Annotated in this window: 48 protein-coding genes and 1 pseudogene; 20 read left to right on the plus strand and 29 right to left on the minus strand. The window is 46.6% G+C overall.

Annotated elements, in window-relative coordinates; genetic code table 11:
* Nucleotides 1-136 precede the first annotated feature (136 nt).
* The 4 genes from lspA to AAKU64_RS16185 all read left to right on the plus strand — a co-directional run bounded on the left by lspA (nucleotide 137) and on the right by AAKU64_RS16185 (nucleotide 2,768).
* Nucleotides 137-655: a signal peptidase II gene (gene lspA / locus AAKU64_RS16170; RefSeq protein WP_354332806.1), complete on the plus strand. Its 519-nt coding sequence runs from the start codon at nucleotides 137-139 to the stop codon at nucleotides 653-655.
* Nucleotides 656-664: 9 nt separating this feature from the next.
* Nucleotides 665-1,876: a bifunctional phosphopantothenoylcysteine decarboxylase/phosphopantothenate--cysteine ligase CoaBC gene (gene coaBC, locus AAKU64_RS16175; RefSeq protein WP_354362450.1), complete on the plus strand. Its 1,212-nt coding sequence runs from the start codon at nucleotides 665-667 to the stop codon at nucleotides 1,874-1,876.
* A 67-nt stretch (nucleotides 1,877-1,943) separates the two neighbouring features.
* Nucleotides 1,944-2,393: a dUTP diphosphatase gene (gene dut / locus AAKU64_RS16180; protein WP_354332810.1), complete on the plus strand. Its 450-nt coding sequence runs from the start codon at nucleotides 1,944-1,946 to the stop codon at nucleotides 2,391-2,393.
* A 12-nt stretch (nucleotides 2,394-2,405) separates the two neighbouring features.
* Complete coding sequence (locus AAKU64_RS16185; protein ID WP_354332812.1) at nucleotides 2,406-2,768, plus strand: GFA family protein; 363 nt, start codon at nucleotides 2,406-2,408, stop codon at nucleotides 2,766-2,768.
* 117 nt (nucleotides 2,769-2,885) lie between these two features.
* Here the strand turns inward: AAKU64_RS16185 and AAKU64_RS16190 are convergent, their stop codons facing one another.
* The 3 genes from AAKU64_RS16190 to clpS form a co-directional block, all read right to left on the minus strand.
* Complete coding sequence (locus AAKU64_RS16190) at nucleotides 2,886-3,164, minus strand: hypothetical protein (RefSeq protein WP_354332813.1); 279 nt, start codon at nucleotides 3,162-3,164, stop codon at nucleotides 2,886-2,888.
* 130 nt (nucleotides 3,165-3,294) lie between these two features.
* Entirely contained in the window at nucleotides 3,295-5,595 is a 2,301-nt protein-coding gene (gene clpA, locus AAKU64_RS16195; protein ID WP_354332815.1) for an ATP-dependent Clp protease ATP-binding subunit ClpA, read from the minus strand.
* Nucleotides 5,592-5,900 (minus strand): ATP-dependent Clp protease adapter ClpS, encoded by a 309-nt coding sequence (clpS, locus tag AAKU64_RS16200; RefSeq protein ID WP_322118977.1) that lies wholly within the window; start codon nucleotides 5,898-5,900, stop codon nucleotides 5,592-5,594. The genes clpA and clpS overlap by 4 nt, the downstream gene beginning before the upstream one ends.
* Before the next feature lie 554 nt (nucleotides 5,901-6,454).
* Between clpS and cspE the strand changes: the two genes are divergently transcribed.
* Both cspE and AAKU64_RS16210 read left to right on the plus strand, forming a co-directional pair.
* Complete coding sequence (gene cspE / locus AAKU64_RS16205) at nucleotides 6,455-6,658, plus strand: transcription antiterminator/RNA stability regulator CspE (RefSeq protein ID WP_126129050.1); 204 nt, start codon at nucleotides 6,455-6,457, stop codon at nucleotides 6,656-6,658.
* Between the two features lie 52 nt (nucleotides 6,659-6,710).
* Nucleotides 6,711-6,911, plus strand: coding sequence for a hypothetical protein (locus AAKU64_RS16210; protein WP_354362451.1), 201 nt, complete (start codon nucleotides 6,711-6,713; stop codon nucleotides 6,909-6,911).
* Here AAKU64_RS16210 and rpiA read toward each other — a convergent pair.
* Nucleotides 6,908-7,579 (minus strand): ribose-5-phosphate isomerase RpiA, encoded by a 672-nt coding sequence (gene rpiA, locus AAKU64_RS16215; RefSeq protein WP_354332818.1) that lies wholly within the window; start codon nucleotides 7,577-7,579, stop codon nucleotides 6,908-6,910. The two genes, AAKU64_RS16210 and rpiA, sit on opposite strands and share 4 nt — an antisense overlap.
* Nucleotides 7,580-7,772: 193 nt before the next feature.
* Nucleotides 7,773-8,867 carry a serine/threonine protein kinase gene (locus tag AAKU64_RS16220; protein ID WP_354362452.1) on the minus strand — a complete coding sequence of 365 codons (1,095 nt, stop codon included), beginning with the start codon at nucleotides 8,865-8,867 and terminating at the stop codon, nucleotides 7,773-7,775.
* A gap of 90 nt (nucleotides 8,868-8,957) precedes the next feature.
* On the opposite strand from AAKU64_RS16220, the gene AAKU64_RS16225 reads away from it, so the two are divergent.
* The 3 genes from AAKU64_RS16225 to AAKU64_RS16235 all read left to right on the plus strand — a co-directional run bounded on the left by AAKU64_RS16225 (nucleotide 8,958) and on the right by AAKU64_RS16235 (nucleotide 10,564).
* Nucleotides 8,958-9,656 carry a UPF0149 family protein gene (locus AAKU64_RS16225; protein ID WP_354332822.1) on the plus strand — a complete coding sequence of 233 codons (699 nt, stop codon included), beginning with the start codon at nucleotides 8,958-8,960 and terminating at the stop codon, nucleotides 9,654-9,656.
* A 123-nt stretch (nucleotides 9,657-9,779) separates the two neighbouring features.
* Nucleotides 9,780-10,034 (plus strand): acyl-CoA-binding protein, encoded by a 255-nt coding sequence (locus AAKU64_RS16230; protein ID WP_354332824.1) that lies wholly within the window; start codon nucleotides 9,780-9,782, stop codon nucleotides 10,032-10,034.
* 98 nt (nucleotides 10,035-10,132) lie between these two features.
* Nucleotides 10,133-10,564 carry a GNAT family N-acetyltransferase gene (locus tag AAKU64_RS16235; RefSeq protein ID WP_354362453.1) on the plus strand — a complete coding sequence of 144 codons (432 nt, stop codon included), beginning with the start codon at nucleotides 10,133-10,135 and terminating at the stop codon, nucleotides 10,562-10,564.
* Nucleotides 10,565-10,656: 92 nt separating this feature from the next.
* Here the strand turns inward: AAKU64_RS16235 and AAKU64_RS16240 are convergent, their stop codons facing one another.
* Nucleotides 10,657-11,646 carry a 2-hydroxyacid dehydrogenase gene (locus AAKU64_RS16240; protein WP_354332827.1) on the minus strand — a complete coding sequence of 330 codons (990 nt, stop codon included), beginning with the start codon at nucleotides 11,644-11,646 and terminating at the stop codon, nucleotides 10,657-10,659.
* A 472-nt stretch (nucleotides 11,647-12,118) separates the two neighbouring features.
* Here AAKU64_RS16240 and fdxA point away from each other — a divergent pair, with 472 nt between their 5' ends.
* From fdxA to AAKU64_RS16270, 6 genes are all read left to right on the plus strand, one after another.
* Nucleotides 12,119-12,442, plus strand: a complete 324-nt coding sequence (fdxA, locus tag AAKU64_RS16245) for a ferredoxin FdxA (RefSeq protein WP_322118824.1) — start codon at nucleotides 12,119-12,121, stop codon at nucleotides 12,440-12,442.
* A 100-nt stretch (nucleotides 12,443-12,542) separates the two neighbouring features.
* On the plus strand, nucleotides 12,543-13,613 hold the full coding sequence (locus AAKU64_RS16250; protein WP_354332829.1) for an NAD(P)/FAD-dependent oxidoreductase: 1,071 nt from the start codon (nucleotides 12,543-12,545) through the stop codon (nucleotides 13,611-13,613).
* Between the two features lie 278 nt (nucleotides 13,614-13,891).
* Complete coding sequence (locus tag AAKU64_RS16255) at nucleotides 13,892-15,127, plus strand: polyhydroxyalkanoate depolymerase (RefSeq protein ID WP_354362454.1); 1,236 nt, start codon at nucleotides 13,892-13,894, stop codon at nucleotides 15,125-15,127.
* Nucleotides 15,128-15,363: 236 nt separating this feature from the next.
* Nucleotides 15,364-16,620, plus strand: coding sequence for a porin (locus AAKU64_RS16260; RefSeq protein WP_354332832.1), 1,257 nt, complete (start codon nucleotides 15,364-15,366; stop codon nucleotides 16,618-16,620).
* A gap of 9 nt (nucleotides 16,621-16,629) precedes the next feature.
* Complete coding sequence (locus AAKU64_RS16265; protein ID WP_354332834.1) at nucleotides 16,630-17,079, plus strand: hypothetical protein; 450 nt, start codon at nucleotides 16,630-16,632, stop codon at nucleotides 17,077-17,079.
* 152 nt (nucleotides 17,080-17,231) lie between these two features.
* Nucleotides 17,232-18,836, plus strand: coding sequence for a diguanylate cyclase domain-containing protein (locus AAKU64_RS16270; protein ID WP_354332836.1), 1,605 nt, complete (start codon nucleotides 17,232-17,234; stop codon nucleotides 18,834-18,836).
* A 209-nt stretch (nucleotides 18,837-19,045) separates the two neighbouring features.
* Here the strand turns inward: AAKU64_RS16270 and AAKU64_RS16275 are convergent, their stop codons facing one another.
* From AAKU64_RS16275 to AAKU64_RS16315, 9 genes are all read right to left on the minus strand, one after another.
* Nucleotides 19,046-19,180, minus strand: coding sequence for a hypothetical protein (locus AAKU64_RS16275; protein WP_354332838.1), 135 nt, complete (start codon nucleotides 19,178-19,180; stop codon nucleotides 19,046-19,048).
* 66 nt (nucleotides 19,181-19,246) lie between these two features.
* Nucleotides 19,247-20,743, minus strand: a complete 1,497-nt coding sequence (locus AAKU64_RS16280; protein WP_354332840.1) for a DNA recombination protein RmuC — start codon at nucleotides 20,741-20,743, stop codon at nucleotides 19,247-19,249.
* 40 nt (nucleotides 20,744-20,783) lie between these two features.
* Entirely contained in the window at nucleotides 20,784-21,092 is a 309-nt protein-coding gene (locus tag AAKU64_RS16285; RefSeq protein WP_354332842.1) for a hypothetical protein, read from the minus strand.
* Nucleotides 21,093-21,204: 112 nt separating this feature from the next.
* Entirely contained in the window at nucleotides 21,205-21,636 is a 432-nt protein-coding gene (locus tag AAKU64_RS16290) for a group II truncated hemoglobin (protein WP_354332844.1), read from the minus strand.
* Nucleotides 21,637-21,694: 58 nt separating this feature from the next.
* Nucleotides 21,695-24,190, minus strand: a complete 2,496-nt coding sequence (locus tag AAKU64_RS16295; RefSeq protein ID WP_354362455.1) for an ABC transporter permease — start codon at nucleotides 24,188-24,190, stop codon at nucleotides 21,695-21,697.
* A gap of 151 nt (nucleotides 24,191-24,341) precedes the next feature.
* Entirely contained in the window at nucleotides 24,342-25,583 is a 1,242-nt protein-coding gene (locus AAKU64_RS16300) for a cystathionine gamma-synthase family protein (RefSeq protein WP_354332847.1), read from the minus strand.
* A 240-nt stretch (nucleotides 25,584-25,823) separates the two neighbouring features.
* Nucleotides 25,824-26,381 (minus strand): hypothetical protein, encoded by a 558-nt coding sequence (locus AAKU64_RS16305; RefSeq protein WP_354332849.1) that lies wholly within the window; start codon nucleotides 26,379-26,381, stop codon nucleotides 25,824-25,826.
* 49 nt (nucleotides 26,382-26,430) lie between these two features.
* Nucleotides 26,431-26,865, minus strand: coding sequence for a hypothetical protein (locus tag AAKU64_RS16310; RefSeq protein ID WP_354362456.1), 435 nt, complete (start codon nucleotides 26,863-26,865; stop codon nucleotides 26,431-26,433).
* 62 nt (nucleotides 26,866-26,927) lie between these two features.
* A complete protein-coding gene (locus tag AAKU64_RS16315) occupies nucleotides 26,928-27,809 on the minus strand; it encodes an alpha/beta fold hydrolase (RefSeq protein ID WP_354362457.1) in 882 nt (293 codons plus the stop codon).
* Between the two features lie 128 nt (nucleotides 27,810-27,937).
* Here AAKU64_RS16315 and AAKU64_RS16320 point away from each other — a divergent pair, with 128 nt between their 5' ends.
* Complete coding sequence (locus tag AAKU64_RS16320; RefSeq protein WP_354332854.1) at nucleotides 27,938-29,620, plus strand: acetate--CoA ligase; 1,683 nt, start codon at nucleotides 27,938-27,940, stop codon at nucleotides 29,618-29,620.
* Nucleotides 29,621-29,720: 100 nt separating this feature from the next.
* Here AAKU64_RS16320 and AAKU64_RS16325 read toward each other — a convergent pair whose 3' ends face one another.
* The 4 genes from AAKU64_RS16325 to AAKU64_RS16340 all read right to left on the minus strand — a co-directional run bounded on the left by AAKU64_RS16325 (nucleotide 29,721) and on the right by AAKU64_RS16340 (nucleotide 32,844).
* Nucleotides 29,721-30,218: a DUF3617 domain-containing protein gene (locus AAKU64_RS16325; protein ID WP_354362458.1), complete on the minus strand. Its 498-nt coding sequence runs from the start codon at nucleotides 30,216-30,218 to the stop codon at nucleotides 29,721-29,723.
* A 142-nt stretch (nucleotides 30,219-30,360) separates the two neighbouring features.
* Nucleotides 30,361-30,870: a YcxB family protein gene (locus tag AAKU64_RS16330; RefSeq protein WP_354362459.1), complete on the minus strand. Its 510-nt coding sequence runs from the start codon at nucleotides 30,868-30,870 to the stop codon at nucleotides 30,361-30,363.
* A gap of 240 nt (nucleotides 30,871-31,110) precedes the next feature.
* Nucleotides 31,111-31,875: a flagella assembly protein FlgT middle domain-containing protein gene (locus tag AAKU64_RS16335; RefSeq protein WP_354332860.1), complete on the minus strand. Its 765-nt coding sequence runs from the start codon at nucleotides 31,873-31,875 to the stop codon at nucleotides 31,111-31,113.
* Between the two features lie 69 nt (nucleotides 31,876-31,944).
* Nucleotides 31,945-32,844 (minus strand): ferritin-like domain-containing protein, encoded by a 900-nt coding sequence (locus AAKU64_RS16340; RefSeq protein ID WP_354362460.1) that lies wholly within the window; start codon nucleotides 32,842-32,844, stop codon nucleotides 31,945-31,947.
* Between the two features lie 163 nt (nucleotides 32,845-33,007).
* Between AAKU64_RS16340 and AAKU64_RS16345 the strand changes: the two genes are divergently transcribed.
* Both AAKU64_RS16345 and hslO read left to right on the plus strand, forming a co-directional pair.
* Nucleotides 33,008-33,532: a gamma carbonic anhydrase family protein gene (locus AAKU64_RS16345; RefSeq protein ID WP_354332863.1), complete on the plus strand. Its 525-nt coding sequence runs from the start codon at nucleotides 33,008-33,010 to the stop codon at nucleotides 33,530-33,532.
* Between the two features lie 59 nt (nucleotides 33,533-33,591).
* Entirely contained in the window at nucleotides 33,592-34,518 is a 927-nt protein-coding gene (gene hslO / locus AAKU64_RS16350) for an Hsp33 family molecular chaperone HslO (RefSeq protein WP_354332865.1), read from the plus strand.
* A 238-nt stretch (nucleotides 34,519-34,756) separates the two neighbouring features.
* Here the strand turns inward: hslO and ftsB are convergent, their stop codons facing one another.
* The 9 genes and pseudogenes from ftsB to metE form a co-directional block, all read right to left on the minus strand.
* Nucleotides 34,757-35,104 (minus strand): cell division protein FtsB, encoded by a 348-nt coding sequence (gene ftsB, locus AAKU64_RS16355; RefSeq protein ID WP_354362461.1) that lies wholly within the window; start codon nucleotides 35,102-35,104, stop codon nucleotides 34,757-34,759.
* Nucleotides 35,105-35,202: 98 nt separating this feature from the next.
* Entirely contained in the window at nucleotides 35,203-36,486 is a 1,284-nt protein-coding gene (gene eno, locus AAKU64_RS16360; protein ID WP_354332869.1) for a phosphopyruvate hydratase, read from the minus strand.
* 149 nt (nucleotides 36,487-36,635) lie between these two features.
* The gene (kdsA, locus tag AAKU64_RS16365) at nucleotides 36,636-37,490 is read right to left on the minus strand and encodes a 3-deoxy-8-phosphooctulonate synthase (protein WP_354332871.1); all 855 of its coding nucleotides are present in this window, start codon (nucleotides 37,488-37,490) and stop codon (nucleotides 36,636-36,638) included.
* Between the two features lie 2 nt (nucleotides 37,491-37,492).
* Nucleotides 37,493-39,151 carry a CTP synthase gene (pyrG, locus tag AAKU64_RS16370; RefSeq protein ID WP_322118173.1) on the minus strand — a complete coding sequence of 553 codons (1,659 nt, stop codon included), beginning with the start codon at nucleotides 39,149-39,151 and terminating at the stop codon, nucleotides 37,493-37,495.
* Nucleotides 39,152-39,254: 103 nt separating this feature from the next.
* Nucleotides 39,255-40,208 (minus strand): lipid A deacylase LpxR family protein, encoded by a 954-nt coding sequence (locus AAKU64_RS16375; RefSeq protein WP_354332873.1) that lies wholly within the window; start codon nucleotides 40,206-40,208, stop codon nucleotides 39,255-39,257.
* Between the two features lie 78 nt (nucleotides 40,209-40,286).
* Entirely contained in the window at nucleotides 40,287-41,123 is an 837-nt protein-coding gene (locus tag AAKU64_RS16380) for an alpha/beta fold hydrolase (RefSeq protein WP_354332875.1), read from the minus strand.
* 31 nt (nucleotides 41,124-41,154) lie between these two features.
* The gene (locus tag AAKU64_RS16385; protein WP_354362462.1) at nucleotides 41,155-43,719 is read right to left on the minus strand and encodes a DNA internalization-related competence protein ComEC/Rec2; all 2,565 of its coding nucleotides are present in this window, start codon (nucleotides 43,717-43,719) and stop codon (nucleotides 41,155-41,157) included.
* Nucleotides 43,720-43,722: 3 nt separating this feature from the next.
* Nucleotides 43,723-44,565 (minus strand): TatD family hydrolase, encoded by an 843-nt coding sequence (locus AAKU64_RS16390; RefSeq protein ID WP_354332879.1) that lies wholly within the window; start codon nucleotides 44,563-44,565, stop codon nucleotides 43,723-43,725.
* A 388-nt stretch (nucleotides 44,566-44,953) separates the two neighbouring features.
* Nucleotides 44,954-47,274: pseudogene (metE, locus tag AAKU64_RS16395) on the minus strand (5-methyltetrahydropteroyltriglutamate--homocysteine S-methyltransferase).
* Nucleotides 47,275-47,453: 179 nt separating this feature from the next.
* Here metE and AAKU64_RS16400 point away from each other — a divergent pair.
* The gene (locus AAKU64_RS16400) at nucleotides 47,454-48,374 is read left to right on the plus strand and encodes a LysR family transcriptional regulator (protein ID WP_354362463.1); all 921 of its coding nucleotides are present in this window, start codon (nucleotides 47,454-47,456) and stop codon (nucleotides 48,372-48,374) included.
* A 107-nt stretch (nucleotides 48,375-48,481) separates the two neighbouring features.
* The gene (locus tag AAKU64_RS16405) at nucleotides 48,482-48,760 is read left to right on the plus strand and encodes a cupin domain-containing protein (protein ID WP_354332884.1); all 279 of its coding nucleotides are present in this window, start codon (nucleotides 48,482-48,484) and stop codon (nucleotides 48,758-48,760) included.
* A 7-nt stretch (nucleotides 48,761-48,767) separates the two neighbouring features.
* Here AAKU64_RS16405 and rraA read toward each other — a convergent pair whose 3' ends face one another.
* On the minus strand, nucleotides 48,768-49,265 hold the full coding sequence (gene rraA / locus AAKU64_RS16410) for a ribonuclease E activity regulator RraA (RefSeq protein ID WP_354332886.1): 498 nt from the start codon (nucleotides 49,263-49,265) through the stop codon (nucleotides 48,768-48,770).
* Nucleotides 49,266-49,623: the final 358 nt, after the last annotated feature.

Genomic DNA, 49,623 nt, shown 5'->3' on the forward strand with positions numbered 1-49,623 from the left:
TGAAGACAAAATCACTAAAAAAGCATCATTTTATTTTTTAAAAATTCAACCTTTGCTGAAACGGCTCTGATTAAGGCTGTCATGCAAAGGTCTCACACGATAATCTTTCTTATTAAAACAAATTCATTCTCACTATATGGCAACTAAAAAACGCAATTCGTTTTCTACCGTCTCTAAATCTTCAGGGAGCTCACTGGCGCCTTGGCTAGGCTTGGCCGGTATTATTATTTTGTTAGATCAACTCAGCAAAATAACGATCGCCAAACTATTTACTCTGGGCGAATCACTTCCAGTCACCTCTTTCTTCAATCTGGTGTTGGCGTATAACAAGGGCGCGGCATTCAGTTTCTTATCATCAGAATCTGGCTGGCAACGTTATTTATTTACCGCCATCGGCGTAGTTGCTGCTCTGGTGATTACTTATCTGATCAAGCAAAATGCAGGACAGCGCTTGTTTTGCTGGGCGCTAGCCTTGATTATGGGGGGTGCTCTGGGTAACGTGCTGGATCGCTTGATGTACGGTCATGTTATCGACTTTCTGGACTTCCATTACAAGGATGCGTATCACTTCGCTGCATTTAATATTGCAGATAGTGCAATTTGTGTTGGTGCAGCTTTATTTATTTTGGATGAGCTGCGTCGGGTAAAAAAATAAGGAATCATCATGCGGCTTGCTGGCAAAAAAATTGTTCTCGGCTTAACTGGTGGTGTCGCCTGTTATAAGATTGCGGAACTGACTCGCGCATTAGGCAAAGCAGGTGCGCAAGTACAAGTCGTGATGACGCAAAGTGCGACGCAATTCATCACTCCTGTGACCATGCAAGCACTGTCGGGTAATCCTGTTTATACCGATCAGTGGGATGCACGGATCCACAACAATATGCCGCATATCGACCTTACTCGTGATGCCGATGCGATAGTAGTTGCACCTTGTAGCACGAATTTCATCTCCAAACTAGCGCATGGTGCTTGCGATGATCTGCTGTCAACTCTGTGCGTAGCCCGGCCAAATCATGTGCCACTACTGGTAGCACCTGCAATGAACGTAGAGATGTGGCTCAATCCGGCAACCCAACGTAACGTCGCTGAAATTAAAAAAGACGGTATCCAAATTTTAGGGCCTGCGGCAGGTGAGCAAGCCTGCGGTGAAGTTGGCATGGGTCGGATGTTAGAGGTCGATCAGTTACTGGCAGAAATCATAGCGTCTTTTCAGGCTAAATCTCTGGCTGGAAAAGAGGTACTGATTACAGCAGGTCCGACATTTGAACCTATCGATCCAGTGCGTGGGATCACCAATTTATCATCAGGGAAAATGGGTTATGCGATTGCTCAAGCGGCGTGGGAAGCTGGAGCCAATGTCACTTTAATCTCTGGACCTACTGCATTAGATGCACCTTATGGCACGCATCGCATCTCGGTGCAGACCGCAAAGCAAATGCATGATGCTGTTATTGCGCAACTAACATCTACCGCAAAAAAACCGCAAGATATTTTTATTGCAGTAGCAGCAGTAGCTGACTGGCGCGTAACGAATACAAGTACACAAAAAATTAAAAAAACTAGCGATAGCAACACGCCGCAGCTTGAATTTGTGCAAAATCCAGATATCCTCGCTAGCGTTACAGCACTTCCAAATGCGCCTTACTGCGTTGGATTTGCCGCTGAATCTGAACATCTTTTGCAATATGGCACGGCTAAACGCATAAAGAAAAATGTGCCTCTGCTAGTTGGCAATATCGGCCACCATACTTTTGGCAAAGACGAAAATGAATTAATTTTATTTGATGCAAACGGACATACAGCTTTACCAAGAGCAAATAAACAGACGCTGGCTATTCAATTGATACAAGAAATAGCACAGCGTTTAAGCCAATAAAATTCAACACAAAATTCGCACTAAACTCTTCACTAATTTCAACACGTACGTATATCAAAGAATTCGCATGAAAAATATCGATCTGAAAATCCTCGACACTCGCATGAAAGACCAATTGCCAGCCTATGGCACGCCCGGTAGCGCAGGCTTGGATTTGCGGGCTTGTATAGATGCGCCAATTACGATTAAACCAGGTGAGACTGTTTTAATCCCCACCGGCCTGGCAATACACATAGGTGACCCAGCTTACGCCGCTATGATCTTGCCACGCAGTGGTATGGGACATAAAAACGGCATTGTATTAGGTAACCTTGTTGGCTTGATCGACTCGGACTACCAAGGTCAACTGATGGTGTCTACATGGAATCGTGGTCAAAACGAATTCACCTTGCAACCAATGGAGCGTTTGGCACAACTGATCATTGTCCCTGTATTGCAAGTCGGTTTTAATATAGTAGAAGAATTTGGTAATAGTGAGCGTGGTGAGGGTGGATTTGGTAGTACTGGCAAACACTAGGACGCATTTCGCATGACTGATCAAATTGTAAAAAAATATCAAGGGAGTTGTCATTGCGGCGCGATACGATTTGAGATTCAAACCGATTTCCCAGAACTAACTATTTGCGACTGCTCAATTTGTCGCAAGAAAAATGCGCTAATGGTTAAGGTGCACGAGAGTCAATTTGAATTATTCGCCGGAGAAGAACAGCTGAGCGAGTATCAATTCAACAGCATGACTGCGAGACATTTTTTCTGCAAAATTTGCGGTATTTATCCATTCCATCGCAAGCGCGTTACGCCGGATCATTTTGGCATCAATGTGAATTGTCTGGATAATTTTGATCCTGCTACGATTCCAGTTCGGCAAACTTTCGGTTCAAAAATGAGCTGAAAAAAACTCAGCCAAATGAATCAGAAACAAATCACAATCCAACACACGTTTAGAAAAAATAAACTAGCCAAAACAAAAAGCCCGAACTGGAGTCCGGGCTTTTTGTTTTACTAAATACTACTTTTTAAGTTTTCGACTACGTCCTGCCGATTCTCGCAAAATAGTGTAGTTCCATTCATCAGTATGCAAACCTGCATCAGTATTGACGGTTACTTTAAACAGGTCGTCCTCCCCTTTGATTCTCTGACCTGAAGCAATGTGTTTTTTATTCACATCACTTCGTTCATAAACATCAACTTCGACTTCTTTACCCTCTAAACCCGATTGAGAAAGTATCGAATCTATCGTCTTCAGTGTGTAATCAAGTACAAATACGGGGAGCGTAAAACCAACCATGTCATCCTCCTTGGTAAAATATTTTTAGAGTCGTTAAAATTCTCAGTACAAAAATAACTATGTTTTACCAAAGAGTCAGCAGTCCAAAATTACTGTACAAACTTACTTTATAAATTTACTCAACTTAAATTTACTCAACTTCTACTACTTCTTGTGAAGCCTCAGGTGGTGTTGCATCGCCCTCAGAAAATTCTAACTTGATCTGATCTTTGTCATCCAGATCAACGATGACACGACCACCACTAACTAATTTCCCGAACAATAGTTCGTCAGCCAGCGCTTTTCGTATCATGTCTTGAATCAAGCGCGCCATTGGTCTTGCGCCCATCAATGGATCAAAACCTTTTTTACCCAGGAATTTACGTAAAGACTCAGTAAAGGTAACTTCGACTTTTTTCTCATGCAATTGCTCTTCTAACTGCATTAAGAATTTATCGACAACACGCAAGATAATTTCTTCATCCAAGGCACGGAAACTAATTATCGCGTCCAGACGATTACGGAACTCCGGCGTAAACATCCGCTTAATATCCGCCATCTCGTCGCCTGCTTCTTTGCTGTCATTGAAGCCAATAGAACGTTTTTGCAAGCTCTCTGCACCTGCATTGGTTGTCATGATAATGATCACATTACGGAAATCCGCCTTGCGACCATTATTATCGGTCAGAGTGCCATGATCCATGACTTGCAACAAGATATTGAATACATCTGGATGGGCTTTCTCAATCTCATCCAGCAGCAAGACAGCATGCGGTTTCTTGTTGATCGCCTCGGTCAGCAAGCCACCTTGATCGAAACCGACATACCCCGGTGGCGCGCCGATTAAGCGGCTGACGGCATGGCGCTCCATGTATTCAGACATATCAAAGCGAATCAGCTCAATACCGAGTGTAAATGCCAGTTGCTTAGCAACTTCCGTTTTACCAACACCCGTTGGACCCGAGAATAAGAAGGAGCCGATTGGTTTGTCTGCATTGCCCAAACCAGCGCGTGCCATCTTGATCGACGCAGCTAAGGCATCAATCGCTGGTTCTTGACCAAAGACGACATTTTTCAGATCACGATCAATTGTTTTCAGCTTACTGCGGTCATCTTGGTTGACCGTTTGTGGCGGAATACGAGCGATCTTAGCAATAATATCTTCGATATCTGCTTTACCTATTGTTTTCTTTTGCTTCGATTTTGGCAATACACGTTGCGCAGCACCGGCTTCATCAATTACATCAATTGCCTTATCTGGCAGATGACGATCATTGATGAAACGTGCTGATAATTCAGCTGCGGTTGTCAATGCAGAAGCAGAATATTTAACGTTATGGTGTTCTTCAAATTTAGATTTGAGACCACGCAAAATTTGCACCGTTTGTTCAATCGTTGGCTCATTGACGTCAATTTTTTGGAAACGACGTGCTAAAGCATGATCTTTTTCAAACACGCCGCGATACTCAGTGTAAGTCGTCGCACCGATGCATTTAAGCTGACCATTAGATAAGGCAGGCTTCAATAGATTAGAGGCATCCAGAGTGCCGCCAGAAGCAGAGCCTGCTCCGATGATCGTATGGATTTCATCAATAAATAAAATGCCGTTAGGATTATCTTTAAGCTGCTTGAGCACACCTTTCAGACGTAATTCAAAATCACCACGGTATTTTGTACCGGCTAACAAAGCACCCATGTCCAGCGAATAGACGATGGAGTTTTGCAAAATCTCTGGTACGTCATTTTGCGTAATGCGCCATGCCAATCCCTCAGCAATCGCCGTTTTACCAACACCAGCCTCACCAACGAGCAAAGGATTATTTTTGCGACGACGACATAAAATTTGAATCACGCGCTCAACTTCACTGTCACGTCCAATTAATGGATCGATCCGACCTTCCGCTGCGGCCTTGTTCAAATTTTGAGTAAATTGGTCGAGAGGATTTTCTTTTTGCTGACCTTCTGCCTGTGGTTCCTCTCCACCTTCAGATGATTTTTGTGGCTCGGTCTGCTGATCTTTGCGCACGCCGTGAGAGATGAAATTAACCACATCTAGGCGGGTAACGCCTTGCTGGTGCAGATAATAAACAGCGTGTGAATCTTTTTCACCAAAAATCGCAACCAGCACATTCGCACCAGTAACTTCTTTTTTGCCATTAGATGCAGATTGCACATGCATGATAGCGCGTTGAATCACACGCTGAAAACCAAGTGTTGGTTGCGTATCTACCTCGCTGGTGCCGGGCACAGTTGGCGTATTGTCGCTGATAAAATTACTGAGAGATTTGCGTAAATCTTCAATATTTACGGCGCAAGCTCGCATTACCTCGGCAGCTGAAGGATTATCCAGCAAGGCAAGCAACAAGTGCTCGACCGTGATGAACTCATAACGAGCCTGTCTGGCTTCAACAAAAGCCATGTGCAGGCTAACTTCCAATTCTTGCGCAATCATACTTCCTCCATCACACATTGCAGGGGGTGCCCTGCCTTACGAGCGTGCGTCAACACCAGTTCCACTTTGGTTAAAGCGACATCTTTGGTATAAACCCCACAGATGCCTTTGCCGTCCCGGTGTACCTTAAGCATGATCTGCATCGCGGTTTCGCGGTCTTTATTAAAATACTCCTGAATGATGGCCACTACAAACTCCATTGGAGTGTAGTCATCATTGAGCAGCGCCACTTGGTACATGGATGGAGGTTTAAGCTTTTGTGCTTGCCGCTCCAATATCGTACCGTTTCCTTGCTTGTTTCCCATGCGTCTATTCTAGTACGTTGATTCAGTCGAGAGTCGAAAAATAAACGGATAAAAGGAGGTTTGTTTGATCAATGCACACTTAGTGACTGAATCGTACAACAACAAATCAATCACGTTTTAGTGATGTTACGCGTTTTCTTTATTTTTCGCAGATGGTGCTCAAATTCAATACATCAAGCCTGCTAATGATAATTCAATATATTTACAAATCACACGTTGATGGTCGCTTGAGGCGAAACGTTTAAGCACACTTTCATTCTTAAAGATAAATTATTAAAAATGGTAGGCAGCGCAACAACATTCACTCGAATGTATTAAATCAAAAAAGCCTAGTCTATTGTCATTAAGTAAAAAAACAACAGTGTTGCAAACAGTGTCTGATATAGCAACAAAATATCTTGACATTACTTTTTTTTCCGCCAAGAATGATATTTATTGACAACAAATGTGCAGCAAATGTCAATAGAAGTGAGCAAGTTTAGGGGAAGACTGCTTTATGCTAGGTTTCTTGCTTTTACGGCTCGTGTGATTAGTTTATATTTGAAAGATGCATTATGGCAACAGGTACCGTCAAGTGGTTCAATGATTCCAAAGGCTTTGGCTTTATCACTCCGGATGACGGCGGTGAGGATTTGTTCGCCCACTTTTCCGCAATCCAGATGAACGGCTTTAAGACTTTAAAAGAAGGTCAAAAAGTACAGTTCGAAGTCACGCAAGGCCCTAAAGGCAAGCAAGCTTCCAACATCCAAAATCCTTAATCTATTCGATTAAAGATTTAGTAAAAAGCTCCGCTTCGGCGGGGCTTTTTTTATGCATGCAGGTATTGAGCCAATAAGTGCAAGAGTCAATAATTCCATACACTACCTCCCAGTATATTTTAATCGTCCAATCAATCATTGGACAATTGGACATATTCTTAAAAAAATAGAGGGAGTATCTGCTTATCTTGATACAACTCCACAACCAATGGGAGTTGATGCGCAACTGACTTTAAAACGCAGCGGACTTTAAAACATCAGTGTTTTAACACCCTCTGCTGTGCCCAACAAACAGACATTCGCGCCTTGTTGTGCAAACAAACCTACAGTCACCACACCTACGATATTATTCATAGCCGCCTCCATCGCTACCGGATCGGCGATTTGTAAGCCATGCACGTCGATGATGATATTGCCGTTATCCGTCAACAAAGGCGCGCCATCTTTCAAACGCAAACGCGCTTCACCACCGAGGGCATTAAGCTTGCGGATAACGACGGCTTGCGCCATAGGGATCACCTCGATTGGTAGTGGAAATTTACCCAGCAAATCGACTAGCTTAGAACCATCGGCGATACAGATAAATTTGTCCGCAACTGAGGCAACAATTTTCTCGCGCGTCAGAGCCGCACCGCCCCCCTTGATCATTGCGCCTTGAGGAGTAATTTCATCCGCACCATCAATGTATACCGGCATGGAGGTGACATCATTCAAATCAAATACGTTAATCCCATGACTGCGTAAACGGGCTGCGGTTGCTTCTGACGACGCGACTGCGCCCTTGATTTTATGTTTGATCTTTGCCAATTCATCAATGAAAAAATTGGCAGTAGAACCAGTACCGACACCGACAATACTATCTTCTACAACGTACTGAATAGCGGCTTGGGCTACGGCTTGTTTAAGTTCGTCTTGAGTCATGATGCGCATTTCAAAAGTAAAGGAATAGCAGCATTTTAACGGATAGCCCGGCGTCACCAATACCGGTTCCGCAAAAACACTTCATACGTTTACAAGGACCACGTATTTGCACTTTGTATTAGATATTTGCTCGCGCCCTTATCGCAACGAATTTCAAGCTGCCATAGTAGGCTGCCACATCAGTTGGCAGCAATCAAACTACCAGCGGCGGTTCATCCATCAAGGCAACTTGCTCTCGTAATTCTAAAATCCGGTCTTGCCAATAACGCTGGGTATTGAACCAAGGGAAGGCTTGCTTGAATGCCGGATCATCCCAACGCTGTGCCAGCCAGGCGGAATAGTGCAGCATACGTAAACTCCGCAGTGCTTCAACCAGATGCAACTGACGTGGTTGGAATTCAAAAAAATCTTCATAGCCAAATACGATGTCACTCAGCTGTGCGGTCATTTCTGCTCGCGTGCCTGATAATAATAACCACAAATCCTGTATCGCCGGCCCCACGCGGCTATCGTCAAAATCCACAAAATGCGGGCCGGCATCCGTCCACAAGACGTTACCGATATGGCAATCGCCGTGCAAACGAATATGGCTGACATCCCCTGCCCTCTCAAATGCCTGCGCTACGCCGTCCAACACAAATTGCGTGACGCTGGTATAGGCCGCCAATAAATCACGCGGCATGCCGGCGTATTCCAACAAATAGGCTCTTGGCACATGTCCAAAAGTATCGAGGTTTAAGCCAGGTCGGTGCTGATAAGTCTGCTGCGCACCTACCGCATGGATACGTCCGATAAACCGCCCAAGCCACTCCAGCGTTTGCGGTTGATCCAACTCCGGCGCCCGCCCTCCTTGTCTAGGGAAAACCGAAAACCGAAATTCTTGATACTGATGCAGGCTTTGTCCATCCGCAGACACCAAGGCAGGTACGACCGGGATTTCTTGCGCGACTAATTCACGAACAAACTGATGTTCCTCCAAAATCGCGGCATCGGTCCAGCGTTGTGGGCGATAAAACTTAGCGATTAATGGCGGCCCGTCCTCCATTCCTAGCTGATACACACGGTTTTCATAGCTGTTAAGCGCTAGTAAGCGACCGTCGCATTGAAAACCTGCTGCATGCAAAGCGTCCAGCGCACATTCAGGCGTGAGTCCGGCGAAAGCATGAGTGGCGCCACCCGAGGATAAGGAATGATCTGAGGCTTCTTCCAGCAAAAAATCAGGCTGGCGATCGTCATCGTCATCCAGATCAGGGGTTATTGAATTATTGGGAGAAATTGATGTGCTCATGACTGGCATTGTACGTTCAAACTCTCCACGAACGAGAGACAAAGCGCTACACTTCCGGTATTTCACTCATTAACAATCAAGAGCACTCTTATGCACCTCGATGAACCTCTCAGCGATAAAGAATTTAACGAACTGGACAAATTTTTGATGTCCGACCGCGTAGGCGACGACGGAATGACCATGGATGCCTTGCACGGCTACCTGACCGCCATTGCCATCGGACCAGAAATGATCCCGATGACCGAGTGGTTGCCGCTGGTCTGGGGTCTGCCGGATCAAGCCGAGCTGAAGTTTAAAACGCCAAAAGAAATGGAACGCATCACCACGCTGATCGCCCGTTTTATGAATGAAATCCAGATCACATTTGAAGTCGCGCCGCAAGAGTTTGAACCTCTGTTTTGCGTCATGGAACAAGACGGCAAAGAACTGATTGATGGCGAAACCTGGGCCTGGGGCTTTTGGGAAGGCATGCAACTGCGCGAAGATGAGTGGGAACCGATCTGGGAATCCGCCATCGCGCCCTTGCTCAATCCTATCTATTTACTCGGCGCAGAAGAGATCGAAGAAGAGGAAGTGAAGCTGGTGGATACGCCGCAAAAATGTCACCTGCTCGCCATCGAACTGGAAGCGGCTATCCCGGAAATCCGCCGCTTCTGGGCGCCTTTACGAAAATCAGGCGTGGCGACAGTCAAGCGTGAGAGTCCAAAAGTAGGTCGCAATGATCCCTGCCCTTGTGGCAGCGGTAAAAAATTCAAAGCTTGTTGCGGCGCTGAACCGACAATACATTGACCTAGCTAGCTTGACCATTTTTTCAAGAGGTAGTTGATTGAATATTTACTCTAGTGAACTGCTATGGACTGAATGGCAAGTATGCTACTTTGATGCTTTCCATTCAAGATTACGGAGTACTAAATGAGCCTGCAAGAACAATTTCTACAAGCGTCAGCCGATTCAAAAAATTTGCCAGAGCGCCCTGACAACATGACGCTGCTAAAAATTTATGGCCTGTTCAAACAAGGCAGCGCAGGTGATGCAACTGGTGATCGTCCTGGTATGACTGACTTTGTGGGCCGTGCCAAATTTGATGCATGGCAAGCACTGGCAGGCACCTCACAAGAAGACGCGATGCAGCAATATATTGATCTGATCAATGGCCTGAAAGATTAAATCAACGCTGAGTTTAAGGTTCGCTTTAAAGTTCGTTTCTAAATGTCACTTAAACTTAATTAAAGCGAACTAAACCCCTTCATTCATCCGATATTGCAATGCATATTTCCACCGACAAATCCGCTCTGAATATTCCCCTGATTCATGATTTTTTGTCGCAGCATACGGCGTGGGCCAAGGCGATTCCTCTAGCCACGGTACAGCGATCGATTCAACATTCATTTTGTTTTGGCGGCTATCTTGAAGGTGAACAAGTCGCTTTTGCTCGCGTCATCACTGACCACGCGACTTTTGCCTACCTGGTAGATGTATTTGTTGTGCCAGAACAGCGCGGCAAAGGGTATAGCAAACTGCTGATTCAAGCGGTTATAGAACATAGCGAGCTTCAAGGTTTGCGTCGATTTATGCTAGCGAGCAGTGATGCGCAAGGGCTGTATCAAAAATTCGGATTTCAGGCACCCGCCAAACCTGAAATGTTGATGGAAATTAATCGTCCTAATCTCTATCTCAGCCAACAAGTGGACAAATAATAATATTATAAATAAGGGGAGTATTTTTAATTGTCCAAACCTTATCTGGACAATCTGGCATAAAACAATCATACACCCCACCAGTATATAATTTAGGCAAGCATTCCAGCAACCGCATCAGGATTCAGTAAGTTAGGTGGTCGTTGCTTACTCAAAGCCGCGACTAAATTACTCGCCGCACAATTCGCCATCGCCCTCCTGGTGGCTTCTGATGCACTGGCGATATGCGGTGTGAGAACTACATTCTCAAGACTTAAAAAGTCAGAGTTGAATTTCGGCTCATTCTCAAACACGTCTAAACCTGCCGCCGCAATCGTCTTGTTACGCAAGGCTGCAATCAAGGCCGCATCATCCACTATCCCGCCACGCGCCAGGTTGACCAGCGTTGCAGTTGGCTTCATCATCGCTATCTCGGCGGCACCGATGGTGTGATGTGACGCAGCTGAGTAAGGTAACACCAGCATCACATGATCTGCAGTCCTCAACAAATCCTCTTTACTGACATAGCTAGCGTTGTTTGCATGCGCCTCTTGTTCTGGGCTCAGACGCGAACGATTATGGTAAATCACCTTCATATCAAACCCCATGGAACGCCGAGCGATCGCCTGCCCTATTCTGCCCATGCCAATGATTCCCAGAGTAGCGCCGTGCACATCAGCGCCCAAAAAGCCATCGTAACGCCACTTAGTCCATTTGCCAGCGCGTAGCCAATGCTCTGCCTCTGTCACGCGACGAGCTGTCGCCATCAACAATGCCCAGCCAAAATCGGCGGTAGTTTCGTTTAATACATCCGGCGTATTACTCACCATAACGCGATGTGCCGTGCAAGCAGCAACATCAATATTGTCGTAACCAACCGCCATTTGCGCCACCATTTTTAGGTCGGGCAATTGAGTCAATAAGGCTTCGTTAATTTTGGCGCTACCGGTACATAACAAGCCTTGCTTTCCCTTTAACTTTTCAGCCAATTCCTGTGCTGAAAAAATATGATCGTCCTGATTTGATTCAATCTCAAAATGCGTAGATAGCTGATCTAACACGTCTGGAAAAATTGCTCGTGAGACTAAGAGGGAAGGTTTCATTCGTATCCTGAATAATTTAATAATTTTTTGGCTATTTGGCTATTTGGCTATTTGGCTATTTGGCTATTTGGCTATTTGGCTATTTGGTCGCTCGGATTTCTAGGTCTTACAAGCAGCTAACGATCTTATCGGTCATTTATATCAAAACGAGTTTAACGCTGAATATGGCAAAAAACGCCGCTTTTGACATGGATCAAAAAATTTCATTCAAAACAGTGCTTTAATCGATTGAGGTACAAAGTCATTGGACTTCAGCGTAGCAAGCGTTGCTCCGCCTATTTTATGAAATTAAAAAACACATAAAAGGCCATAAAAAGCACATCACTAATCACGCATACCGAATTTGCTTATGCGTAATTTATCTAAGCCTGATTTGTGAGTTAGCTCAAATTGCCTTAAAATGCAAGGCTTTGCAGCCTATGCCCTCTATTGGCTGCGCCTTACACTCTCACAATAGAAAAGAAGGACTGTTATGACCCACGTTGTGACCGAATCCTGCATCCGCTGCCGCTATACCGATTGCGTTGATGTATGCCCAGTAGACTGCTTCCGTGCAGGCCCTAACTTCCTGGTGATTGATCCGGATGAATGCATAGACTGCGCCGTATGCGTTGCAGAATGCCCAGTTAACGCAATCTATGCAGAAGAAGACGTGCCGGCAGATCAACAGCAGTTCATCAAGATCAATGCAGATCTGATCCGCACCTGGCCATCAATTACCAAAACAACCAGTCCTCTGCCAGATGCAGATGACTGGAAAGATGTCAAAGATAAATTGCAATTTTTGACGCGCTAATTAGCATTCTTAGCCGTCGTGCTTCAGTACCGATTATCAGTGCGGATACTGTAAGCGCTGCAAGCACTGTCTCAATCAATATCAGGAAATACCAAGTCGTATGGAAAACAATAAAGCAAATCCAGCAACCGGCGTCATCGAAGCAGATGCCGTCATTATCGGCGCTGGTCCGGTCGGTCTGTTCCAAGTATTTGAACTCGGCTTATTAGAGATCAAAGCACATGTCATCGATTCACTCGCCGTTGTTGGCGGCCAATGTGTAGAACTGTACCCAGACAAACCGATTTACGATATTCCGGCTGTGCCTGTTTGTACAGGCCAAGAATTGACTGACAATTTACTCAAACAAATTGAACCATTTGAGCCAACCTTCCATCTGGGACAAGAAGTAAACCTGGTCGAGCGTCGTGAAGATGGTCGCTTCAATCTGGAAACATCGGCCGGCACGCGCTTCATCACAAAAACTATTTTCATCGCAGCCGGTGTTGGCTCTTTCCAACCACGCACCTTAAAAGTAGAGGGTATTGAAGCCTTTGAGAACAGCCAGGTGTTTTACCGCGTAAAAGATCCAAGTAAATTCCATGGCAAAAATCTGGTGATCTGCGGCGGTGGTGACTCTGCCTTAGATTGGGCATTGAATCTGGTCGGTAAAGCAGAATCTGTCGTGGTGTTACATCGCCGTGATGACTTCCGCGCAGCACCAGCATCAGTCGCCAAAATGAAAGAACTTTGCGATAACTACGAGATGCAATTAGTGATCGGCCAAGTGACCGGTATCGAAACTAAAGACGATCTGCTATCAGAGATCAAAGTCACCGGTGCGGATGGCGTAACACGTCGTATGCCGGTGGACAATTTGCTGGTGTTCTTCGGACTGTCTCCAAAACTCGGCCCTATTGCTGAATGGGGTCTGGATATTGAGCGCAAACAACTCAAAGTAGTGAATACAGAGAAATTTGAAACCAACGTACCAGGTATTTTTGCCGTCGGCGATATCAATACTTATCCAGGCAAAAAGAAATTGATTTTGTCTGGCTTCCACGAAGCGGCACTGGCAGCGTTTGGCGCAGCACCGTATATTTTCCCTGACAAGAAAATCCACATGCAATACACCACGACCTCGCCTAAACTGCACAAAATCCTTGGCGTTGAAACACCAGTATTTGACTAAATAATCCGTTGTACTGGATAAAAAAAGCGCTGCCATGATGTGCAGCGCTTTTTTCTTTGCCTGAAGTATTAATAAGTGCACAAATCACGTTATTTTCTTTGTAATTTAGCTATGAAATTAACCTTATTTTACGAAGTTTGACGACATAATTAGCCAGCCACCGCTCAAGAAACGCACACTCGTGCGACAAATACGGCAAACTGGTTTATGATGCATTGCAACAAGGTAGAGTACTTTCTCTAATCTTGAGTTGATACACCTAGCTGAAAGACACCATCATGCTTTATCAATTTCACGAACTGAATCGCGCGTTCCTGAACCCATTAACGCAATGGGCAGAAGCTTCTTCCAAGCTTTTTTCTAATCCAATTTCACCACTTGCACATACGCCATATGCTCAGCGTATTTCTGCTGCCTATGAATTGGTTTATCGCTTGGGCAAAGATTACGAAAAGCCAGAGTTTGATATCACGTCCACAACCATCGACGACAAAATTGTCGGCATCGTACAAACGACTGCGGTGACGAAACTATTCTGTAAGTTATTACATTTCAAAAAAGATCTGCCTGAAAAAGAACTGGCAAAACTTAAACAAGCAAAAGTATTACTGGTCGCGCCGCTTTCTGGCCATCACTCTACTTTATTGCGCGACACCGTACGAGGTCTGCTTGGGCAACATGATGTTTATATCACCGACTGGATCGATGCGCGTATGGTACCTTTAAGCGATGGCGCTTTCCATTTGCATGACTATATTTATTACGTGCAGGACTTCATCCGTCTATTAGGGCCTGATGTGCATGTAGTCTCAGTTTGTCAGCCAACAGTCCCGGTATTAGCTGCGATCTCTCTGATGGCAACGGCCAAAGATCCTAAATTGCCAAAAACCATGACCATGATGGGTGGCCCGATAGATCCGCGCAAATCACCGACACAAGTCAATGATCTGGCAACGGAAAAGAAATTTTCCTGGTTTGAAAATACTGTAATTTATAGCGTCCCTGCTAATCATCCTGGTTATGGTCGCAAGGTGTACCCGGGCTTTTTGCAGCATGCTGGATTTGTCGCAATGAACCCGGATCGCCATGCACAAAGCCACTGGGATTTTTTCCAACATTTAATGCAAGGTGATGACGAGTCAGCAGAACAGCACCGTAAATTTTACGACGAATACAACGCTGTATTGGACATGCCTGCTGAATACTACTTAGAAACAATTAAAATTGTTTTCCAAGATTTTGATTTGCCAAAAGGTACTTGGGATGTAGAAGGTAAATTGGTTCGCCCGCAAGATATCAAAACCGTTGCACTGTTCACAGTTGAGGGTGAATTGGATGACATCTCCGGCGCGGGTCAAACTCAGGCGGCACATGATTTGTGCAGCGGCATTCCTGCCAAGATGAAACAAGACTTTGTAGCGCCCGGATGCGGTCATTATGGTATTTTTGCTGGCCGTCGCTGGCGCGAAGTGATCGCACCTAAGATTGCAGATTTCATTAAAGCGCATTCCTGATCTAAGAAATAAGCTACTAATAGATTAAACAAACAGCCTGGAGTCTGAATTGACCCCAGGCTTTTTTATCTTTGATTAATCTTAAAGACCTATCAAATAGCGACTTAAGCGGCACTTCAGACAACTCTGGTTTTTGCTATAAAATCGGGCAGCAATCAACAGTTGTCAGCCAGTTTTTAGATGTGTAAGATAAAGCTCGGTACACCCTAAACTTATTACACAGAAAATGCGCTCCTATGTGGGATCTGATTGCCCGACGGTGTTTTTTACTTTGCTGCTGGCTATTCTGTGTTCAACAGGCTCAGGCAGCGGACGGCGACAAACCCTTCACAATTAGCGGCTTTGGCACACTTGGTGCTGTGTATAGCGACACTGGTCAAGTCGATATTGTGCGGGACTTATTGCAGCCTAAAGGTGTGGGCTACTCCAATCGACTTGATTTTGGCGTTGACTCCCTGCTAGGTCTGCAACTCTCCACCTCCATCCTTGACAATCTGGACGCCTCAGTCCAAGTCGTCAGCCGCCGCTCACAAACTGGCTTCGACCCTGACGTTACCTGGGCGTTTCTTAAATATAACCCGAACGATAATTTGCAATTGCGTGCAGGTCGCCTAGGTTTTGATGTCTACCTCTTGGCCGACTCACGCAATGTCGCCTACTCTTATTTATGGGTACGTCCACCCATCGATTATTTTGGTAACTTGATCGTGTCTTATATCGACGGTGCAGACATGGTCATCAAATATCCAGTCGGTCCGGGGATCGCTCGCTTCAAAGCATTTGCTGGCAAAGCCAGAGAAAAAACCTATACCGGTGTGCCGGATCAATATTTCTCATTAAAAGGCTCGGATGTTGTAGGCGGGCATATTGAATATCAAACTGAAAGTTGGATGTATCGGGTTGGTTATAGCCAGATACGTTTCAAAAACGAGTTTCCTGGTTTTCAGGGATTGATTGATGGTTTACGCTCACCTGCAATTAACGCGATCAGCCCTCTAGCCGCGACCGTCGCTGGCAATATTGGATTCCAGGATAAAGCCATCAACTACCTCTCCGCAGGTATCGCCTATGACGAAGGCCCCTTACAAGCACAACTGATGTTAAGCCAGACTAGGTCGGCAATACTGCCTTACCCAGGATTCACGGCGGGATATTTCACAGTAGGTTACAGAATAAAAAAATGGACGCCCTACTTTAGCTACTCCGCCGCCACGCCAGAACATCGCCAAAGCAGTGGCAACACTGGTCTACCATTTGGCGTTAACCCCAATATCGACATCCTGATTCTTGGCGCAAATGCGCTTGCCAATACTGTAGTCAATAAGCAAAGTACCGTATCACTTGGAGCACGCTACGACTTGGGAGATAAAATTGATTTAAAAATACAAGTAGATCATATTGACAGTACCAGTCCCCAAATAACCCGCAACGCTCAACCGGGTTGGGATGGTAAAGCTAATTTGCTCAGCGTCTCAGTCAATTTTGTATTTTAGGGATAGAACATGAAAACCCTAGTACATCGCGCAACCTTCACTAGCCTGGCTGTCGCCTTAATTATGACGGTTGGCGGCAATCAAGCTTTTTGTGCTGATTTTGTGGTGATTGCCAACCCCGATAGCGGAATAGAAAGGATGAGCAAAGATGATGTCGTCAATATTTACATGGGCAGATATCGCAAACTGCCGTCTGGCATTAAAGCCATGCCGATTGATCTCAACACGCCTATCTCAGAAAAGACTAAATTTTATGCCAGCATGGTCAATAAGGAATTGCCAGAGATCAATTCCTACTGGGCTCGTCTGACTTTTTCCGGACAAGGTTCGCCACCGCGCCAGGCGGATAGCGTAGAACAAGTACTGGAAATTGTTAGTAACAATAAAGGCGCGATCGCGTATATTGATAGAAAGAAATTAGATAAACGGGTCAAAGTGATTTTTGACTCTACGCCTTAAATTAATCAGCGCACTTAGCTTACTCAGACCTAAGCAAACCGTTAATAAGTTACACCGAAGCTATATCGAAGTTATATCGAACTTACACCAGTAAGCGCCAGTAAATATCAAAAAACGAATACAAGCAAAACTAACTATTTAAAATACCGACTATGCTCAAACTACTGCGTACCAGCATTATTTATCGCAGCACATTTATTGTGCTGGGGATTGCGCTCTTAGTCGGTAGTTTTTTTGCGGTGTTCACTTATTACTGGACTTCGCATTTAGAGCAAGAGCAGGCAAAAAGCAGAATGGGCAACTTGCTCAGCACGGTAGAAAGTACCACCAGTATTGCCTGCTACTTGTTAGATATCAATTTGGCGGCAGAGGTTAGCCGGGGATTACTCAAGAATGAAGATGTTTACAGCATACGGATTTTTACCCCAGCCACAGTATTAGCACAGGCAAGTAAATCGGCTAAAACAAAACTAGCTACGCTGCCATCATCAGATATTCGGATTACCCGAGATGTGTTTTCACCATTTAACAGTTCGGAAAAAGTATGCCAGATCGAGCTGGTACCAGACATGGCCTGCATTCAGAAGCAAGTCAATAGCAAGGCGAATTTCACCACCTATTTGCTAATACTACAAACCATTTTGATGGCACTGGCCTTGGTCTATGTCGTGATTAAGATCATCGCCAGACCGATCAAAACCATCTCCGATCGCTTGCATGATTTATCCCCGGAAGCAGGAGCAAGACTGTCGCTCCCTCTCGGTAATGAGCAAGATGAGATCGGCCAGCTCGTGCGCGACGTCAATACCATCGTCGGCAAACTGGTCAATATTCTGGAAGATGAGCGACATCTGCGCATCAAGCATGAGATTGGCGAGAAAAAATTCCGCACTATTTTTGATAATGCCGAGACCGGGATTTTTTTACTCAAAACATCGGGCGAAGTCACCTCCTACAACACAGCCTTTTTACGCTTGCTGGCGCTATCGCCAGACACCACCTCAGACAATATCAGCAGTGGCTTGATGTCTGCGCTAGAGGGGCAAGAGTTACGGCTGCACATGATGATCGACACCGCAACTAATCAAGATCAGATTTTATCGGAAGACTTTTCGATTGAAATTGGTACACCGCCTGTACGCAAGTGGTTGCATATTGTGCTGAGCCCGATTGAAGATGGCGTGCTACAAGGCCTGCTCAATGATATTACCGACCATAAAATCGGAGAGGAAGCAGCAAACCAGTTGGCCGTCACCGATCACCTGACAGGCGCATTTAATCGTCTGGGTTTTGATAACGAGATCGCCAGCTTAAAACGGTCGATACAAAAAACTGGCAGTGGATTTTTCCTATTGCTGATCGATCTGGATGGATTTAAATCCGTCAACGACACTCACGGTCACGACGCCGGTGACAAAATACTCTGCCACTTCACCCAGATATTATTCAAGATAGTCAGACGATCTGACTTTGTTGCCAGACTCGGCGGGGATGAATTTGTTGTGCTGCTAAAAGACTTACAACACGCCGATAAAGCAAAAGAAATCGCCTGGAAAATCATCACACTCACCTCGGCTCCGATTGATTTAGATGACGGCACCCAAACAGAAATTGGTGCCAGTATCGGGATCACTTATGTAGGTGACGCCGATTTCGATAAAAATGACGTAATGCGGCAAGCAGATGACGCTATGTACGCAGTCAAAAAATCGGGCAAAAACAACTATCGTCTGTACGATCCAGACGATAAATCCTAATTACCGGCACAACGGCACGACCATCAGGTATTAAGATCGAAAGCAGATTTTCAGTTAGAGCGGCACATGCCGTCTGCGTTAGTAAGAAGTACTAGCGACCTAATAGAAAATCTAGATTAAAATCTGCGTCCAAGTTTTAAAATAAACGTCCAATAAAAATGCGCCTCCCAAGCCAAAAACTGCTCGGAAGGCGCATTTTTATTGGACTATCAGTTTATATTTTTACTGAAGTTAAACTTTGCTCTCTCGCTGACTGGATCAATAAAAGTTAGAATTTCTGGGTAGGGTGCGCCATGCGTACCATTTTGTAATTCGACCATTACCCCAAGTAGATTGGTGCGCATGGCGCACCCTACAGGTGTTGCAATTATGATTTTCCGTTTATGTGAGAATCGGAGCACATTAATATATCAACCAGCAGTGTCTGCATCCCCCGGCTCATCCAAACCCAAATCTCCATCCACACCTAACAGGCTCTGGGTAGAATCGGATGGTAATGCTTCTACTGACTTCAATTTTCTGGTCATTTGACGGGTGCGCACTTCTGCCTTGTCAATGTTGTCTGCGGCTCTGACTAAGGCAGCTTTGGTGGAGGCGAGTACGTCGCCAAATTTACCGAACTCGGTCTTGACTGCACCCAATACTTGCCAGACTTCTGATGAGCGTTTTTCTAATACCAAGGTACGGAAGCCCATCTGCAAACTGTTCAGCAATGCCGACAAAGTGGATGGGCCAGAGATGCTGACGCGGTAGGTGCGTTGTAATTCATCTGCCAAACCCGGGCGGCGCATGACTTCGGCATACAGACCTTCGGTCGGCAAAAACAAAATCGCAAAATCGGTGGTTAGTGGCGGCGACAGATATTTCTCTGCAATGGTCTTGGCTTCGCCACGGATTGCGCGTTCTAATTCTTTACCTGCCTGCGCGACGCCCTCTGCATCTGCGCGCTCGGCAGCGTCAATCAAACGCTCATACTGCTCTTTAGGGAACTTGGCATCAATCGGCATCCAGACTGGTGCTCTGCCATCTTCTTTGCCTGGCAATTTCACTGCAAATTCTACCCGCTCTCCAGAGCCTGGCACGGTCTCGACGTTCTTGGCGTATTGCTCTGGTGTGAGCATTTGTTCCAACACCATTTCTAGCTGCACCTCGCCCCAGGTTCCGCGGGTTTTTACATTGGTCAGTACCCGTTTCAGATCGCCGACACCAATGGCTAATTGCTGCATCTCGCCCAGACCTTGATGCACTTTTTCTAAACGGTCTGAGACTTGTTTAAAGGATTCGCCCAAACGCTGCTCCAATGTCGCATGCAGTTTTTCATCGACGGTCTTACGCATCTCTTCTAGCTTGGCCGCGTTGTCATCTTGCAGATGTTTAATTTTTTCTTCCAGAGTCGCCCGCACTTCGGCCATGCGCAAGGCATTGGATTCGGTCAGTGTTGCCAGACTTAGGCTTAAGGTATCGCCAAATCGTTTGAGGCTGATCGCCTGTTCATCGCGCGAGTTTTGACTTTGCTGTATCAGCGCCAGCCGCACCTGTTCCAACTGCTGCGCATTGGATTCCGTCAGCTTAATTAACTGCTGCGAAAACGCATCAATCTGATTATTTTGCAAAGTCGCAACGCTAGTTAACTGCGCTGCCAATGTTTGCTGAAGCTGAGAAAAATTCCCGCCTAATTCTTGTCTGGTCGCTTGTGCAGTGGATTGTACTTGCTCACGCAAAGACCGCTCGGAACGCTCCTGCGCCTGCTGCAATTGAGTTTGCTGCTGTTGTCCCTGTTGCAGTGATTGTTGCAATGCAAGCAATTGAGGGCCGACATCGCTGCCGCGACTACGTAATAAAACGAGCAAGTTAATCACTAACAAAATAGCGAGCGTGATGAGTACCAAAATTTCTATTAAATTCATTTTATAAATTTCTTTTTTGAGGACTATTAGAGATATAAATTTAAAGTTCGGTATCCGTCTTTTTTTTGATGGATGCGCTAATTATCATAAACAACCAATAAAAAAGCATACCAGTCAAAATTATAAAAATTGGCTGCCAACCTTCTTCAAAAGCATAAGGAATATGCATTATTCCTATTAGAAGCAATGCCAACTTAACTAAAAAATATGCGAGTATCGGCGCAATAATTAAAGCTACAAATCCAAAGAAATAATGAATACCTCTGATATTGCGCCTAAAAATTCTACCTATCTGCCAAGAACACACACAACCGAGTAGAGTCAAAAAATAGGGGAGTAAAATTTTCATACCATCGAATTTAATCTGGACGTCATTCCACAATCCAGTAACCAACTTTAAATGATGAAGTCCGCTATGAATCAAGGAATAAAAAAGATTAGTCGGTGACTTTCATGACGAATTAGCCTGGCTTATTCCGCATCCAATCCGCAGTCTGATAAAACGACTGCATCAAATGTTGCTGCAAGTCCTCTGCGATCCCGACATCTTGCATTGCCCATGCCATGCAACGCAACCATTGATCGCGCTCGCTGCTGGCGATGGCATAGGGCAAATGGCGTGCGCGCAGGCGTGGATGTCCGAATTGTTCAATATAAAGATTCGGACCGCTCATCCAGCCGGACAAAAACCAAAACAACTTATCGCGTGAACCATCCATCGGTGTTGGGTGCAAAGCGCGGATACCGGCAAACTCGGGTTCCAGCTCCATCAAATCATAGAAACGATCTACCATCTGACGGAGTTTGTCAGCACCGCCGATCAGCTCGTAAAGCTTGGACGCTTCCTCTTCCGGTTGAGTATCTTGCGTCGCATTGTTTGATTCGTTTGTCATTACTGTAGAATTTTTAAAGGTGAAGAATGATCATTATTAAGTGCTGCGTACACGCGATTTAGCCTTCACGCAAACTCAATAAAGGTGGCTGATTCAGTACATTGCGCAAACCCAGCCAGCCGCCGATCAGCGCGCAAGCTGCGCCAACAAATAATCCTACGATCCAGACTACCGGACTGAATTGCCATTCAAAATTAAAGCTAAAATGTGCCAGTGCCCAGCCAATGGCAGAGGCGCCACTGGCTGCTAATACGCCAGCCAATCCGCCGACCAGCAAAAATTCTATCCACTGTGCTTGCGATAATTGTTTGCGGGTTGCGCCCAAAGCGCGTAGCAAGGCAGCTTCGCGCATGCGCAGGTCCTGCGATCCGGCAAGGGCGGCGTACAACACCAGCACACCTGACGCGAGGGTGAACAGGAATAAAAATTCTACCGCCGTAATCACCTGATCGAGCACGCTTTGTACTTGCTTGAGCATCGCGCCAACATCGACCACCGTCAGATTAGGATAATCCAGCGTGAGCTGATTGACGAAGCGCTGATCGCTTTCCGGCAAATGAAACGCCGTTATCCAGGTTTGCGGTAAATCGACAACCGCTTTGGGATTGATGATCACAAAAAAGTTGACCCGCATTGATCCCCAGTCCAGCTTACGCAAACTGGTAATTGGCGCGGTAATTTTTTGACCTGCAACATCAAAGGTGAGCTTGTCGCCTAACTTTAATCCCAAAGTTTTGGCAATGCCCTCTTCTACCGAGGCCTCTGACTGGGTATCTTGGTACCATTTGCCAGCGATCAGCGTATTACTTGCTGGCATATCGGTCATCGTCGACAGATTGAATTCTCGGTCGACCAAGCGTTTGGCGCGGTCGTCAGGATAAGTACTGTCCGTGATCGCTTTGTTGTTCACTTCAATTAATCTGCCACGTATCATCGGGTACAACACAGGCTGGGCAACTTGCTTTAAGCGTGTGGCGATGTCGTTCTTTTGATCTGGCTGGATGTTGATCACAAATTGATTAGGCGCGTCGGCCGGGGTAGCGCTTTTCCAGGCGGTGATCAGATCACCCCGAACAACTGTGAGCAGTAAGAGCGCCATCAAGCCCAAGGCAAGCGACACGACCTGAATTACGGTAGCACCAGGACGGCGTTGTAAGGCAGTGACAGCAAAGCGCCAGGCGGTGTTACTGCTCAAGCCACGCAGACGCTTGAGCGAGGCCACGCCCAGCCACGAGACTAAGGCGAATACCAATAAGCCGATCAGGAAACCGCCCGCAGTCAGCAAGCCCAGTTTGACATCGCCTGCTTGCCACAATAACAGTCCGACAAACATGCCCAGTCCCAGCAAATAGGTTACCAAAGTCAGCGCTTGTGGTGCATCTTGCTCGCGACGGATGACGCGGTTATGCGGCACATTGCGCAGTTGCAAAATCGGTGGTAACGCGAACCCGACTAACAACAGCAAACCCGTTGCAATCCCTTGTAACGCCGGTTGCCAAGTGGCGGACGGCAAATCGTTCGAGACTAATTTACCCAGCCACTCCAGCAAGACATAATGCCCTGCAAAACCGACGATGACACCGGCGGCACTGCCAACAATGCCGATCATTAAAAATTCAATCAGGTACATGCCCGTGACCTGATTCTGTGTTTGCCCAAGACAGCGCAGCATTGCACAAGCGTCCAGATGACGTAGCATAAATCGCCGCGCTGCCATTGCCACTGCAACGGCGGCTAACATGGCAGATAACAAACCGACCAAGGATAAAAACTGTTCTGCCCTGTCTAGCGTGGCGCGCATTTCTGGCCGGCCTGATTCCAAAGATTCTAGGCGTACACCTTTGGTCTGATTGCGCTCGATTCCCTCTTGCAGCCATTTTTGGAATTGTGTAATCGCAGCCGCTGGCCCGGCCAGTAATAATCGATAAGTGACACGCGAGCCATTTTGGATCAAGTTGGTCGCGGTGAGATCCGCCATATTCACCATCACGCGTGGCGCAAAGTTCATAAAACCGGCGCCGCGATCTGGCTCATTTGCAATCAGTTGTGTGATGCTGAGAGTTTTATCGCCGAGCTTGAGTTGATCGCCAATCTTCAGCTTCAAGCTGATCAACAGCGCAGGGTCAATCCAGACGGTACCGGCTGGCGGCACAATTTTAGTAATGACTTCTGGACCTTGTTGAGCCTGACTGAGTTTGAGATTGCCTCGCAGAGGGTAGCCAGGTGTAACTGCTTTGAGCGACACCAGCTTGGTGGCGACATTATCGCCCTCACCTGCAATCGCCATGCTAGGGAAGACAACCGTCTCGGCCATCGTCAAGCCGCGTTTTTGTGCCTCACTGCGCCATGCAGGATTGATCGCCTGATCAGCACTGATCAACAAATCTGCACCTAGCAACTGGTGTGCGTCGCGGTTGAGTCCGTTGCGCATACGGTCCACAAAAAAACCGACTGAAGACAAAGACGCCACAGCGATCATCAAAGCAACTAACAGAAAGCGCAGCTCACCAGCCCGCCAGTCACGTAAGGTCATACGAAGCGAAAGACGTAACATCGGCACTTTCCAGTTAAAAACAGCAATATAGAAAAAAATGGGGAGTATCTAAAATAGTTGGTCAATTGTCCAATGATTATATGGACAACTTAGTATAAATAACTCATACACCTACCCAGTATAATTACGCACACACTACCGTCAGATGCGGCTATGCAGACAAGGCATGCTGAAAATCATTCAGCAAATCTTGGGTATCTTCAATCCCCACCGAGACGCGGATCAGCGAATCTGCAATCCCCATGGCGGCACGGCGCTGTGCACCCATCTCAAAGAAGATGGTGTGTGCTACCGGAATCACAAGCGTGCGTGTGTCACCCAGATGGGTTGCAGAAATCGCCAGCTTGAGGCGATTTAAATAATCGAAGCAATCGATCTCTGGCTTCAACTCAAAACTGAACAAAGCACCGTAAGCACGGAATAGTTCACTCGCAATTGCGTGCTGCGGATGCGATGGCAAACCAGGATAATGCACAACGGCGACGCGTGGATCGTTTTCCAGCATCGTTGCCAGTGCCATCGCATTGGCACATGTACGATCTAATCGCAAAGCTATCGTCTCGGCACCGACGGCGATCTGGTGTGCCGCCTCAGGCGACAGGGATGCGCCAAAATCCCGCAAGCCCTTAGCGCGGATTTGGGCCATACCCCATTGCGGCGTTGGGAATTTTTTGAAGTTCTGGACAATATGGGGAAACTGACTCCAGTCGTACTCGCCAGTATCAGTCAAAGCACCACCGAGAACATTACCGTGACCTGCAATTGACTTAGTTAGTGAATTCACGACTAAGCCAGCGCCAACGACTTTGGGGCGGAACAGGTAAGGCGAAGTCATCGTGTTATCCACGATAAACAAAATGCCACGCTCTTTGCACAAAGCGCCGATACGCTTGAGATCTGCAATCTGGGTACGCGGATTAGCAATAGTCTCGACAAAGACAATGCGGGTCGCAGGCGTGATTACGGCAGCGACGTTTTTCACATCAGTCGCATCGACAAAACTGACATCAACACCCTGCGCAGCCACGGTTTGCCACAAACTATTGGTGTTACCGAATAAAAAAGAAGATGAGACGACATGATCACCTTGACGCAATAAAGCCTGAAACACGGCGCCAATCGCCGCCATGCCAGTAGCAAAACAAATACTCGAATGCCCGTCTTCCATCTTGGTCAGTTTGTCTTCCAGCGCAGAGACCGTGGGATTACCTTGACGACCGTAGCGATAACCAGATTGTTTCCCCTGAAATACTGCTGCCAGATCACGTGCATCTTTGTAACCGAACAACACGGATGTATGGATAGGTTTGTGCACAGAGCCGTGCTCAATCTCTTTTTGACGGTCGTTATGCAGAATAGTAGTGGTGAAGCCGTAAGATGCTTTTTCGTTCATGATCAAATGGGTACTGTAGTGAGGGACTGCGTTAAAAAGAAACGCTGTAGGGAACGCGGTAAGGAATACTGTAAGTTTAACCGAGATTCTTTGAGGACAGGCTAGTGTGAACACGTTAGCAGACGACCATCATGGCCGATGTCATTGCGACATGACTCTGACTAAGGCGCCAAGTGTTGGGAGTTCACAGACCACATACTCGACAACAACAATCGTGCGCGATCTTTATTGAGCACTAACTCACTTTTTCCCTGAAGCCTTGAATGAGGTGACTGCTTCTGAATATTCCCTGGAAGCTTTCAGGCGATCAAGATAACGAATTTTTCTTTTGCTATTTTTCGCTATCAAATAATCGGACAAATTACCACGCACACCGCAATAGTTTCTGCATGTCGCACTTCCTTGCGGCGTATCCCTATCGGTAATCCGCAATTTATTTGCCAAGGTCGATATTCTCAAGGTGCAGGCTGGTTCTCCTGCGAGTGGTGTTGTCGGGTCATGATAAACAAATTCACCGTTCTCTTCGCCTGCAATACCGTAGATGCCACATGTATGCCCGTTATAAAACTGCAGCTCGGCACGAAAGTAGATGTGCGTCTGGTCATACCGGACAATCTCAACAATATCTTCCGATTCATAAGGCTGGTCTGCCTCGCCAGGCGCTTTGCCGGGAGTGATTGTGCCATTCATAAAATGGTGCTTATACACACCCTCGATTTCACTGATTTGATTGCCGGACACTGGCTCTGCACTCCAGGCGCTTGCGCTGAACATCACTAAGAGGAAAAAGAGTTTCATGTTATGCGCACTTTAGAAAGATTGGAAACATCGTCATTCTGTCAATCCATTACCACTTACAACTACCATCATCACTCAATTCAACATCTCTACTTTCAGAAAAACTCATCGTCGCTCCGGTACGTTTGTTTTTATAGACAAAATTATTGATCAGAGCGCCCTGGGTTGCGACTTCATACGTTCCGGTAATTTGGTCTCCGACGACTTCTAGCCAGATCGTCGTAAATTCTGCCGGGCGACCTGCGATCAATTCTTCGCTTGATGTCTTTTGGACTACCAGCGTGATCGGTTTTCCATTCTTACCATATTTGACAAAGGCACCGCTCCAGCCAGTTGCATCGTCACCTACCGTGCTGAACTGTAGTTTGATCGCTTTTTTGCTGGCATCGGATGACAGACAGCGTGTTGATAAAGGTGACACCTCTTTGGCGACGGACAAGCCCGGCAAGAATGCCAGCAATAGTAATGGAACTAGAATTTTCATTTTTACTTTCCGTTCTAGCGATTAATGATCTGGCTCGGCTGTTGATTCAATACTGTCACTGTCTAAGCGAGTAAAAATTGCTCGATTAATTCTGCCAAAATTTCTGGCTGATCATGATGCAGCATGTGACCAGCGTTTTTTATCATTTCTTTTTGTAGCTTGGGGATATGCTCCAGACGCCGGTCAATCTCTATGCGAGCTTCTGATTTTGGTCCCATCCAATGCCAGACGTTGGTGTCATCCGCCTCAAACCATAATACTGGCGCGGTGATTTTTCCCCAGCAGGCCATCACTTCTTCTACATGATAAAGCAAGGGACTGGTGAGTTTATGAGCCGGGTCGCCGAGGATTTCCCATTGACCTTCGTCATTTTGTTTAGCCCAGTGTTGCGATAAAAATCTAGCGCGTTCGTCGGATAGTCGTGGATTGGTTTTTTGTAAGCGCCCTGCCACTTCTGCCTGGCTTGCATAAGTGCGCAGTACCGGTGTCTGGCGCAACTCATCCAGCCATTTTAAATAGCGACCTGGCGCCTGGCCTGGTGTGGTCACTGGCATGCCAAAGCCCTCCAGATTGACAAATTTTTTAATCCGCTCTGGTCGTACACCGGCAAAAATACCAGCGACATTTGCCCCCATGCTATGTCCAATTAAATTGACAGCCTCGTCTGGGGAATAATGCTGCAAAATCGCATCCAAATCGCCCATGTAGTCCGGGAACCAGTAACAATCAGCATTTGGCGTATCGGTTAAACCAAAGCCACGCCAATCGGGGGCGATGACGTGCCAATCTTGTTTCAGGCAGTCCACCACAAATTGAAAAGAGGCAGACACATCCATCCAGCCATGCAGCATGAAGATTTTAGGAGCGGATTCATCGCCCCAATGGCGCACATGATATTGCAGTCCACGGATGGCGATAAATTCGGAGCGGGAAGATTTGATCATGGGATTAAAATTTTGGGTGAACACATATCATCGCATTTCTCATCGACAATCATGCAAATTTTGGATTAGGATTGGTCTATAAGTCGATAGATAATAGCACGATCGTTCTATAAAAAACCGGAGACAGAATGACTAAGCAAAAAGCAATTCCAAAGATCGCGAAAATCGGAAATGTAGATCATTATCAAGAGTTATATCAGCGTTTTCGCTGGGATGTACCGGGTGATTTCAATATGGCGCAAGTATGTTGCCAGCGCTGGAGTAAAGATAGCGAGCGTATCGCTATCCATTATGAAGATGCCGAAGGCAACATGGCAACCTTAACTTATACCGGATTACAGCAGCAAGCAAATCAACTGTCTAATTTATTGCGTGAACAAGGTGTTAAACAGGGTGACGTCGTCGCCTACATTTTGCCGCAACGTCCAGAGACTGCCATCACGGTGATGGCATGTCTGCAAATGGGTGCGATTGCAATGCCTTTATCGTTTTTATTTGGTCCCGAAGCCCTGGAATACCGCCTACAGAACAGCGAGGCGGTTGCGCTGGTGGTAGATCAAAGCGGGATAGAAGCATATTGGCAAATCCGCGGTAGTTGTCCTGCGCTGACCACACTCATCACATTGAAGTGCGGCGCTGAAGATTGTCTGCGTTGGGAGAATACAATCCCGGCCATGTCAGATCAGTTTGATCCCGTCAAAACAGCCGCAAGCGACGCCGCCATTTTGATCTATACCAGCGGCACGACTGGTGCGCCTAAAGGCGCGCTCATCCCCCACTCTGCGATCATCGGTAACCTGACAGGTTTTGTAGCCTCGCAAAATTGGTTTCCTCAGCCCAATGATGTGTTCTGGTCGCCAGCAGATTGGGCCTGGACTGGTGGCTTGATGGATGCGCTGCTGCCCTGCTTGTATTTTGGTCAACCTATCGTCGGCTACCAAGGACGCTTTACTGCTGAGACAGCGTTTTATTTATTGGAAAAATATCAGGTCACGAACACTTTCCTGTTCCCGACTGCGCTAAAAATGATGATGAAGGCTTGCCCAGAACCGCAACTGCAATACAAGCTCAAGCTGAGGGCAATTATGAGTGCAGGCGAAGCAGTTGGTGATGCCGTCTTCAACTGGTGTCAACAATCACTGGGTGTCATTCCGAATGAAATGTTTGGCCAGACAGAAATGAACTACATCGTCGGCAATAGCCACCAGCAATGGCCCGCCAAACCCGGCAGTATGGGACGCGCTTATCCTGGTCATCGCGTTGCGATTATTGATGACGACGGTAATGAAGCTGCGATTAACCAAGTCGGCGAAGTCGCCATGCACCGCTACGATATTCATGGCGATCCTGATCCGGTATTTTTTATCGGCTATTGGAAAAACCCGGAAGCAACCAACAATAAATTCACCGGCGACTGGTGCAGAACAGGTGACTTAGCCTTGCGCGACGAAGACGGCTATCTTTGGTACCAAGGACGGGCAGATGATATGTTTAAAGCTGCGGGCTACCGCATTGGACCATCCGAAATCGAAAACTGTCTGGTCAAACATCCGGCAGTCGCCAATACCGCCGTCATCCCCAAACCCGATAAAGAACGCGGCAACATTGTCAAAGCATACGTCGTATTAAGCGCCGGTTTTATCGGCAGTGCAGAACTCATCTCAGAACTGCAAGCGCATGTGCGAGGCAAACTGGCACCTTATGAATATCCGAAAGAAATCGAATTTATAGCGGCACTGCCGATGACGACCACTGGCAAAGTGCAGCGGCGTGTGCTGCGTTTGTTGGAGGAGGAACGAGCTAGGAAGTAACTGTTTTTAGTCCAGTGACAAGTGCAAAAGCAGCAGATTTATACATGGCATTGCACTTGGACTTTCAACCTGAGATGCTAGAGACAGCAGCCGCCATGAGTTACTTTTCATCAGTGATTTTTTCGCAGTCACCAACCCGTTTCATCAAAAACTCAGTTTTCATCCCGTCTGGCCCTAATGAACCGATAGGTGAGTTATCGCGGATGACTGAAGACGACTGAATTTCGGTTTCAGTCATCGTTACTTTCGTTTTTGTTTCAGATTCTCTTCCGTCTGACTCTTTGCAAATCATGCGCCAAGTGAGGACGTTAAGGCGCTGCTTTTCCTCCGACACTACGCAACTACTACCATCTTCCTCCGTTTTTGCTTTGGAGCCTGCCGGACTGAAAGGTAATTGTTTTAGGTCGGTCTCAGACATGAACCGAACGCCCATGGGCTGTATCCAAGGAGCATATATCTTCTTATCGTGCATATACATATAGGCAGTGAAAGTAGTGTCCCAGTTGCCAGAGCGAGGAATTGACTGCCCATAAACTTGCGGTGTCAGCATGAAACAGAGCGAGATAATTGTGATGGTTTTTGGTATCAGGTGTGTCATGTTTAACTTGCGTGAAGTTGGGGTAAACGAATAAAAAATAGAAAGCGCGCGTCTTTGTCAAAATTCCAAGTATTTGGCATAAATTACGATACACGTTAGCGTAACATCGCTTTATTTACCGAAAGTTCGATCAATTGTAGAGCTAGCTGTTTAAAGCGTGCTGTTCAACAAAGGCATTGAATTGCTGCCATTGCGCTGGGCTTTCAAATGCTTTCTTTGGAATTAGATGAGCGCCCAAGGGAGAAATATAAAGTGCAACTAGCGATCTTGTTTGCAATATGCGTTGAACAGCCGACCAATTGTACTCAGCACGCGAATTGCTAGTCTCCTCGATTAAGCCTGTATCACTGATGATTATTGTACGCGGTGCGAGAGAAGCCCGATGCACCTTAGAGAAAAACCGGAATAATTGTGGAGCGGAACCGAGTACGAGAAACGTGATAAATACAATAGCGAACATAATTGAGAAATATATAACGGAGCAGCTCAAGCATGACCAACTGGAACTAGTCCACGCTTCCGTAACTGAAGCAAACCAAGCATAAGACCAGAAGACAAAAAGCACGTAATACCAAGGTGATCGAGCCGCATGAGTCCATTGAAATACAAGCATTTCAGGGATGGTATTCGAATAGTGAAGACGATATTCCATAGTGACTACAACTTCATTAGAGTGATAAAATTTTTATCTAGGTTATGTACAAGTCTAACCAGATGTATTAGTTCTTCTAGAACCGCGGTCGGTCATGCTTCTTTGCCATATGCCGCATATTAAGATAATACTAAATAATCAAAAAAAACAGACTACTTTTAAGTGTACTTTCTCAATGGAGCTAAACCGCCCCCAAGCTATTCAATCAGGTTAAATGTTGATTGTTTGATTACCGATTCTTTAACTATCCGATTTCGTGTCTGTCATTTTAGTCTCAGCAGGCAAAGCATCTAAATCATGGATGATTAATTTTGCGGCCTGATCAATCAATACATCGATTGCTTTACCATACGTGGTATTTAAAAATGCACCGCTGCCAAACGCTTTATCACGACCGATAATGACGTCTTGCTGCGCGATATTACTCAGTGTGTGATGACTTAATAAGACACCTGTTGTGGTGTCATATAAATCAATATCCAAATCGATAAAGCGTCTTTTATTTTCGATCAAACCCAAATATTTTTTGTCGGTGATTACGCTATCGTCGCGGACTTCTCCTGAGATGACAAATTGGCTGTCATATTGCGTGCCCAATTGCCGCAATAATTTTACTGAGGGAACACCAACCTCGGTGTTAAAAGAAAGTAAGCCTGGCGAAATTTTAGTGACATATTTTCTGGATAAAGCGAGTCTGCTAATCAGCTCGCGTGGAAAACCATGTGCGATATCATCAACGTCCTCTAGCTTGGCTGATTTACTCACCACAAACGCAGTCGCCAGAACTTTTTTCTTTACGATAGGATCGGGAACAGGCGCCTCCATCGCTGGCGCTGACATTGATGGGACGGTTTCTGCAGGAGTCAGATTTTGTATAGTTTTGCTTGTGCTTTTTTCTGTGCTAGTTTGTGCGCTTACATCATTGAAGAACATGCAGAAAATCACGAGCGCCAACAACAGCATGAAGTAAGGTGCGAAGCAAAATCGGATCAGATTATTTTTCATCATGTCGCTCAAAAAACGAAGTTGAAAATCAAATACATGCGAACTTTGACCTACATCTAAAAACCAACTTTAGCTTTGCAGCACCAAAAGTTCTTCTTCACTAAAGCCAGCAGCTCTTCTTGCATCCAGATTAAAAGGTCCCCGCATTTGTGGCGCTTTGTATTGCAACGCTAATTGTGCGTAGGTCGCTACCGGCTCCAGATCACGCATCTCACAAAGATAGCCAAACCATCGATTTCCGATCATCACATGACCGATCTCATCGCGCAAGATAATGTCAAGAATCTCTGCCGCAGCAATATCTTTGGCCTGCGCCAGTTTGGCTCGCACGGCAGGCGTCGCATCCAGGCCACGCGCCTCCATCGTGCGTGGGACCAAGGCCATTCTTGCGAGCACATCTTCTTGTGTTTTTTCTGCCAGTTCCCACAAGCTATGATGTGCTGGAAAATCACCATATTGATATCCCAAGCTAACCAGATGATCGGCCAGCATGCCAAAATGATAGGCTTCCTCTTGCGCGACCAGCAACCAATCCGCGTAATAATCCACAGGCATATCAGCAAAGCGCCAGATCGCATCCAAAGCAAGATTGATCGCATTAAACTCGATGTGCGCCAGCGCATGGATCAGCACTGCACGTCCTTCTACTGTGTTCATTGCGCGCCGCTTAACTTCCAGCGGTGGAACCAGCACAGGCTTAGCTGGCCGACCAGGAATTAATTGATTAGCGTGCAAGACTGCGGCGGTATCTAGCGCTACATCTCCTCGTTGCCATGCAGCGCGCAGTCTGGCAGTACCTTCTGCTTTGGCCTTGGTATCAGGTTCTGCCAGCAAAGCTAACGCCGCTCTGCGCAAATCTGAAAATGAACCCGCTCCCTCTAAAGTGGCCTTATTAGCAAAATCAGCAATATCAGCAGGTTTAGCAACTAGATTTGCAGTCGCATTTGTATTAGGGAACGATGGGTTCATAAGATGAGCGTTAAAATAGCGATAATAAATCATAGGACTTACGCAAAATTGTCCCAGCAAGGTGCAGCGACGACGACAGCCTTCAGTGCGGCTAGCCGCTGCAACACCGTTGGGGCGATTTTGCGTAAATCCTAAATCAGTCACCCTATTTTACGGAAAAATCATGACCATATACCAGTTAGGCGACATTGCACCTGAAATTGATCCCAGCGCTTACATTACTGACAGCGCCAATATCATCGGAAAAGTAAAGATCGAAGCAGGCGCCAGCATTTGGTTTGACGTCACCATCCGAGGTGACAATGAGCTGATTACCGTCAGTGAAAACAGCAACGTGCAAGAAGGATGTATTTTGCACACCGATCCTGGCCATCCTCTGACGATAGGCAAAAATGTGACGATTGGGCATCAAGCCATGCTGCATGGTTGCACAATCGGTGAAGGTTCCTTAATTGGAATTCAGGCAGTCATTTTGAACGGTGCAAAAATTGGTAAAAATTGTCTGGTCGGCGCTGGCGCCCTGATCACTGAGGGAAAAGAATTTCCGGACAACTCTTTGATTATCGGCTCGCCAGCTAAAGCGGTACGCACTTTAAATGAAGAAGATATTTTGCGGATGCACGGCAATACGTTGAATTATGTCCGCCGCGCCCAAGCTTATAAAACTCAATTGAAGAAGATCGGTTGACTAGCAACCATTTTCCGATTCAAGAGCAGATTAAAAACGTCGTCAAAGTAAAGAAACTTATGCAAGATACCCTACAAAAATTTATGTTCGAACACGCTGGCGTGCGCGGTGAATTAGTTGAAATCTCTAACGCCTGGCAACAAATCCAGGCGCGTCACGAATACCCCGCCGCCGTCAAAACCATACTTGGTGAGCTAACCGCAGCCTCTGCTTTGTTGTGTGCCAATCTCAAGTTTAACGGCACCATGATCATGCAAATTTATGGTGATGGTCCCGTCAAATTATTGGTGGTGGAATGCGATGCAGAATTGCGCATCCGTGCTACCGCCAAGTTATCACCAAACGCGGTGATTACCGATAATGCCAGTTTGACGGAACTGGTACATGCTAATGGGCAAGGCCGCTTTGTCATCACGCTAGACCCTAATGACAAACTACCCGGTCAACAGGCATATCAGGGGATCGTGCCGATTGATGGCGATAGCATTGCTGGCATCATAGAAAATTACATGATGCGTTCTGAACAGTTAGATACCAAACTTTGGCTGGCGGCGGACGACAAGATTGCCAGAGGCATGTTGCTGCAAAAACTACCCAAACATGGCGGCATAGAAGCCAAAGTGGAAGATGAAACAGAAGCCTGGAATCGCGCTATCTCCTTAGGTGGCACACTCAAGCAAGATGAATTGCTGACGACCGATATCGAAACTTTATTGCATCGATTATTTTGGGAAGAAACCATCCGGGTTTTTGATCCGCAACATCCACAATTCCACTGCAACTGCACCCGTGAAAAAGTCGGCAATATGCTGCGCATGCTGGGCGAGCCTGAGATTAATACCGCCATTGCAGAGTTGGGACGACTCGATATCAATTGCGATTTTTGCGGTAAGCACTACGGCTTTGATCAGGTCGATTGCGCACAATTATTTGTGGCGAACACCTTAGCTGAAGCGACTAGCGTAGCGAACGACAGCAAGCATTAATTATTTAATCCGAAACAATTTTTCATCAAAATATCAGGTGAATTTAACCTAGACTTAATATACTCCCCCTATTTTTACCAAAAACATGTCGATTGACCAAAGAATACCTGGACGATTAAAAGTACTAGTGGGGAGTAATTAAAATCAATGACAAATCAGGGATATAGAATTTATCGGCGGATTCGCCTAAAAAGCGTGAGTAGAATGTAACTGGAATACCGTTGAAATTAGCGGCAAGCTAATGATTTATAGATGGTGCCGTTTTTTCTTTTGGCGGTTTTGGATCGTTGAGGTTCGATGTTTGCGCAGATGACGCTGCGTTTAAGATTTGTACGAAGATCTCGTCTTTTTTAATCATGCCCAGTTCAAAGCGCGCATGTTCTTCTACTGCGCCTGTCCCTGTTTTTAAATCTTGTACTTCTGAGTCGAGCTTGCTGTTCCGCTCTTTCAACTCATCATTATGCTTTTTAGCTTGGGTAACTTGTTTATCTAACTCCCATACACGCAACCAGCCGCCTTTACCCAACCAGAGCGGGTATTGTATGAGCAGCAGCAACGCTGTGAGTGATAACGCGATCAGACGCATCAGTATTTAGAAATATAGATTAAAAAAACGAACATTGAATTAAACCGAGATTAGTAAAAAGGGGAACGCCGTTCCCCTTTTTTGCATCTTCTTGCAGCTTATTTCAGATTATAAAAAGCATCACGACCAGGGTAGCTGGCGATATCGCCTAAATCCTCTTCAATGCGCAGCAATTGATTGTACTTTGCCATACGATCTGAACGAGACATCGAGCCAGTTTTAATCTGCAAGGCGTTCATACCAACAGCGATATCAGCAATAGTGCTGTCTTCTGTTTCGCCAGAACGATGCGAAATAACAGCGGTATAACCAGCACGTTTTGCCATTTCAATCGCAGCAAACGTCTCGGTCAAAGTACCGATTTGATTGATCTTGATCAGGATAGAATTGGCGATTCCTTTTTGAATGCCTTCTTTCAAAATCTTGGTGTTGGTGACAAATAAATCATCGCCAACGATTTGTACTTTTTTGCCCAGGCGTTCAGTCAGAATCTTCCAACCGTGCCAATCGCCCTCTGCCATACCGTCTTCAATCGAGATGATAGGATATTTATCAACCCAGGTAGCGAGTAAATTAGTGAAATCAGTTGATGACAACGTCAGACCTTCGCCTTCAAGATGATATTTACCATCTTTGTAGAACTCACTTGCGGCACAATCCAGACCCAACGCGATTTGCGTACCTGGCTCGTAGCCAGCCGCCTCAATCGCTTGGATAATCATCTTGATTGCTTCTTCGTGGTTATCGACGGAAGGTGCAAAACCACCTTCGTCGCCCACAGCCGTGGTCAAACCTTTGTCGTGCAAGATTTTTTTCAGTGCATGAAAAACTTCAGCACCGTAACGCACCGCTTCGCGGAAGGATGGCGCGCCAATTGGAATAATCATGAATTCCTGGATGTCCAGGTTGTTGTCGGCATGCGCACCGCCATTGATGACGTTCATCATTGGGACGGGCAACTGCATTGCGCCAGAACCGCCGAAGTAACGATACAGCGGCAGGCCCGCTTCTTCTGCAGCTGCTTTGGCAACCGCCATTGAAACTGCCAACATGGCATTTGCACCTAAACGCGCTTTGTTTTCTGTGCCATCCAGATCAATCAGAGTACGGTCAAGGAAGGCTTGTTCGTTCGCATCCAGACCCATGATCGCTTCGGCGATTTCGGTATTGATATGTTCGCAGGCTTTTAAAACGCCTTTGCCGAGGTAACGAGATTTATCGCCATCACGCAGCTCTATCGCTTCACGAGAACCCGTCGATGCGCCGGACGGTACAGACGCACGCCCCATGACGCCGGATTCCAGCAATACGTCACACTCGACTGTTGGATTGCCGCGTGAATCAATAATTTCACGACCGATAATATCAACGATAGCACTCATTCATTTCTCCTAAACATGCAATATAGTGAACAAACTATTTAAATCGGACTTACGCAAAACCGCCCTAGCTGCGTTGTAGCTCCTAGCTGGGATAATTTTGCATAAGTCCTGTTAAAAAATATTTGCCAATACGCTAGTAAGCGTCTGGACTAAGCAAAACTAGACTCAAGGAATCCATTCTTTTTAACGACGCGATCTAACTCGATCAATGTAGACAGCAATTCTTTCATACGACCTAGCGGTACCGCATTTGGGCCATCTGACATTGCTTTGGACGGATCTGGATGAGTTTCCATAAACAAACCAGAAATACCCACCGCCACCGCAGAACGCGCTAGTACTGGCACAAATTCACGCTGACCACCTGAGGTCGTACCCTGACCACCTGGCAATTGTACAGAATGCGTCGCATCAAATACCACCGGACAATTGGTCTCACGCATGATTGCTAGGGAGCGCATATCAGACACAAGATTGTTGTAGCCGAATGAGACACCGCGCTCGCACGCCATAAAATTATCCTCAAGCAGACCGGCAGATTTTGCTGCGGCACGTGCCTTGGCGATGACATTGACCATGTCATGTGGCGCAAGGAACTGCCCTTTTTTAATATTGACTGGCTTACCAGAACGGCCACAAGCCTCAATAAAATCAGTCTGACGACATAAAAAAGCAGGCGTCTGCAATACATCAACTACCGCAGCAACTGCCGCTATCTCATCAATCGCATGGATGTCTGTCAGCACCGGGACCTGCAATTGTTTTTTAACGTCAGCCAAAATCTCTAAACCTTTTTCCATCCCCAAACCACGGAAACTAGAACCTGACGAGCGATTAGCTTTATCAAAAGACGACTTATAAATGAAAGGGATACCTAAAGCTGTCGTCATCTCTTTCAGAGCGCCTGCTGTGTCAAGCGCCATTTGGTGCGACTCGATAACACAAGGGCCTGCGATTAAGAAAAAGGGCTGATCCAGACCAACATCAAATCCACAGAGCTTCATAATTATTGTCCGTTCGCTTTTTGGTTTGCCAATTTGTGCGCAATAGCAGCTTTAGCAAAGGAGATAAATAGCGGATGTCCTTCACGCGGCGTCGATTTAAACTCAGGGTGATATTGCACACCAAGATACCAAGGATGTGAGTTTGGGCCTGTACGTGGCAACTCCATGATCTCGCACAAATCTTCGGTTGGCGTACGCGCAGAAACGATCAGTCCAGCTTGCTCAACACGTGCCAGGTAATGATTATTGGCTTCATAACGATGACGGTGACGCTCAGTCACGACATTGCCATAAATCTCTGATGCCAAAGTATTTGGTTTGACCGCACAAGTCTGTGCGCCCAGGCGCATGGTGCCGCCCAGATCAGAGTTTTCATCACGGGTTTCTACCTTGCCGTCATGATTTTGCCATTCATTAATTAATGCGACGACTGGCTGTTCTGTCTGCTGATCAAACTCGGTTGAGTTTGCCAATGTCAAACCAGCTTTGTTACGTGCGTATTCAATTAGAGCGACTTGCATACCAAGGCAAATACCGAGGTAAGGGATTTTGTTTTCACGTGCATAACGGGCAGCAATAATTTTGCCTTCTACACCGCGCTTGCCGAAACCACCCGGAACCAAAATCGCGTCGTACTTTTCTAATGCGCCAGTACCTTTTGCTTCGATTTCTTCTGAATCAACGTACTCGATATTCACACGGCTTTCGGTATGAATACCCGCATGGCGCAAAGCTTCGGTCAAGGATTTATACGATTCGGTCAGGTCGACATATTTACCGACCATACCGATGGTGACTTCTTCTTTTGGGTTTTCTAATGCATAAATCAGTTTGTCCCACATTTCCAGATTGGCTGGCTTTGGTGACAAAGCGAGTTTTTCACAAACGATACGATCCAGACCCTGGTCATGCAGCATTTGTGGAATCTTATAAATCGTGTCCGCATCCCAGACAGAGATGACGCCCTCTTCCGGCACGTTAGAAAACAAGGATATTTTTGCGCGCTCGTCATCCGGGATAGGACGATCGGCACGGCACAATAAAGCATCTGGAGAGATGCCGATTTCACGCAGTTTTTGTACGCTGTGCTGAGTTGGCTTGGTTTTTAATTCACCGGCAGAGGCCAGATAAGGCACCAAAGTCAAATGCACGAACGCTGCAGCATGGCGGCCAGCACGCAAACTTAATTGACGTGCAGCTTCGAGGAAAGGTAAAGATTCAATATCACCAACCGTGCCACCGATTTCGACCAGTGCTACGTCAAAACCATTTGCTCCGCGATGAATGTAATCTTGGATTTCGTTAGTGATGTGCGGGATAACCTGAACAGTTTTGCCCAGATATTCGCCACGACGTTCTTTGCGGATCACGGATTCATAAATCTGCCCGGTGGTGAAGTTATTCACCTTTTTCATTTTGGCAGTGATGAAACGCTCATAGTGTCCCAAATCGAGATCAGTCTCGGCACCGTCATCGGTGACGAAAACTTCACCGTGCTGAAAAGGGCTCATGGTGCCTGGATCCACATTGATGTAGGGATCAAGCTTGAGCATGGTAACTTTGAGGCCGCGAGATTCAAGAATCGCAGCAAGAGAGGCGGCAGCAATGCCTTTGCCTAGGGAGGACACGACGCCCCCGGTAACGAATACAAACTTAGTCATTGCAGAAGGTGCCAGACGGCACGAGCGGGAAACTCGAATTATACCCCAAACAGCGCCGCTCTCCAACGAGTCATGAAAAAATCATGACTCAATTATTCAGGAATTACATCGCATAAAAGAATTGCAAGCGAGCAAAGCTCTGCGCACCGACGCTATTAGAAAGCTCTCTAATTTCATTGCTGCGCCGCAGCACAGATGCACTTATGACATAAGCCGGAGTGCGCCAGAAATAACCCAACTCAAGCTCCCCAACCGATCGCTTTGGCGTAATACCCGTATTTTGTTCATCACGTTGATGATTAAAATAACCGCCTTGAAGCGTGGCGTTATAAGCGACTTCCTTGGCCTCTGCTCTTAAAAATGCATATTGTGCAGGCTGTTGCGGCAAGGCATTAAGCGCACCAACACGCAAAGTCATATCGGCACCTGCATCAGTAAAGATGTTCCCAAATCGAGCCTTGATTCTGGGACTAATATCCAGAATTGATGAAGCTGTCCAGCGTAGTGGTGTCCATTCGCCAGACAGAACAAAGCCAGGTTCATTCGACACTTGAGTACTCCAGGCTTGCGGCAATGGCTGCTTAATAATTCTATGTAAATTGTTTTGCGTCCAGGCACCGCCCGCGCAAGGTCCCAGACAACCAAGCTCTAATCCTACTTTACTGAGCTGGCCTTCTGTATTTGCTGCCTCACGATAAATTCCACCAAACAACCAGCCAGCATATGGGTGATCGTTTTTCGGGATTTGCGCGGGTGTCAACTTGATGTCAGACGCCGTATATAAATCTTGTCCGACTTGCCATGTGTAGCTAACTTCTTGATTTACCGTCTTCAGAAAAAAAGTCCGCGATAAATGATTACCGCTAGTATAAAAACGATCTTTATCGGTCAGTAACAGGCTATCGTTATCAATTGTTATTTGCAAAAATGAGCTTCCTTTTGCATGTACATCTTGCCATTCACTCCACGACAAATCACTTGCCTGAGTTTGAACAGAGCTAAGTGTGGTTAATACAAACAAAGATAGGCACAGATTATTTTTGCTTAAAATTGACATGATATTAAATTAGCTAAAAAAGATAAAAAAACTAAGGCCTCTGAGCCAAGCTTGATTCTGTAGTCTATTGACTAAGATCTACGCACTACCAATCAGAGACAAAATCATCGCATGGGTCGCTGCCGCTGTTTGTGCTGGTGACTCCATAGGGATTAAATGTCCGCCAGCGATTTGCACAAAATGTTGTCCGACCATTTTTTTAGTCGCATCCAAACCCGCTTGTTTGCATTCCACTGACTCTGTACCACCAACAAAACCGACAGGCACATCCAAACCTGTGCGAGCCAGATAACCAAGGCCATGCGGCAAAGTGGAATAAATGGCCGTCTCTACCTCACGCGTAAAACGCAAAGTGACACCATCACCATGCTGATTCGGTGTGATGCCCGCATTAATGTAATCACGCAGCACCTCTGGCGGCCAGATGGCGAACATTTCTTTGCTGGCAAAATGTTGATATGCCTCCTCAGCATCTTTCCACTGATTTCTACGTTTTTCTGAAAAACGAGAAGGCGAGAATTTTTTATCTATACCTAAAGCTTTAAACCAATGCAACAACATCGCACGCCAACCAGCCACCAATGGCGAGTCTAATAACACTACACAACGGACTAAATCCGGTCGCGCTTTTGCGGCCATCGTCGCTAACATTCCACCCAAAGAATGCCCCACCAAAATAACCGGCTCTTGATAACTAGCTTGCAGCGTATCAACTAATTCTTGCACTAAATACGGCCAACTATCCGTCACAGGATAAGCAGGATTGTGTCCATGTAAAGGTAAAGCCCGTACATCGTAATGCTGACGTAAATGCTCAAAAAAAACGCGATAGGTCCCGGCTGGAAAACTATTAGCATGAGCAAAATGAAGAGCAGGCTTAGTTAGTTCCCTCAATTCTGTAGATTCTGTTGGCATAAGATAAGTGGTAAGGCGGTAGGTAGGGCAATCACCTTTGATACCAATAACGACGATGCTCGCTACGATATTCAGAAAAGCGCAATTCAGTGCCGAATTGTAATGTGATTGCACCAGCCTCGTCTGTTCTTAGACGTTTTATTCCAAAATCGGCATATCGTTGAAATACTTCTGGTTTGGGGTGATGGTAACGATTTAAATAACCGACCTGAAATACTGCCAACTGAGGCTGCACTGTCTGTAAAAATGCAGGGGTAGAAGAGGTCCCGCTACCGTGATGCGGTGCGAGCAATACGTCGGCACGCAATTTAGCGGGAATACTATTCACCAGCTCATCCTCTTGAATTGCCTCGATATCACCAGCCAACAACATCGAATGGGTTTTAGTAGAAATTCTTAAAGTACAACTACGGGCGTTTGGCTTCCACTTCTGGCTTTCATAACTGGCTGATGCTGGCTGCAAAACCTCAAATTCCACACCGTCCCAAGACCAGGCCTGCCCAGCTAAACAGCGACGATGATTTATGGCAGCCAAAACCACAGGGCTATCACTGGCTAATGAACTACTCACCCAAGCAATTTGCATCTCTTTAAAAATACTTAAAGCACCGCCGGAATGGTCGCTGTCATTATGCGAAATCATCACACCATCCAAAGATGAAATACCCCTCGCTCGCAAGTAAGGCACGATCACGCGGCTACCTCCATCCGACTCGGGCGAATAAGAGGGGCCGGTGTCATATAGCAAGCGATGGTGAGCCGTCTCTATCAACAAACTCATACCCTGCCCTACATCCAGCGCGGTTACCGTCATTTCACCTTCAACTGGCTGGCTTGCCCGGTGAAAGATCAATGGCAAACAACAGAAAATACCCAGCCAGCGCAAAGGCCATCCGCGTGGCGCCAGTAGCCACAAAACACCCAGCATCGCCATCCCTGCCATCCATAATGGCGGCATTGGCGTAGTAAATACCGCAAAACTTTGAGTACTTAAATAATCTAAAAATCGGGCAAGAAACTCGACACAAATATGCGCAAGCTCCAGTACCCAAGAACTCATCGGTGCAGGTAGTACGCTACCCAATAAAGCGAGCGGAGTCACGATAAAACTCACCAAGGGAATCGCCAGCATATTTGCTACTGGGCCGACAAAAGATAGCTGTCCAAACAGTAATAAGGTCAGAGGCACCAAGCCAATAGTCACCACATATTGAGTGAAGGTAGCGGCACGCAACATGCTAAATAGACGACCACGCCAGCTGACTGGTTTTGAAGAAGATACACGACCAACAGACGCAAATAAAATAATACCTACCGCACCGAATGACAACCAGAATCCCGGCCACAATACCGCCCAGGGATCAAGTACAACGACCACACCCAAGGCAAGACAAAGCACATGCGAAATACTCGTCAGACGTCCACACCACAAGGCCAACGCAACCACACTCAGCATGTACAAAGTGCGTTGTGCTGGCACACCGAATCCCGCCAAAGCGACATAGATTAAGGCCATTAACACACCGGCCAATGCCGCTGCTTTTTGCGCAGGTAAGCGAATCGATAATGGTTTTTTTAAAACATGACTAAGAAAAAATGAATGACGCCATAACCAATAGATCAAGCCAGCAAACAAACCCGCCACCATAGTAATATGCAATCCTGAGATGGAGAAAAGATGCCCTACCGACGTTCTGTTGAACACTTTCCAGTCAGATTGCGCGACCTCGCGCTGGTCACCCACCGCCAACGCCACCAGCACGCCCGCATAAGTGTGCTCAGGCAAAGCTGCATGGATACGCGTACGCAAAGCTGCTCTGCCGCGTTCAACCAGATTGCTAATACTCCATACAAATGGCGTTATACGCTGATTAGAGTTAATCGTTGAATAAGCGACTGAATTAGTCACCGAATCAGTAAGTGCAGAATCAGTTTCCATAGGATCGGCAAGCGCTAAATTATTACTTACCAAGTTATTCCGTACCGTACCGGTAGCGCGTAAGCCTTGCTCCAGCAGCCACACCTCATAATCAAAAGAATCAGGATTTGCGTTGCCGTGCGGTCGCTTCAAGTGGACTGTCAGTCGCCAACGTTCGCCCGGCTGCACCACAGCAACGGTGCTATTTGGCGATCTCAGTGGCGCATACCAAGACAAGGCAATTTTCGATGGCACGATTGGTTTTTGCTCGTCTCCATCGTTGTCAGCAAGAACTTGCTCTACTAGAAAATTAAAGCGTACACCCTGTTCAAATTGAAATGGCAAGCTGTCTATCGTACCAACGACAATAATATCTTTGCCCTCCCAAACGGTGGGTAATTCTTGCACTAGATAAAAATGCGCAAATGCGCTTGCCCAAACAAAACCCAAGCCAGCGGCACCTATACACTTAGCGCATAAATTGAAGACGCGATAAAAAACTGAAGAAATAATCCGCTCAGAAAGCCATGAATTGATGACAGGACTCAGCAAAGAAGTGAGCACTATGCACATCAGGCTAATCACCGCCAGCACAGTCAAGTCAAAACTGTCCAGCAGCGCCGCCTGTTGCTGCAAGCAAGCGACACCAATGACAAAACTGATGATCGCTGCCCGCATCGTTTAAGCTATGAGTGAACGAAGTGAGCGCGGCAACCGGGGTAAAACTTCCAGCGCGTTGGCGGTAGTCTGCGCGGCAATTTGCGTGATTGTCATCCCGCGCAATTCTGCCAATACTGCACCGATCTGCGGCAATTCTGCGGGGCTATTGATCGCTGGGTGCAACCAGCTAGGAGAGATATCTGGCGCGTCTGTTTCTAGCACGATGGCAGATATTGGTAAACCGCTTGCCAGGCGCCGGATCTGCAGAGCGCGGGTGTAAGTCATCGCGCCGCCAAAGCCCAATTTAAAATTTAAATCAACAAACGTCTGCGCCTGCTGCTGGCTGCCATTAAATGCATGCGCAATGCCGCCAACGACTTTAATTCTGCGTAAATATTTGAGTATCTGATCTTGCGATCGTCTGACATGCAGCAACACCGGCAAACCAAAATCACGGGCGATTTTTAATTGTTCGACATAGAAAAATTCCTGCTTCTCGCGTAATGGACTTTGGCTTAATTCAGGGACAAAAAAATCCAAGCCAATTTCACCGATTGCCACAAAACGCGTTATGGCACCGTCTTCTGTGTTGCCTACATCACTTGACATAAGTGTCAACACCTTCTCACGCAATAGCTGCAAATCACTTTCTTGCGCAGTCGGTACATACATGGGGTGAATGCCCAAGGCATAAAAGCAATCGCTGCGTTGCTGCGCCAGGCTTGTCACCGCCTCAAAATTACTCGGATGAACAGCAGGAATCACAATCGCCGACACGGCTTTTTGTGCGGCAGCATCAGCCACCGCTAGCGACGCGCCATCGAATTCCATCGCATCTAAATGGCAGTGCGTGTCTATCCACATGGCATTGCCTTGGCTTGATCTTGCTTTTGATCTTGATATGCAGGATGAATTGGATTTGGGAGCATCCTAGGATTATACCGCCTGATCTTGCTAACTAATCATCGATACCCAGAGGAAAAATAAATCATATCGTCAATGAACTTCTAACGATTTCGCAACAAGCATTGTAAATATACTGGTAGTAGGTATATTTATATTGCCCATATAATCATTGGACAATACGGCATTTATTAAAAAATATTAGGGGAGTATATTGAATTAATATTGAAAGTAATATTGGACGAGAGATGCAAAATCTTCCGCACCAAGATGACTACCAGAGATTGATATAAAAACGCAACCTCTGGCAGCTCTAACTCTCTAAGGTTTACCTCAGCAATAATTTAGCTCAGCAACAATCCAGATGCTCCTCATGATCCGCTACGCTTGCTCGTAAGAGTTTGGCGGCTTGCACCATGTTTTCTAATGTTGCAATCGTCTCTGGCCAGTCGCGGGTTTTCAAGCCGCAGTCTGGATTTACCCAAAGCCGGCGGTCTGGTAAAACGCTGCGCGCTTTTTGCAGCAGCCTTTGTATTTCGCTGACCTTGGCTACGCGTGGCGAATGGATGTCGTAGACGCCCGGGCCGATATCGTTGGGATAAGAAAAATCGCCAAAACCGTCTAGCAATTCCATATCTGAGCGCGAGGTTTCTATCGTGATGACATCGGCATCCATGGCGGCGATCCAAGGCAAAATATCATTGAATTCTGAGTAGCACATGTGGGTATGGATTTGTGTATCGTCTGGTACGCCGGATGCGCTGATTTTAAAAGCGCGTACTGCCCAATCCAGATACGCGGGCCAATCGCGGCTGCGTAATGGCAAACCTTCGCGGAAAGCGGGTTCGTCAATTTGTATCATGCCTATGCCTGCTTTTTCCAGATCACAGACTTCATCGCGCAACGCCAATGCGATTTGTAAGGCTGTCGTGGCGCGTGGCTGATCATCGCGTACAAACGACCATTGCAACATCGTCACGGGGCCGGTCAGCATGCCTTTCATGGTTTTGTCCGTCAGGCTTTGGGCATAGGCGCTCCAGGCGACTGTCATGGCCTCTGGCCGATACACGTCGCCATAAATAAACGGCGGCTTAACACAGCGCGACCCATAACTTTGCACCCAGCCATTTTGTGTGAAGCCATAACCCCACAGTTGCTCACCGAAATATTCCACCATGTCGTTGCGCTCTGGCTCGCCATGTACCAGCACATCAATTCCCAATTGCTCTTGCTTCTCCACTACCAAACTGATCTCAGCGCGCATCGCATCAAGATAATCCAGATGACTGGGATCGCCGCGTTTGTAAGCAGCGCGCGCTTGCCGGATCTCTTTCGTTTGTGGGAAAGAGCCTATCGTCGTAGTAGGGAACAAAGGTAGTTGAAAACGTGCCTGTTGTTTTACAATCCGCTGCGGAAATGCACTTTGGCGTTCTGCGTCCGCAGCGGTAACGCCAGCGACTCTTTGCTTGACTAAAGGATTGTGAATACGGGTCGAGGTAGCACGTTTATGGGTGGCGATTTGCGATGCAGTAAAGTGGGCAATGACCGAGGCTGCTTGTCCGTTTAAGGCTTGTTTTAAGGCGACGATCTCATCGAGCTTTTGTGTCGCAAATGCGAGCCAGCTTTTTAAGTCAGCATCGAGCGCTGTCTCGGTCGCCAGATCAACCGGCACATGCAGCAGCGAGCAACTCGATGCAATCCATAATTGATCGCCCAATTGTTTTTGCAAAGGCTGCAATTGTTGGAGTAAAGCAGACAAATCAGCGCGCCAAATATTGCGACCGTCAATCACACCGACAGATAAAACACGTGTTTTGGCCATGCTTGCGTCCCATTGGTTAGAAAGTCTGCCAGTTGTTGTGGCGCTCTCACCAGATCAAGATGAAGGCCTGCTACCGGCAATTGATGCAATAAATCTGCATAGTCTGTTACCGCCTCAAAATAGGTTGCCAGCAAAATTTTTGGTGCCGTCTTTGCCAGCGCGACATACGCAGGCTGAAACGCTTTTTGCCATTGCTGATCCAGATCTAGCGACAAAACCGGCTCATCGATTTGCACCCATTCCACCCCGGCAGCTTGCAAGCGCGCCAGGACTTTTTGATAAGCCGGAACTATCTTGTGCAGTAAATCAAGTTTATGCTGAAGCTGTTTACCTGCGTCGCCTTTGATCTTGCCCAGATAGAGCAAAGTGATCGGCCCGATCAACGTCACCTTGGCGACATGTCCCAATTTTTGGGCTTGTGCAAGCTCATCAAATAACCAATCAACGCCGCCATCAAAGCGGGTATCAGTAGTCCATTCTGGCACCAGATAATGATAATTAGTATCAAACCATTTGGTCATTTCCATCGCGACATTGGCGCTATTACCGCGCGCGGCGCTGTAATAATTTTCTAAGGACAAAGCCTGCGGATCAAAACCAAATCGTGTCGGCAAAGCACCCAGTAATGCCAGCGTATTTAATACCTGATCATACCAGGCAAAGTCGCCAACGCTGACATAGTCCAGACCGGCTTGCTGCTGCACGCTCCAGTGTCGCGCCCGCAAATCACTGCCGATATCTTGCAATGCCGCTTCGGACAATTCTTTACGCCAGAAAGCTTCTTGCGCAAATTTCAATTCACGCTGCGCACCGATGCGCGGAAATCCCAAAATATGTGCTGATGCCATGACAACTCCTTTTATCTAAGTGTTGTCATGATGGTGCAACGTCGTTTATGATTCAAACGATAAATTTTAAGAATCAACTTGAATTTCATTCATAGTGAAAATGATTTTCAACATCAAATTCACACCCGAACTCGAACTCAAACTAAAACTCAAACCAAAATCCATAGCCGAGCAAGCTTATGCAATCAATACTGGAAGTCCGGCACCTCAAAACCCTGCACGCTTTGCGTGAGGCTGGCAATCTGTTGCGCGCTGCGACCCTGTTAAATGTGACGCAATCTGCGCTGTCACACCAAATCAAATTGCTGGAAGAGCACCACGGCAGCGCCTTGTTCGAGCGCAAATCGACGCCGATACGTTTTACACCAGCAGGAGAACGACTGCTACAACTGGCCGACGCTATGTTACCACAAATCGCCAATACCGAGCGCGATCTGGCGCGTCTGGCGCAAGGGGTTGCCGGGCAATTACGGATTGCGGTGGAATGCCACACCTGTTTTGACTGGCTCATGCCCGCAATGGATTTATTCCGTCATCGCTGGCCAGAGGTCGATCTGGATATCGTCTCTGGATTTCAGGCCGATCCGGTTGGCCTGCTGTATAGCAACCGTGCCGATGTGGCGATTGTGGCAGAGATTGATCATGATGAGAGCGTCAGCTACCACCCTTTATTCCGGTTTGAAATTGTCGCCCTACTCGCCAAAGACCATGCGCTGGCAACGCGTGATTATCTGGTGGCGCAAGATTTTGCGACCGATACTTTAATCACCTATCCGGTACCCGATGAGATGCTAGATATCGTGCGGCAAGTGCTCAAACCCGCTGGCGTAGAAGTAGCCAGACGCACCACAGAACTTACCGTCGCCATGTTGCAACTGGTCGCCAGCAAACGCGGCATCGCCACCCTACCCGTCTGGGCGGCGCAAAATTATGTGAACCGGGATTATGTTTTACCTAAACGGATTACGGCTGATGGCTTGACCGGCAAACTATATGCAGCTTGCTTGCCAGAGCTGGCGGATAAAGCCTATTTGACTGACTTTGTGAAGACCATACGAGAAAGCAGTTATTTGAATTTGCAGAGCGTGGAATTGATTTAATGCCGATTGATTTGATACCGCTACCCATGCAGAGATTTTTGTAGCATCCAAACCGGTTTGTCTCTCGATGCTACACTTTTGCCTCCAACCTTGCGCGAGTTAACACCATGGCACACATTCCAGACACCTTACTCAATTTAAGCAAAATCACCAGCGAACAGTGTGACGTCACGTTTGCAACGCGTGAGCATCAGACCAGAGAGCCACACACACATCCAACCCCGATTTATGTCATGGTCACCGAAGGCACGATGTTTGTCGCCAGTGGCGGCAAAGAAAAAGCGTTTCATGCAGGCGAATGGTGCGTGATTGACGCCGGTGTAGCACATGCGGAACGCTTTGCAGAGAAAACTTCAACCGTGGTGTTTTGGGTTAAAGCAGCTTGAAAGCGAATTAATTCTCCAGCGCCACAGGCGACACCAGCACGCCATCCGCATCTGCATAAATCCAGTCACCAGTGTCAATGGTTACGCCAGCAAACCGGACACGCACATCTTGTTGCCCCGCATTACGTTTGGCACTTTTAACCGGGAACGCCGCCAAAGCACGTACGCCGATCTCGCAGGCATTAATCTCCTCCACATCGCGGATACAACCATTGACGATGATGCCAGCCCAGCCGTTTTGCTCCGCCAGTTTGGCGAGATTGCCACCCACCAGCGCGCAACGCAGACTGCCGCCGCCATCAACGACCAGTACACGACCGTTGCCAGGGGTTTCTAGCTTATTTCGTACCAGCACATTTTCTTCAAACAATTTTAGCGTGACGGCAGGTCCGGCAAATTGCGTCTTGCGACCGAATTGTTTAAAAATAGGCGTAAAAACTTGTAGCTCGCCGCTGGCGATTTTATCTTCATATGCATCGCAGATATCACAAGTTAACAGACTCATTTGATTCTCCCAAAATCGATAGAAATCATATACTCCCCCTATTTTTTACAAAATATGCCGTTTTGACCAGAAAACATATGGACGATTAAATATACTCACCATTAGTATATTTAATACTACACAACTTATGCGGCAATTCATCATTTTTGCATAAATCTGGCATGAATCAAGAGTAAATACTTTTTTGCACCCATCCTTCTTTCTTTATAAAATGTCATGATAAAATTATCAACATTAATTTATTGCCATTGATTTACTACCATTAATTTATCAACATCAACAAGCCCACGTTCACGGAAATACATTTGATGGATTACCTCACCACCAGCCCCACCGCACGCTCCGGCGCACTGTCTGG

The organism is Undibacterium sp. GrIS 1.8 (assembly GCF_040544445.1).
In the GTDB taxonomy this organism is placed as follows: Bacteria; Pseudomonadota; Gammaproteobacteria; order Burkholderiales; family Burkholderiaceae_D; genus Undibacterium.

Bases quoted from the DNA above. Each gene is read 5' to 3' on its own strand.
- rpiA (WP_354332818.1), bottom strand. From the start codon at position 7,579: ATGACTCAAGACGAACTTAAACAAGCCGTAGCCCAAGCCGCTATTCAG.
- AAKU64_RS16250 (WP_354332829.1), top strand. From the start codon at position 12,543: ATGGAAAACAATAAAGCAAATCCAGCAACCGGCGTCATCGAAGCAGAT.
- AAKU64_RS16305 (WP_354332849.1), bottom strand. From the start codon at position 26,381: ATGAAACTCTTTTTCCTCTTAGTGATGTTCAGCGCAAGCGCCTGGAGT.
- AAKU64_RS16405 (WP_354332884.1), top strand. From the start codon at position 48,482: ATGGCACACATTCCAGACACCTTACTCAATTTAAGCAAAATCACCAGC.
- AAKU64_RS16270 (WP_354332836.1), top strand. From the start codon at position 17,232: ATGCTCAAACTACTGCGTACCAGCATTATTTATCGCAGCACATTTATT.
- kdsA (WP_354332871.1), bottom strand. From the start codon at position 37,490: ATGAAGCTCTGTGGATTTGATGTTGGTCTGGATCAGCCCTTTTTCTTA.
- AAKU64_RS16220 (WP_354362452.1), bottom strand. From the start codon at position 8,867: ATGAGCACATCAATTTCTCCCAATAATTCAATAACCCCTGATCTGGAT.
- AAKU64_RS16385 (WP_354362462.1), bottom strand. From the start codon at position 43,719: ATGCGGGCAGCGATCATCAGTTTTGTCATTGGTGTCGCTTGCTTGCAG.
- AAKU64_RS16265 (WP_354332834.1), top strand. From the start codon at position 16,630: ATGAAAACCCTAGTACATCGCGCAACCTTCACTAGCCTGGCTGTCGCC.
- AAKU64_RS16185 (WP_354332812.1), top strand. From the start codon at position 2,406: ATGACTGATCAAATTGTAAAAAAATATCAAGGGAGTTGTCATTGCGGC.
- AAKU64_RS16260 (WP_354332832.1), top strand. From the start codon at position 15,364: ATGTGGGATCTGATTGCCCGACGGTGTTTTTTACTTTGCTGCTGGCTA.
- AAKU64_RS16310 (WP_354362456.1), bottom strand. From the start codon at position 26,865: ATGAAAATTCTAGTTCCATTACTATTGCTGGCATTCTTGCCGGGCTTG.
- AAKU64_RS16290 (WP_354332844.1), bottom strand. From the start codon at position 21,636: ATGACAAACGAATCAAACAATGCGACGCAAGATACTCAACCGGAAGAG.
- AAKU64_RS16330 (WP_354362459.1), bottom strand. From the start codon at position 30,870: ATGGAATATCGTCTTCACTATTCGAATACCATCCCTGAAATGCTTGTA.
- AAKU64_RS16375 (WP_354332873.1), bottom strand. From the start codon at position 40,208: ATGTCAATTTTAAGCAAAAATAATCTGTGCCTATCTTTGTTTGTATTA.
- AAKU64_RS16235 (WP_354362453.1), top strand. From the start codon at position 10,133: ATGCATATTTCCACCGACAAATCCGCTCTGAATATTCCCCTGATTCAT.
- AAKU64_RS16400 (WP_354362463.1), top strand. From the start codon at position 47,454: ATGCAATCAATACTGGAAGTCCGGCACCTCAAAACCCTGCACGCTTTG.
- lspA (WP_354332806.1), top strand. From the start codon at position 137: ATGGCAACTAAAAAACGCAATTCGTTTTCTACCGTCTCTAAATCTTCA.
- AAKU64_RS16315 (WP_354362457.1), bottom strand. From the start codon at position 27,809: ATGATCAAATCTTCCCGCTCCGAATTTATCGCCATCCGTGGACTGCAA.
- AAKU64_RS16210 (WP_354362451.1), top strand. From the start codon at position 6,711: ATGCATGCAGGTATTGAGCCAATAAGTGCAAGAGTCAATAATTCCATA.
- clpA (WP_354332815.1), bottom strand. From the start codon at position 5,595: ATGATTGCGCAAGAATTGGAAGTTAGCCTGCACATGGCTTTTGTTGAA.
- eno (WP_354332869.1), bottom strand. From the start codon at position 36,486: ATGAGTGCTATCGTTGATATTATCGGTCGTGAAATTATTGATTCACGC.
- AAKU64_RS16275 (WP_354332838.1), bottom strand. From the start codon at position 19,180: ATGCGCACCAATCTACTTGGGGTAATGGTCGAATTACAAAATGGTACG.
- fdxA (WP_322118824.1), top strand. From the start codon at position 12,119: ATGACCCACGTTGTGACCGAATCCTGCATCCGCTGCCGCTATACCGAT.
- AAKU64_RS16240 (WP_354332827.1), bottom strand. From the start codon at position 11,646: ATGAAACCTTCCCTCTTAGTCTCACGAGCAATTTTTCCAGACGTGTTA.
- AAKU64_RS16335 (WP_354332860.1), bottom strand. From the start codon at position 31,875: ATGAAAAATAATCTGATCCGATTTTGCTTCGCACCTTACTTCATGCTG.
- AAKU64_RS16380 (WP_354332875.1), bottom strand. From the start codon at position 41,123: ATGCCAACAGAATCTACAGAATTGAGGGAACTAACTAAGCCTGCTCTT.
- AAKU64_RS16300 (WP_354332847.1), bottom strand. From the start codon at position 25,583: ATGAACGAAAAAGCATCTTACGGCTTCACCACTACTATTCTGCATAAC.
- ftsB (WP_354362461.1), bottom strand. From the start codon at position 35,104: ATGCGTCTGATCGCGTTATCACTCACAGCGTTGCTGCTGCTCATACAA.
- AAKU64_RS16255 (WP_354362454.1), top strand. From the start codon at position 13,892: ATGCTTTATCAATTTCACGAACTGAATCGCGCGTTCCTGAACCCATTA.
- AAKU64_RS16225 (WP_354332822.1), top strand. From the start codon at position 8,958: ATGCACCTCGATGAACCTCTCAGCGATAAAGAATTTAACGAACTGGAC.
- rraA (WP_354332886.1), bottom strand. From the start codon at position 49,265: ATGAGTCTGTTAACTTGTGATATCTGCGATGCATATGAAGATAAAATC.
- cspE (WP_126129050.1), top strand. From the start codon at position 6,455: ATGGCAACAGGTACCGTCAAGTGGTTCAATGATTCCAAAGGCTTTGGC.
- AAKU64_RS16390 (WP_354332879.1), bottom strand. From the start codon at position 44,565: ATGTGGATAGACACGCACTGCCATTTAGATGCGATGGAATTCGATGGC.
- AAKU64_RS16325 (WP_354362458.1), bottom strand. From the start codon at position 30,218: ATGACACACCTGATACCAAAAACCATCACAATTATCTCGCTCTGTTTC.
- AAKU64_RS16280 (WP_354332840.1), bottom strand. From the start codon at position 20,743: ATGAATTTAATAGAAATTTTGGTACTCATCACGCTCGCTATTTTGTTA.
- hslO (WP_354332865.1), top strand. From the start codon at position 33,592: ATGCAAGATACCCTACAAAAATTTATGTTCGAACACGCTGGCGTGCGC.
- AAKU64_RS16340 (WP_354362460.1), bottom strand. From the start codon at position 32,844: ATGAACCCATCGTTCCCTAATACAAATGCGACTGCAAATCTAGTTGCT.
- AAKU64_RS16320 (WP_354332854.1), top strand. From the start codon at position 27,938: ATGACTAAGCAAAAAGCAATTCCAAAGATCGCGAAAATCGGAAATGTA.
- dut (WP_354332810.1), top strand. From the start codon at position 1,944: ATGAAAAATATCGATCTGAAAATCCTCGACACTCGCATGAAAGACCAA.
- AAKU64_RS16285 (WP_354332842.1), bottom strand. From the start codon at position 21,092: ATGAAAATTTTACTCCCCTATTTTTTGACTCTACTCGGTTGTGTGTGT.
- AAKU64_RS16230 (WP_354332824.1), top strand. From the start codon at position 9,780: ATGAGCCTGCAAGAACAATTTCTACAAGCGTCAGCCGATTCAAAAAAT.
- coaBC (WP_354362450.1), top strand. From the start codon at position 665: ATGCGGCTTGCTGGCAAAAAAATTGTTCTCGGCTTAACTGGTGGTGTC.
- pyrG (WP_322118173.1), bottom strand. From the start codon at position 39,151: ATGACTAAGTTTGTATTCGTTACCGGGGGCGTCGTGTCCTCCCTAGGC.
- AAKU64_RS16295 (WP_354362455.1), bottom strand. From the start codon at position 24,190: ATGTTACGTCTTTCGCTTCGTATGACCTTACGTGACTGGCGGGCTGGT.
- AAKU64_RS16345 (WP_354332863.1), top strand. From the start codon at position 33,008: ATGACCATATACCAGTTAGGCGACATTGCACCTGAAATTGATCCCAGC.
- clpS (WP_322118977.1), bottom strand. From the start codon at position 5,900: ATGGGAAACAAGCAAGGAAACGGTACGATATTGGAGCGGCAAGCACAA.
- AAKU64_RS16190 (WP_354332813.1), bottom strand. From the start codon at position 3,164: ATGGTTGGTTTTACGCTCCCCGTATTTGTACTTGATTACACACTGAAG.